Source organism: Simiduia aestuariiviva, assembly GCF_014192475.1.
Classification (GTDB): Bacteria; Pseudomonadota; Gammaproteobacteria; order Pseudomonadales; family Cellvibrionaceae; genus Simiduia; species Simiduia aestuariiviva.
Genome location: NZ_JACHXZ010000002.1, coordinates 587,952 through 645,622, shown reverse-complemented (window position 1 = coordinate 645,622; position 57,671 = coordinate 587,952). Strand labels below are relative to the sequence as shown.

General features: G+C 51.4%; 47 protein-coding genes (2 of these 47 cut by a window edge). 25 read left to right on the top strand and 22 right to left on the bottom strand.

The features are described 5' to 3' along the window. The 3 genes from FHS30_RS08550 to FHS30_RS08540 all read left to right on the top strand — a co-directional run. Positions 1 to 402: the 3' end of a DUF2797 domain-containing protein gene (locus tag FHS30_RS08550; RefSeq protein ID WP_343048974.1), read on the top strand. Its footprint begins 447 nt before the window's first position; 402 of the gene's 849 nt are visible here — the last part of the coding sequence; the start codon falls outside the window, past its left edge; it ends in the stop codon at positions 400 to 402. A 12-nt stretch (positions 403 to 414) separates the two neighbouring features. Next, a complete protein-coding gene (gene pepN / locus FHS30_RS08545; RefSeq protein WP_183910029.1) occupies positions 415 to 3,051 on the top strand; it encodes an aminopeptidase N in 2,637 nt (878 codons plus the stop codon). A 113-nt stretch (positions 3,052 to 3,164) separates the two neighbouring features. Continuing rightward, complete coding sequence (locus FHS30_RS08540; protein ID WP_183910028.1) at positions 3,165 to 3,881, top strand: DUF4124 domain-containing protein; 717 nt, start codon at positions 3,165 to 3,167, stop codon at positions 3,879 to 3,881. Positions 3,882 to 3,890: 9 nt separating this feature from the next. Here the strand turns inward: FHS30_RS08540 and FHS30_RS08535 are convergent, their stop codons facing one another. Together FHS30_RS08535 and FHS30_RS08530 are read right to left on the bottom strand one after the other, a co-directional pair. Beyond that, positions 3,891 to 4,400, bottom strand: a complete 510-nt coding sequence (locus FHS30_RS08535; RefSeq protein ID WP_183910027.1) for a type IV pilin protein — start codon at positions 4,398 to 4,400, stop codon at positions 3,891 to 3,893. Between the two features lie 71 nt (positions 4,401 to 4,471). After that, positions 4,472 to 5,023, bottom strand: a complete 552-nt coding sequence (locus FHS30_RS08530) for a hypothetical protein (protein ID WP_183910026.1) — start codon at positions 5,021 to 5,023, stop codon at positions 4,472 to 4,474. A gap of 139 nt (positions 5,024 to 5,162) precedes the next feature. On the opposite strand from FHS30_RS08530, the gene FHS30_RS08525 reads away from it, so the two are divergent. Continuing rightward, positions 5,163 to 6,995 carry an HDOD domain-containing protein gene (locus FHS30_RS08525; protein ID WP_183910025.1) on the top strand — a complete coding sequence of 611 codons (1,833 nt, stop codon included), beginning with the start codon at positions 5,163 to 5,165 and terminating at the stop codon, positions 6,993 to 6,995. Positions 6,996 to 7,086: 91 nt separating this feature from the next. After that, positions 7,087 to 7,845, top strand: coding sequence for a sulfite exporter TauE/SafE family protein (locus FHS30_RS08520; RefSeq protein ID WP_183910024.1), 759 nt, complete (start codon positions 7,087 to 7,089; stop codon positions 7,843 to 7,845). Position 7,846: 1 nt separating this feature from the next. Here FHS30_RS08520 and FHS30_RS08515 read toward each other — a convergent pair whose 3' ends face one another. The 7 genes from FHS30_RS08515 to FHS30_RS08485 are packed head-to-tail and all read right to left on the bottom strand — an operon-like array spanning position 7,847 to position 15,536. Further along, positions 7,847 to 8,374, bottom strand: a complete 528-nt coding sequence (locus tag FHS30_RS08515) for a cytochrome b (RefSeq protein ID WP_183910023.1) — start codon at positions 8,372 to 8,374, stop codon at positions 7,847 to 7,849. A 25-nt stretch (positions 8,375 to 8,399) separates the two neighbouring features. Continuing rightward, positions 8,400 to 10,109, bottom strand: coding sequence for a BatD family protein (locus FHS30_RS08510; protein WP_183910022.1), 1,710 nt, complete (start codon positions 10,107 to 10,109; stop codon positions 8,400 to 8,402). After that, positions 10,096 to 12,111 (bottom strand): VWA domain-containing protein, encoded by a 2,016-nt coding sequence (locus tag FHS30_RS08505; RefSeq protein WP_183910021.1) that lies wholly within the window; start codon positions 12,109 to 12,111, stop codon positions 10,096 to 10,098. Before FHS30_RS08505 ends, FHS30_RS08510 begins: the two co-directional genes overlap by 14 nt. After that, complete coding sequence (locus tag FHS30_RS08500) at positions 12,111 to 13,136, bottom strand: VWA domain-containing protein (protein ID WP_343048970.1); 1,026 nt, start codon at positions 13,134 to 13,136, stop codon at positions 12,111 to 12,113. The genes FHS30_RS08505 and FHS30_RS08500 overlap by 1 nt, the downstream gene beginning before the upstream one ends. Then, positions 13,123 to 13,635, bottom strand: a complete 513-nt coding sequence (locus FHS30_RS08495; protein WP_183910019.1) for a DUF4381 domain-containing protein — start codon at positions 13,633 to 13,635, stop codon at positions 13,123 to 13,125. The genes FHS30_RS08500 and FHS30_RS08495 overlap by 14 nt, the downstream gene beginning before the upstream one ends. 3 nt (positions 13,636 to 13,638) lie before the next feature. Further along, a complete protein-coding gene (locus tag FHS30_RS08490; protein ID WP_183910018.1) occupies positions 13,639 to 14,577 on the bottom strand; it encodes a DUF58 domain-containing protein in 939 nt (312 codons plus the stop codon). Beyond that, positions 14,577 to 15,536: an AAA family ATPase gene (locus FHS30_RS08485; RefSeq protein ID WP_183910017.1), complete on the bottom strand. Its 960-nt coding sequence runs from the start codon at positions 15,534 to 15,536 to the stop codon at positions 14,577 to 14,579. Before FHS30_RS08485 ends, FHS30_RS08490 begins: the two co-directional genes overlap by 1 nt. Before the next feature lie 315 nt (positions 15,537 to 15,851). Here FHS30_RS08485 and FHS30_RS08480 point away from each other — a divergent pair, with 315 nt between their 5' ends. The 3 genes from FHS30_RS08480 to FHS30_RS08470 all read left to right on the top strand — a co-directional run bounded on the left by FHS30_RS08480 (position 15,852) and on the right by FHS30_RS08470 (position 22,055). Further along, on the top strand, positions 15,852 to 20,732 hold the full coding sequence (locus tag FHS30_RS08480; protein WP_183910016.1) for an NAD-glutamate dehydrogenase domain-containing protein: 4,881 nt from the start codon (positions 15,852 to 15,854) through the stop codon (positions 20,730 to 20,732). Between the two features lie 15 nt (positions 20,733 to 20,747). After that, positions 20,748 to 20,966: a DUF2835 domain-containing protein gene (locus FHS30_RS08475; RefSeq protein ID WP_343048969.1), complete on the top strand. Its 219-nt coding sequence runs from the start codon at positions 20,748 to 20,750 to the stop codon at positions 20,964 to 20,966. A gap of 66 nt (positions 20,967 to 21,032) precedes the next feature. Continuing rightward, the gene (locus tag FHS30_RS08470; RefSeq protein WP_183910014.1) at positions 21,033 to 22,055 is read left to right on the top strand and encodes a quinone-dependent dihydroorotate dehydrogenase; all 1,023 of its coding nucleotides are present in this window, start codon (positions 21,033 to 21,035) and stop codon (positions 22,053 to 22,055) included. A 48-nt stretch (positions 22,056 to 22,103) separates the two neighbouring features. Here FHS30_RS08470 and rmf read toward each other — a convergent pair whose 3' ends face one another. Then, a complete protein-coding gene (gene rmf, locus FHS30_RS08465) occupies positions 22,104 to 22,310 on the bottom strand; it encodes a ribosome modulation factor (protein ID WP_183910013.1) in 207 nt (68 codons plus the stop codon). Positions 22,311 to 23,114: 804 nt separating this feature from the next. Here rmf and rlmKL point away from each other — a divergent pair. Further along, positions 23,115 to 25,316 (top strand): bifunctional 23S rRNA (guanine(2069)-N(7))-methyltransferase RlmK/23S rRNA (guanine(2445)-N(2))-methyltransferase RlmL, encoded by a 2,202-nt coding sequence (gene rlmKL / locus FHS30_RS08460; RefSeq protein ID WP_183910012.1) that lies wholly within the window; start codon positions 23,115 to 23,117, stop codon positions 25,314 to 25,316. Between the two features lie 8 nt (positions 25,317 to 25,324). On the opposite strand, the gene FHS30_RS08455 is transcribed toward rlmKL, so the two are convergent. Beyond that, entirely contained in the window at positions 25,325 to 26,692 is a 1,368-nt protein-coding gene (locus tag FHS30_RS08455) for a pyridoxal phosphate-dependent aminotransferase (RefSeq protein WP_183910011.1), read from the bottom strand. Positions 26,693 to 26,822: 130 nt separating this feature from the next. Here FHS30_RS08455 and uvrB point away from each other — a divergent pair, with 130 nt between their 5' ends. Continuing rightward, positions 26,823 to 28,814 carry an excinuclease ABC subunit UvrB gene (gene uvrB, locus FHS30_RS08450; protein WP_183910010.1) on the top strand — a complete coding sequence of 664 codons (1,992 nt, stop codon included), beginning with the start codon at positions 26,823 to 26,825 and terminating at the stop codon, positions 28,812 to 28,814. An 80-nt stretch (positions 28,815 to 28,894) separates the two neighbouring features. Here uvrB and FHS30_RS08445 read toward each other — a convergent pair whose 3' ends face one another. Both FHS30_RS08445 and FHS30_RS08440 read right to left on the bottom strand, forming a co-directional pair. Then, complete coding sequence (locus FHS30_RS08445) at positions 28,895 to 31,291, bottom strand: bifunctional serine/threonine-protein kinase/formylglycine-generating enzyme family protein (protein ID WP_183910009.1); 2,397 nt, start codon at positions 31,289 to 31,291, stop codon at positions 28,895 to 28,897. 6 nt (positions 31,292 to 31,297) lie between these two features. Continuing rightward, on the bottom strand, positions 31,298 to 32,149 hold the full coding sequence (locus FHS30_RS08440; protein ID WP_183910008.1) for a PP2C family protein-serine/threonine phosphatase: 852 nt from the start codon (positions 32,147 to 32,149) through the stop codon (positions 31,298 to 31,300). Positions 32,150 to 32,371: 222 nt separating this feature from the next. On the opposite strand from FHS30_RS08440, the gene FHS30_RS08435 reads away from it, so the two are divergent. The 3 genes from FHS30_RS08435 to FHS30_RS08425 all read left to right on the top strand — a co-directional run bounded on the left by FHS30_RS08435 (position 32,372) and on the right by FHS30_RS08425 (position 35,050). Beyond that, positions 32,372 to 33,232 carry an FHA domain-containing protein gene (locus tag FHS30_RS08435; RefSeq protein ID WP_183910007.1) on the top strand — a complete coding sequence of 287 codons (861 nt, stop codon included), beginning with the start codon at positions 32,372 to 32,374 and terminating at the stop codon, positions 33,230 to 33,232. Between the two features lie 217 nt (positions 33,233 to 33,449). Further along, entirely contained in the window at positions 33,450 to 34,550 is a 1,101-nt protein-coding gene (locus tag FHS30_RS08430) for a DUF5610 domain-containing protein (protein ID WP_183910006.1), read from the top strand. 221 nt (positions 34,551 to 34,771) lie between these two features. Beyond that, complete coding sequence (locus tag FHS30_RS08425; protein ID WP_221197209.1) at positions 34,772 to 35,050, top strand: glutaredoxin family protein; 279 nt, start codon at positions 34,772 to 34,774, stop codon at positions 35,048 to 35,050. A gap of 29 nt (positions 35,051 to 35,079) precedes the next feature. Here the strand turns inward: FHS30_RS08425 and FHS30_RS08420 are convergent, their stop codons facing one another. Further along, on the bottom strand, positions 35,080 to 36,312 hold the full coding sequence (locus FHS30_RS08420) for an EAL and HDOD domain-containing protein (protein WP_246341223.1): 1,233 nt from the start codon (positions 36,310 to 36,312) through the stop codon (positions 35,080 to 35,082). A 136-nt stretch (positions 36,313 to 36,448) separates the two neighbouring features. Between FHS30_RS08420 and FHS30_RS08415 the strand changes: the two genes are divergently transcribed. Then, positions 36,449 to 37,390 carry a chemotaxis protein CheV gene (locus tag FHS30_RS08415; RefSeq protein WP_183910005.1) on the top strand — a complete coding sequence of 314 codons (942 nt, stop codon included), beginning with the start codon at positions 36,449 to 36,451 and terminating at the stop codon, positions 37,388 to 37,390. Here the strand turns inward: FHS30_RS08415 and FHS30_RS08410 are convergent. After that, positions 37,387 to 39,495 (bottom strand): transglycosylase SLT domain-containing protein, encoded by a 2,109-nt coding sequence (locus tag FHS30_RS08410; RefSeq protein ID WP_183910004.1) that lies wholly within the window; start codon positions 39,493 to 39,495, stop codon positions 37,387 to 37,389. The two genes, FHS30_RS08415 and FHS30_RS08410, sit on opposite strands and share 4 nt — an antisense overlap. A gap of 236 nt (positions 39,496 to 39,731) precedes the next feature. Between FHS30_RS08410 and FHS30_RS08405 the strand changes: the two genes are divergently transcribed. Continuing rightward, positions 39,732 to 41,639, top strand: a complete 1,908-nt coding sequence (locus FHS30_RS08405; RefSeq protein ID WP_183910003.1) for an ATP-binding cassette domain-containing protein — start codon at positions 39,732 to 39,734, stop codon at positions 41,637 to 41,639. Between the two features lies 1 nt (position 41,640). On the opposite strand, the gene FHS30_RS08400 is transcribed toward FHS30_RS08405, so the two are convergent. After that, entirely contained in the window at positions 41,641 to 42,084 is a 444-nt protein-coding gene (locus FHS30_RS08400; RefSeq protein ID WP_183910002.1) for a universal stress protein, read from the bottom strand. A 142-nt stretch (positions 42,085 to 42,226) separates the two neighbouring features. On the opposite strand from FHS30_RS08400, the gene FHS30_RS08395 reads away from it, so the two are divergent. Beyond that, positions 42,227 to 42,670 carry a hypothetical protein gene (locus FHS30_RS08395; protein WP_183910001.1) on the top strand — a complete coding sequence of 148 codons (444 nt, stop codon included), beginning with the start codon at positions 42,227 to 42,229 and terminating at the stop codon, positions 42,668 to 42,670. Between the two features lie 7 nt (positions 42,671 to 42,677). On the opposite strand, the gene FHS30_RS08390 is transcribed toward FHS30_RS08395, so the two are convergent. Next, the gene (locus FHS30_RS08390) at positions 42,678 to 43,430 is read right to left on the bottom strand and encodes a hypothetical protein (RefSeq protein WP_183910000.1); all 753 of its coding nucleotides are present in this window, start codon (positions 43,428 to 43,430) and stop codon (positions 42,678 to 42,680) included. 384 nt (positions 43,431 to 43,814) lie between these two features. Between FHS30_RS08390 and topA the strand changes: the two genes are divergently transcribed. The 3 genes from topA (at position 43,815) to FHS30_RS08375 (ending at position 47,627) form a co-directional block, all read left to right on the top strand. Further along, complete coding sequence (gene topA / locus FHS30_RS08385) at positions 43,815 to 46,523, top strand: type I DNA topoisomerase (RefSeq protein WP_183909999.1); 2,709 nt, start codon at positions 43,815 to 43,817, stop codon at positions 46,521 to 46,523. Positions 46,524 to 46,527: 4 nt separating this feature from the next. Further along, complete coding sequence (locus tag FHS30_RS08380) at positions 46,528 to 47,001, top strand: DUF6586 family protein (RefSeq protein WP_343048966.1); 474 nt, start codon at positions 46,528 to 46,530, stop codon at positions 46,999 to 47,001. A gap of 362 nt (positions 47,002 to 47,363) precedes the next feature. Continuing rightward, positions 47,364 to 47,627, top strand: coding sequence for a hypothetical protein (locus FHS30_RS08375; RefSeq protein ID WP_183909997.1), 264 nt, complete (start codon positions 47,364 to 47,366; stop codon positions 47,625 to 47,627). Here the strand turns inward: FHS30_RS08375 and FHS30_RS08370 are convergent. Together FHS30_RS08370 and lexA are read right to left on the bottom strand one after the other, a co-directional pair. After that, the gene (locus tag FHS30_RS08370; protein ID WP_183909996.1) at positions 47,624 to 48,049 is read right to left on the bottom strand and encodes a hypothetical protein; all 426 of its coding nucleotides are present in this window, start codon (positions 48,047 to 48,049) and stop codon (positions 47,624 to 47,626) included. The genes FHS30_RS08375 and FHS30_RS08370 overlap by 4 nt on opposite strands. A 29-nt stretch (positions 48,050 to 48,078) precedes the next feature. Further along, positions 48,079 to 48,681, bottom strand: coding sequence for a transcriptional repressor LexA (lexA, locus tag FHS30_RS08365; protein WP_183909995.1), 603 nt, complete (start codon positions 48,679 to 48,681; stop codon positions 48,079 to 48,081). Positions 48,682 to 48,830: 149 nt separating this feature from the next. Here lexA and FHS30_RS08360 point away from each other — a divergent pair, with 149 nt between their 5' ends. Beyond that, positions 48,831 to 49,481: an LOG family protein gene (locus tag FHS30_RS08360; protein ID WP_183909994.1), complete on the top strand. Its 651-nt coding sequence runs from the start codon at positions 48,831 to 48,833 to the stop codon at positions 49,479 to 49,481. Positions 49,482 to 49,539: 58 nt separating this feature from the next. Here the strand turns inward: FHS30_RS08360 and FHS30_RS08355 are convergent, their stop codons facing one another. After that, complete coding sequence (locus tag FHS30_RS08355; protein ID WP_183909993.1) at positions 49,540 to 49,848, bottom strand: DUF6763 family protein; 309 nt, start codon at positions 49,846 to 49,848, stop codon at positions 49,540 to 49,542. Between the two features lie 144 nt (positions 49,849 to 49,992). Here FHS30_RS08355 and FHS30_RS08350 point away from each other — a divergent pair, with 144 nt between their 5' ends. The 5 genes from FHS30_RS08350 to FHS30_RS08330 all read left to right on the top strand — a co-directional run bounded on the left by FHS30_RS08350 (position 49,993) and on the right by FHS30_RS08330 (position 53,935). Further along, the gene (locus FHS30_RS08350) at positions 49,993 to 50,625 is read left to right on the top strand and encodes a TetR/AcrR family transcriptional regulator (RefSeq protein WP_183909992.1); all 633 of its coding nucleotides are present in this window, start codon (positions 49,993 to 49,995) and stop codon (positions 50,623 to 50,625) included. Positions 50,626 to 50,658: 33 nt separating this feature from the next. Continuing rightward, positions 50,659 to 51,699 (top strand): beta-N-acetylhexosaminidase, encoded by a 1,041-nt coding sequence (gene nagZ / locus FHS30_RS08345; protein ID WP_183909991.1) that lies wholly within the window; start codon positions 50,659 to 50,661, stop codon positions 51,697 to 51,699. Next, on the top strand, positions 51,699 to 52,793 hold the full coding sequence (locus FHS30_RS08340; RefSeq protein ID WP_183909990.1) for a mechanosensitive ion channel family protein: 1,095 nt from the start codon (positions 51,699 to 51,701) through the stop codon (positions 52,791 to 52,793). Before nagZ ends, FHS30_RS08340 begins: the two co-directional genes overlap by 1 nt. Before the next feature lie 11 nt (positions 52,794 to 52,804). Then, complete coding sequence (locus tag FHS30_RS08335; protein ID WP_183909989.1) at positions 52,805 to 53,533, top strand: S-methyl-5'-thioinosine phosphorylase; 729 nt, start codon at positions 52,805 to 52,807, stop codon at positions 53,531 to 53,533. Positions 53,534 to 53,722: 189 nt separating this feature from the next. After that, complete coding sequence (locus FHS30_RS08330; RefSeq protein WP_183909988.1) at positions 53,723 to 53,935, top strand: cold-shock protein; 213 nt, start codon at positions 53,723 to 53,725, stop codon at positions 53,933 to 53,935. Between the two features lie 73 nt (positions 53,936 to 54,008). Here FHS30_RS08330 and FHS30_RS08325 read toward each other — a convergent pair whose 3' ends face one another. Beyond that, positions 54,009 to 55,052 carry a CsiV family protein gene (locus FHS30_RS08325; protein ID WP_183909987.1) on the bottom strand — a complete coding sequence of 348 codons (1,044 nt, stop codon included), beginning with the start codon at positions 55,050 to 55,052 and terminating at the stop codon, positions 54,009 to 54,011. 45 nt (positions 55,053 to 55,097) lie between these two features. Further along, positions 55,098 to 57,671, bottom strand: partial view of a transcription-repair coupling factor gene (gene mfd / locus FHS30_RS08320; protein WP_183909986.1) — the 3' portion only. It continues 867 nt past the right edge of the window; only the last 2,574 of its 3,441 coding nucleotides appear in the window; the start codon falls outside the window, past its right edge — the gene reads right to left on this strand; its stop codon occupies positions 55,098 to 55,100.

Here is a 57,671-nt window from a genome sequence, read left to right as displayed (position 1 = left end):
CTAGCGCGAGTCGCCACGCGACAGCAAGCGGGGTTATTGGAAGATGCGATGAAAGAGCATCTGGCAGATAAAACCAATTGGCGGCTGATGTTAAAAAACGAACAGCCTGATGTTGATTTAGCTCAAGAGTTTGATCGAATTAGTACGCTGGCTGAGCCATTTGTTAGCGAGCTGCAAGACCACTATGGTTTGCAAGCAATTCAGTTGGTAGACCGATCTGAAGCAACAGCGCTGCAGTATCCTGTACAGAAATACCCAACAAAGATCATTTCACTGAACGCAGAGAAAACGCCACGTATCGAAGGCGTTTTAGAAGGGATCAAAGGCCAGTATTGGTTATTAGATGTCGGCGTAATTAACTTGCGAAAATATACCGGTTATCAAGTGAGCTTCACTTTTTAGGATGTTACTTCAATGAATGCTATTCAGCAGCCCTCAGCAATATATCTAGCGGATTACCGGGAGCCTACCCACTGGATCGATGAGACACATTTGGATGTTGTGATCTTTCCAGATCAAACTCGCGTGACAGCTCGATTGAAAATTACTCCCAACGCTGCTCGGGCGGTGAGTGAACTAGTGTTGGATGGCGAAGGTTTACAGACTCAGGCCATATATTGGAATGATGCTCGCCTGACGCAAGATGACTTTGACGAGTGCGATGGCAAGTTACGGCTAAAACAGATCAACGAGTCGGGTTGGTTGACTACCGAGGTCATTATCTGCCCGGAAAGTAATACGGCGCTAGAAGGTTTATATCGATCGCGGACTATGTACTGCACGCAGTGCGAAGCGGAGGGCTTTCGAAAGATCACATGGTATTTAGATCGGCCAGATGTGATGAGCGTGTTTACTACCCGCCTTGAGGCCGATCAGTCATTGTGTCCGGTGCTACTTTCCAATGGCAATTTGGTGGCGTCCGGTAGCTTGCCTAATGGGCGCCACTTTGCCACGTGGCATGATCCACATAAAAAACCGAGCTATCTTTTTGCGCTGGTCGCAGGGCAATTATCCTGTGTTAAAGACCAGTTTGTTACGGCGTCAAACCGCTCGGTTGCCATAGAAGTGTATGTGGAACCAAAAGATTTGGATAAATGTAGTCACGCAATCGACTCTCTAAAGCGTGCTATGCGCTGGGATGAGCAAAACTACGGCAGAGAATACGATTTGGATATCTACATGATCGTGGCTGTAGACGATTTCAATATGGGCGCGATGGAGAACAAAGGGCTCAATATCTTTAATACCTCCTGCGTCCTTGCCAGTGCTGCTACGACCACCGATATCGGTTTTCAGCGCGTAGAAGCCGTTGTGGCACATGAATATTTTCATAACTGGTCTGGCAATCGTGTGACCTGCCGCGACTGGTTTCAGTTAAGCTTAAAAGAAGGGTTTACGGTCTATCGGGACGCAGAATTTTCTGCCGACATGAATTCTTCAACCGTAAAGCGAATCGAAGATGTGAACCTGTTGAGAACGGCCCAATTTGCCGAGGATGCGGGCCCGCTTGCGCATCCCGTTCGGCCCGCTTCGTTTATTGAAATTTCGAATTTCTATACGCTAACGGTCTATGAGAAAGGCGCTGAGTTGGTGCGCATGTTAGCCACCTTACTTGGCCCTGAGTACTTTCGTAAAGGTACTGATTTGTATTTTGAGCGCCATGATGGCGAAGCGGTTACGTGCGATGATTTTGTCGCCTCAATGGAGGCGGTGAGTAGTCGAGACCTGTCACAATTTAAGCGCTGGTATTCTCAGGCGGGAACACCCGAATTAATCGTATCGTCCCAATACAGTGAAGCCTATAAAACCTTTAGATTAACGATTGAGCAGCGCTGTCCCCCGACGCCGGAAGCTGCGGAAAAAGCGCCGTTCCACATCCCAATTCGTGTGTCACTTTTGGGCGCTGCGGGTGCATTGCCACTTAAGCTTGCTAACCAAGCGGTAGGCGATTTACCTGAAGACAATACCGAGATGATATTGGAGTTAACGAAGTCTGAGCAAACTTTTGAGTTTGCTGGGGTGCATGAGCGGCCAGTGCCATCGTTGCTTCGCGGCTTCTCTGCCCCTGTGAATTTGCGCTATGCCTACTCGGAAACCGAGCTCATCACCTTGTTAATGCAAGACACTGACCTGTTTAATCGTTGGAGCGCGTCTCAGGAGTTGGGTGTGTTGGCGGTTAGCAACGCTATAAAGGCCGGCACATGCGAGTTGAGCGGAGACTGGGTTAACGCGCTACAGGCCAACTTGCAAAGGGATGATCTTGATCCTGCGGTAATGGCCTATATGCTGCAAATTCCCAGTGTTAACTATCTGCATGATCGATTTCCTGAAACCGATATCTTGACGCTGCATCAAACGCGTCAAGATTTGGTCCGCAGGCTAGCGTTATCGCTAGCGGATGCATTGCGTGAAAAAGTTCTCGCCTATGATATGCGCCAGCCCTACGAGGTCAGTGCAGCAGCGGTTGCCGTGCGCAGTTTAAGTAATACCGCGCTCCTGCTACTGGCTGAGGCCAAGGACCCGCTTGCGCTGCGTGAATCAATCACCCGATTTAAACACGCTAATAACATGACTGATCAGCTCGCTGGTTTGCGCGCAATCGCCAGGTGTCAATCAGATAATGTTGTAAAAGAGCATCTGGCAGCTTTTTATTCGCAATGGAAAGACGAGGCGCTGGTGGTCAATCAGTGGTTGAGTTTGCAGGCGACTCGGGATGAGGCTGACACCTTGGTTGCCGTTCAGTCGTTGACTAGTCATCCATGCTTTAGTTGGAACAATCCCAACAAGGTGCGGGCCTTGGCCGGCGCCTTCGCCAATCAAAATCCAGGGCAATTTCATCGCGATGACGGTGCTGGGTACGAATGGCTCGCGAATGTGGTATTGAAATTGAATCAAGCGAATCCACAGCTGGCGGCGCGACTCGTGACACCACTTACGCAGTGGCGAAAACATGGGCAGCGTGGGCAATTAATGTTCAGTCAGCTGCAGCGTATTCAGGGGGCCACGCTGAGTAAGGATGTGTTTGAAGTGGTCAATAAAGCATTGACCTAGGTCGTTCACTGGGTGCCAACCATTTGGCGGTGTGTTAAATTGTGTGCAAAAGACAAAGCAGCGCTTCGGGGCTTTAGGTGTCTATAGGACAGGCGGAAATATAAGGATTTGGTATGACTCACAAAATTTTAATAGCGGCAGTTTTGACAGTATTTGCCCTGTCCAGCAGTCATGTGTTGGCGCAAAAGCTATACAAAATAGTTGATGAACAGGGCAATGTAACGTTTTCGCAATTCCCCCCGAAAGAAAAGTCTGAGAACACGATTGTAGAGGGTGTCCAAGTAAATAGTGCGGGCGGTAAAGATTCCGTTCGCTATGTTGGTTCGAGCGCCTACTGTGGCGATATTCGTCTGCCAACACCCAGCAAATCTAGCTCAAGCCGGTCGAATACCTACTATGCGGAACGCGTTCAGTCGTCATTAAGTAATTGGAGAGATCGATTGCGCAGTATTGAGCAATCTAGCCAAGAGCGTGCGCGCCGCAAGTTAAATCGAGGTACCAGCAGCAGTATTTCGTCTAGCGCGGAGCAAAATAGCCGTTATCAAAAGGAACTTGATCGAGACACCAAGCGCATGAGGGAGCTGCGTTGCGCGATTGATTGGGCAGAAAACCGTAATGCTTCTTCATCAGAGCAGGTTCGTACCGCTCAGCAGGAAAGTAAGCGGCTAGAGCAGGTCCATGAAGAGCTGGAGGCTCGCATGATAGCGCAGTGCGGTCGCGAGCCGCTGTTAGATCCTACCGATGCGCGCAATGCGAAAGATCGTCGCCAGTGGCGGGCGTGTTCAAAGAAATACCGCAATGATCTGAGGAAAGTAGAGCGTGCGCTCTAACTTATAAATTTAATACCGGCATCGCATGGGTAGATAGGCCAATTCGATGTCGGTGAGATTTTCACCTGCAGCGGTCATGCCCTCTGGAACCGCGCTCAAACCGCAAACCCAGGATATGGGGCTCATGGGGGAGCCTGGCACATATACAGGGTAGATTGTCACCACTCGGCCACTTTGGCCCTCGGCAATTTTATTGCCGAGTTCTATGTGTAACGCGCCATCGGCCAGTGTTACTGCCACCATGTAGTTACCTACAATTTTTTCAGGGTCAGGAAGCCCTATGGTTCCGTTGTTTGCTGGAAACTCTCCCGTGAACTTGTAGTGGGCTTGGATTTGACTTTGGTAGTCAATGAGCAGTGACAGGGATTCCTCAATCTGCCCCCGCGTCATGCGACCCTTGGTATTCGGGATGGCGAGGGTAACGAGTATGGCGATAATGGCGAGCACCACCATCAATTCTATAAGGCTAAATCCCGCCGATGCTTTTGGGGACGATTGGGTATTGTTTGGTTTGCGCATGGCGCTAGCATAGCCGGTTTAACGCAGTTTTACAGCTATGCTGGCGCCGAGATGCGCAATAGGGTTGCGGTTCAGGCACACATCAAAAAGCGGTTCATTTTTGCCTGAATGGTTTCCTGTAACGAGTTGGCGTCAAATCGCGAGAGATCTTTCAGCAGCGATGGCTTCACTCGGTGCAGGTGCAATATGGGTGCCGCTTTATTGAGCTCGCGGAGGTCCTTGTTCGTGATAACGGGCAGGAAGGGCTCACCTTTGGGCATGCGTTCTGCAACAGCTTTCAGACCAATGGCCAAGGGGGTGAATTGAAATTTTCCGGTGGCTTTGTTCGACTTAGCGAGCATGAGTCCCGTTTTCCCCAGGGCTTCTCCTGGCACTATGAACAGCCCCGTGCGTACAACAGCCTCAGTGCAAATAGCCTGATAGGTGTCGTGGTGCGCATCAGGGTTGGGTAGTACCAGCAACTTGCTGTTGTCGGCCGTTACGGGCCAGATATTGTAATTCGCATAAACCTGCTCCACAGAGCCCGAGAATACGCACAAAGACGCTTCAAACCGCTTCAGGAAATTAACGGCCTGTTCTTTGTAGACAATACCTGCAAGATTCCAAATGAGTTGCTGTGACATCTTAAACTCCCTCTCTATGAACTAAAGTGTATGGCAGGCCCCTGTAGAGTCACATGATGGAAAACGCCGAAAAAATGATCAAAGTCGCCAGCCCTAGCTATTGCCCCCAATTCGGTAGGCGATGTTGGGGGAATAGCTGATGCAATTTGCCGAGCAAGCCCTTGTGGCGCGGGAGTTGGTGCCGGGTTTGGACCAGCCAGCGTCGGTCTCACCCTGGGTAGACGCAGAGGTTCTGGCCGCGCAATTGAAGAAATCCGGCTGGTTTAGCTACTTTCAGCAATTGCAAGCTGCACAGTTGGGCGTCGCAGGCTACTGGTGGCTCGCCAACCCCAATTTACAGCAGGCGCTATCGGCACAAGGTGGCGTACTCACCAGCTGGTTACCAGGTCTGTCGATCGATTTAGCGGAAATTGGCCGCGGCCGATTGGTGCTTCAACACCGCTTGCCCTGGCTGACGGTGTTTTCGGGGGCGTTGGTGTGGCACCTTGTTCGTCAGGCGCTGGGGGAGGGGGCGAAATTGGCCGGATTCGCCGTACCGAATATTGGCCAGGCGGCGGAGGGACTGCTCGGCACTTATAGTGAGGAAGTGGCGCTCGTTGAGTCTGGGGCTCCCGCGAAACTGCGCTTTGATCCTGAACTGCTACAGCGACCATTTGTGACTCAAAACGCCAAGTTGTTACCCTTGTTCGCAAATACATTGAGTTTTTTGCGTCCAGGTGGGGAGTCTGGCTTAGCCAGCCAAATTTATGCCTTGCTAGAGGCTATCGAGAATCTTGAACATGCAAACCAAAGCTGGGTAGCCGCGGAACTGGCGATGAGCGAGCGCACCTTGACTCGGCAGTTGTCAGATCAGGGGTTAAGCTTTCGCGAATTGCTCACAGCCTTTCGCAACAGCCAGGCCGTGACGCGCTTGTGTGAAGGAGAATCCATCGACCGGCTAGCCGCCTATTTAGGGTTTTCAGAGCGTGCCGCTTTTGAGCGCGCGTTTAAAAGTTGGCAGGGCGTCACACCGGCCAAATTTCAGGCCCAATATCGGCGGCTATCGAAAGATATTGACGTAGAAATGCTAATCGCGCCGGAGCGATTGCCAATTTTGCCGGCCATTGCTACCCAGTTATTGGCGATGGTGCAAAGCGATGAGGCCAGTTTAGAAAAAATGGCCGAACTGGTGGAGCAGGACCCAGTGTTAACCGCGAAATTAATAAGCATTGCCAGTAGCGCTTATTACGGTATGAAGAAGAATGCCAGTATTAAAGCGGTAGTTGTGCGAGTGTTTGGCGTCGATAAGCTTCGCTATTTGGCATTGGCAATACTCGCTGCGGGTAGTTTTAAACTTCAGCCCTGTCCGGCCTTTTCGTTTGAGCGATTTTGGTTGTTGTCCTTGGGTGTAGCGCAGCTCGCCACGGGCATCTATCGTAAGCTGGGCAAGTCTGCGGAAGATCAGGCGGACATCTATTTAGCGGGATTGCTGCATAACATCGGAAGGCTGGTGTTGGTCCAATGTTTTCCCGATAAAATGCAAAATCTATTGGCTCCGCTCGCCATTTCTGTGCCACCGCAAGAATTGTTGGCTATGGAAAAATTAAAGTTGGGTGTGGATGCATGTGAGGCGGGCGCGGTGTTGCTGGCTAAATGGCAGTTGCCCCGTTCAGTGAGTGTCGTCATGCGACAGTTGGCGGTTGATAAAGTGGCCATGATGCCTGAAGCACAGCTGTTATTATTATCTGAGGAATTTATACTCGCACTGCTAGCATCTGGTGGCGACGAAGCTTCATCGTCACAAGAAGATTTAGCGACTGCTCAGGCAAGTGATCATCAAGCGTCCACACCGGAATTGGTTGCGGAGTTCAGTGGCGTGCTGGCCGCGGCGTTAGATACGCCTGCCAGCGTAATTGAGCCGTTGTTGGTTGATTTTGCGCACCGATTGCCAGAGTTAAAACTCACCGCACGGGTAATCCAATCCGCAAGTTAATCTGTCGTGCTTAGTGCTATCTTCGGTGTATGTGACTCGCCATTAGCGTGACAAATCTTTACCATGCAGCTCTCAATTAAGAGGGTGAGACATGTCACTTGAACTCTATTATCTATTGTTGCTGGTCACCGGCTTCGTGGCTGGCATCATCAATACCCTCGCTGGCGGAGGCAGTAACCTTACCTTGCCCGCGCTCATGGTGATGGGTATGCCCCCCGATGTCGCAAACGCGACGAATCGCGTGGGCGTTGTGTTCCAAAGTGTAAGTGCTGTACAGGGCTTTCATCGGCACGGCCGACTGCCATGGCAGTCGGTGACTCCAATACTAATGCCGACATTGGTGGGTGGCGCGCTGGGCGCGCTGGCAGCTGTGTTTGCACCCAATACGCTTTTAAAACCGCTGTTGCTGGGTACCATGATCACTATGGCGGTGATTATTCTGGTCAGTCCATCGGTAGTGGCGCCCGCGCCAGATGAAACCCCAAAAGCCGTGAGCGAATCGCCACTCGGCCTGGCGGGGTTGCTGTTTGCTGGATTTTACGGTGGATTTGTTCAGGCAGGTGTCGGCTTCGTATTATTGGCTGCAATCTCAGGGGCGTTGCGCTTTGATTTAGTCCGTGCGAATGCACTCAAAGTCATCTGTGCATTAGGCTTTACCTTGGTGGCGTTATTAATTTTTGTCGTCGATGGGTTGGTTGCTTGGGTACCGGGGTTGGTGCTTGCTGTGGGCGCCATGATTGGCGCCCACTTGGCGGTAAAATTTGCGATTAGCGTAGAGCAGCGCGTATTAAAATGGTTTTTACTGGTGATGACTATCGTCGCCAGTGCGGCTGCATTGCTGTCAGACTAGGTTATAGCATGCGCTGAAGGATGCTTTTTTGGCCGCCTTCGAGCAAGTGATAGATTACCGCCGTCATGTGTATTACCACGATGGCTAGCAATACCCATGGCGCATATTCATGAATCTCGTGAAATATTCCGGCTAATGCTTTATTTTTTTCAAATAGTAATGGCACCGAAAAGTCGCCGAACTTGATTGCATAGCCGGCAAAATTCGACATGCCCCAACCGCTCAGCGGTACGATTGCCATTAATAGATAGAGTAGATGCTTGGTACCTGCGGCAAGCCCCCGTTCACGACTGCTAAAGGTGTCGGGCAGTGCCGGTGCGCGGTGTTTAACAGCCCAGAGTACACGGGCAATTAACAGCCACAAAAATACAAATCCCGTAGCCTTATGAATCATAATCAGATCCATTCGACCAGGCGCATCATCTGGGAGGTCGCTCATATAGTTGCCAACGGCGATAAGTCCAAAGACCATTAGGGCCATGAGCCAATGAAGAATTCGACTAACTAATGTGTAGCGTTGTGTGTCCATGGCGTATCCTCGATCATTGTGCCGTTCAGGCCTCAGGGTATAGGGGTTTTAGTGCTTCAGTTGCGTGGTGCTTGACGGTGCTACTGGTCATTTTAAATGCCTTCACCTTTGCTACCAGTGTATTTAGGTCGCCAGTGTATGCGCCATTTTTACCGTATACATAACTTTCCAGTGCGCACACCTCGCTCAATATATCCGACAAACCATGACGCTGTAGGCGCTCTGGCAAGGGCGCGTTACCTAGCGGTGCGCTCCACGAATCCAGCCAGCGCAGAATAGCAGCTGCCTGCGCGGGCGTCATGGGTTGTCGGCAGAGTTCGGCAAGTGCTTGCCAGCGGTTGTCACCTTCAGATTTTGGTGATCCCGTCGGTGTTGCCAGATCTGGGCGCGTGTTTGTGCGTTGTGCAAACAGCCAGGCCAGCGTTGCAATATTGGTAATGAGGAGTGCCATGGTGGCCCAAAACCACCAGTTAATAACGTCCTTCACATTGCTCTGTGTTGCCACCGGCGGGGGTATCACGGTTTCGTTATTCGGCGTTGATGTTGGTTGCGTGGCGTTGGGGTTGGCAATCACTTCAATCTTACGCGCAGGCAAAGTGGCAACCTCCTGCTGGTTAGTTGACACATTCCACCAGGCAAGTTCGACGGGTGGAAGTTCATAGGTGCCGGGTTGTGTGGGGACGATTGCCGTACTCTCGGCAATGGTTGTGGTAATCCCGTCAGTTTGAGCTTGGTCGTTGCGCTCCGGTGATTCACGATAATATTTTAAGCCGGTGGGCGCGTTTAAGGGCAGCGCTGGAATTTGGTTTTCCGTTAGCCCTTTTGCAGAGATGATAATACTCCGGGTGATAGGTTCACCTACCATCCATTGTGGTTGATCATCACTCCAGGATTCCGTCAATGTTAATTGCGTTGCCGGTAACCAACTCTTGCCGGTATAGGCGGGGTGTTGCGGTTTAACGGTTAGCGTCTGAGGTGTACTGCGTATGCGTTTAGTGGTGCCAGTATTGTATTGAAATGGGCTTCCCCAGTTCCGGTCGTTACCAACAACCACCGTCAATGTTTGCGAAGGAATTTCCAACGTGCCACTTTTTTGTGGAAAAAGTGCGTAGCGCCATTCTTTTATTGTGTAGATGCGATCATTTATGCGCTTTTGGTATTGCGTATCATTTAAGTCCACCAGCAAACCGTCAGTAACCTGTAATTGGGTTGCGTCTTGTATTCGCAATTCGGTCGCCGTGTGCAGCTTGACACTGATTATTACTTGTTGCTGCACGAAGGGGGCGCTATTGTCGACCGTAAGTTCCAAAAACACATCGGGCGTGATACCGGCAGCTTGCCGGGGTTCGTTAACCTCGAGCAAGATGGCATTGCTAAAGTTACCCTTGTATTCAAAGGATGGAATAATAAGTTTGCCTGTTGTTTTGGGGGCCAATGTTAACTGCCACTCGGTATAGGCTTCCACTTGGCCATTGATGTTTCTGTACTGACTACTTTGAGACTGCCCCAGAATTTCAAATTGTTGCTCTAGTTGACGTAGATCTGGGCTGTTATTGCTTTGCGGTGACACGCGCACGGTAAGTTGCAGCGTTTCATCAAGACTCAGTTGTGCGCGATCTACGCGCGCGCTGATCTCGGCAGCAATAGCCGCAGGCGCGCCAATCAATAGGCAAATTAAGGCCCAGATATAAATGAAGGCAGGTCGGCGACCCTGTGTGTGGCTACCAGCGTTCATGGGCATCGTTCTCCGGAGCTTGCCATTCTCCGCGCTTAATGGCCGCGCGGCGTTGTCGATATTGGTATTCAAATTTTCGTTTAAGTAACCCCGAGGGGTCATCTTCCACTTGACGCAGCCATTGCTCCATAGCTTGTCGCTCTTCGTCACTAAGGTGGTCTAGTGCGTCGGGTTTAGCGCTCGTTTGTGGTTGCGAGTTTTGAGGGTTTTCCGTTTGCTCTCTAGCCTCAGCGCTGCCGTCGTAGGGATTCTCCAAGTCGCGCTCAGCTTCAGAGTTGGCCGGCTCCTCGTCGGCTTCAGTGCCCGCAGAATTATCTGTAGCGTCGCTGCCGGTTGATGGATCGCTGGGGGTTGTGTTGTTTTTTTGTTGGTCCTGCGAATTGTTAGCTTGAGCATCCGGTTGCTGATTTGATGGGTTGCTGTCTGCATTCTCTTGGGATTGCTGGTCTTTTTCGTCGCTAGATTGTGGCGCGCTTTGCTGATCGGCCTGCGCTGAGGTTGAGCCATCCTCCGAGGTGTTGTTCTGCTTTTGGTTTTGTTCTTGATCCTGTTGCTGTTCCTGATTTTGTTGTTGGTCTTGTAACTGCTCGAGTAACGCCAAGTTATCTTTTGCATCCTGCATGTCGGGGGCCAGAGCCAGTGCCCTGCGATAACTTTCGATGGCCGCTTCTATTTGACCTGCGTTGGCTTGGGCATTACCTAGGTTGTAAAAATCATCTGCCGTGGCATCTTTGGATGAAGTGAGTGGCGCCAGCGCTTCAATGGCCTGTGTAAAATTATTTGCGCGGTAGTGTGCAGCCGCACGCCAGCGGGTATCAGCAAACTGCTCTGCCGCCACTTCGGGTTGTGAATGCGCTAAGGCTTTGCGACCTCGTTGATCAGCGTTAAGCCACAATTTATCCCATTGGCTAACGGCCGGTGACGGGCTGCTGTTTGCTGGCGCACTCTGACTATTATCGTCGGCGTACACCGGTTGAACGGGAAGCAATCCCGCGCTCAATAAGAGCAGGGGCAGTACCAGTATCAGATTTCGACGAAAACAATAGGCGACGACCGGCAGCAAGAGCCAAACCAACCAAATACCTTCATCGCGCCATGCGTCAAATTCCCGTTCTACTTGCCTGCCTGTAGGTGTTGCCGAAATAACCGGGTCTGCGAGGAAATTGATGTCGCTGTCGTCCAAGCTGATGTCAAAGTAATGGCCGCTCGTGGCTCGGGCAATGGCGCGCAGCCGTTGCCGTTCGTTTTTCACGATGACGATATTGCCGCTGCTGTCTTTTGCAAACCCACGGTTACCAAGTGGGATCGGTGCGCCTGACTCGTCGCCAATACCGATGATGTGTAGCGCGTAGGGCGATTCCGTTAAGGTGGAGATGAGGGTTTCTTGTGCAGCTTCGGCAATGCCATCCGTGAGAAGTACCAGTCGGCCTTGTTGAATACGGCTATCTTTCAATAGGTCTACCGCGAGCGCGACTGCCATTTCAATATTGCTGCCGGTGAGTGGCATCACATCGGGAGATAGCGCGGGCACGAGGTTTTTCAGCGTGCGGGCATCATCGGTGAGTGGTGCAACGAGGTGGGCATCACCGGCATAGGCGATGAGTGCTTGCAGACCGTCGGGTTGTTTATTAATGGCGTCAGTGAGTTTTTGTTGTGCGCGTTTAATGCGGCTGGGTTTCACATCTTCGGCGAGCATAGACGCGGATAAATCCAGTAGATACACAGTGGCTAAGTCGCTTTTGGTAACCGGTGTTGGCAGTTTTTGCCAGCTGGGTCCCGCCATCGCCAAAGTGGCAATGAGCCAGCAGCCCCCGATGATGGGCCACGTCAGGGTGTTTCGTTTAGCGGCCGGTGATTGCTGCAGTAAGGTCAGTAGTTCAGGGGCAATAAATCGCCGCCAATCTGTGGCATTTACGGCGCGCGTGTGAAGCCAATATACAAGTATTGGCAACACCAATAGCAGCGCGAGCCAGGCGGGCCGCAAAAAGTGAAAATCGGTCATTAGTGCGTGCCTCCCATGCTATCGAGCCCAAGGCTAGTGCGATGACGCAGCAACAACCCGGCTATGCTGCCGATTAACGCCAGTCCCAATGGCCAATGAAATAGGGATTTTTGCGGTCTAAACACCTCTGTTTCTTGGTCTGAGGGTTCGAGTTGATCGAGCAGCTGATAAATTTGCTGTAATTCTTGCGGGTTGCGCGCTCTGAAGTAACGGCCGTTAGTAAGCTCAGCAATGTGGGTGAGGGTGGCCTCGTCGAGGTCGATAGAGGGGTTTACGGTGCGCGCACCAAAATCTGTTCCGAGTAGGCCTGGGACGCGCAGCTGATCGGCACCTAAACCAATGGTATAAATTTTGACATTGGCGGCGGCGGCCACCTCAGCGGCTTGTCGTGGGCTAATGTTGCCCGCAGTGTTGGCGCCATCGGTCAGTAAAATCATGACCCGTGATGTCTCCGGTCGATTTCTTAGCCGTTTGACGGCCAAGCCAATGACATCCCCGATGGCGGTGTTTTCGCCAGCAAAGCCAAGCTGTGCCTCCTGCAAAAGGGTGCCAACAGTATCTCGGTCAAAGGTCAGTGGGGCTTGCAGATACGCTTGGCTGCCGAATAGCACTAGGCCTAGCCGGTCGCCCTTACGGCGCTCTACAAATTCATGGACAACCGCTTTCACGGCATGTAAGCGACTCACTGCTTGGTCGCCGAAAAACATATCGGGCGTTTTCATGGAGCCAGAAATGTCCACTGCAAGTAGAAGGTCGCGCCCAGTGTTCGGCAACTCAACCGGATCACCCTGCCAGCGAGGACCGGCGGCGGCAATAATGAGTGCGCCCCAAATGATATACATTAACAGCGTGCCGATTTTGCTGTCGTGTGCTGTTTTGCGTTCTGCCGCGGGGGCCTTTGCAGGGAACATGGTGGTCGGTGCGGCCAGCGCGGCGCGCTGGCTTTCGGCGGCAGGCAACATTCGGCGCACGAGCCATGGCAAGGGCAGCAGGAGTATCAACCACGGCCAATCAAGCGACAACACGGTGTGACTCCTTGATATAGTCATCCAGCCACTGTTTAAGATGCGCTAAACAGGCCACTAGATCTGAGTGGTTGAGTATCGGCTCGGGTGTATAGGGTTGCGTAACCAGCAGCGGGTCAATGCGTGGGGGGAAGGGGGCCGTGTTTTTCCAGTGCTTTTTAATAAATGAAACCCATTTATCATCGGTAAACCGTGCCGCCTGCAGGTGTCCCACACTCAGTACCACACGGCGTAGCAATGCATTGGTGTTCTGCGCTAGCTGTTGCGCGTTTCGATTGGATTCGTAGTCCTGTGCATACTGGGCTAACAATATTTGGGTTTGCCTGCGCAGATGAATTGACGCAGACATTTTTCGGTAGTGCCGACGTGCCCAGCGTGCCATCAGCACCACGAAAACTAATAGCAGCGCGATTAACATCCACCAGCCGGGCGCCAAGGGCCACAGACTGATGTCTGGGGGAAGGTGAATATCTTTTAAAGGCAGAGTTTGAGTCGTCATACTTTACCCTGTGTTGTTCGAGCGCCGTGTGCGGCCGAATTGCTGACGCAGCCACGGCGTCAACGGCGTGGCGGTATCGAGTTGGTGATAGCGGCAACCCAAACCACGCGCGCTATTCAATAATTGGGCACTGCGGTCGGCAAAACGTTGCGCAAGTTGCGCGGCGTATGCGTCATTGAGGGGGAGGGAGCTGGTGCCGTTGCTCAAGGCTAGCTTGTCGTTCACTGGCGGTTTTGCCTCCAGTGCATCGAAAACCTGTAGCAGCATGACATCGTTGTGTCGACACAGTAATGCCAACAAGCGCTCGCAGGCGGGCTCCCAATCTGAAAAATCGCTGATGATTACGAGAGTGCTGCCTGGCTTTAATGCCCGCCGGCACTGGCTCAGCAACTGCGTTAAACTGGCTTCGTCTGGTCCCTTAAACGGTTGGCGCAGTTGATTGTTGCAGGTATGTAATTGGTTGATAAAGCTGAGCATGGCATGTTGACGCCCTTTGGGTCGCAGGTCGGTCACGCCTGTTGTGTGGGCGAGCATGGCACCAATGCGATCACCTGCTAGGCTAGCGGCCCACCCAAGATGACAGGCTACATGGGCAGCGTATACGGATTTGAAGCATCGCTGACTGCCAAAAAACATGCTGGCGCGTTGGTCGACCAACAAAAACACTGGTTTTTCGCGTTCCTCGCTATATAGCTTGGTAAAGGGCTTTTGCGCGCGGGCCGTGACGCGCCAATCGATTGTTCGAACATCATCGCCAGCTTGATAGGGCCGAATTTCCGCAAACTCCATGCCTCGACCGCGAAAATGGGTGCGCCGAGCGCCATGCAATAGGCTCTGACTGCGCACTTTCGCAGGCATAGAGAGATCCGCTGCCGCTAAGCGAGTGCGCACCAAATCTGGCAGCGCAACGTAGGGCCCGGTCGGTTGCAGCACGCTGGTCATCAGTTCACAGGCACCACGTCGAGCAGCTTGTCGATGACTTGATTCACGGTGACGCCACTGGCTTCCGCTTCAAAGGTCAGAAGCAGGCGGTGGCGCAAAACGTCCGGAAGCAATGCCTGAACATCTGCCGGGGTGACGAAGTCTCGATTGTTGAGCCATGCGTGGGCTCTAGCGACGCGTTCCAGTGCTAAGGTGGCACGTGGACTTGCACCATATTCCAGCCATTGCGCGAGTTGCGCATCGTATTTTTCTGGGTGGCGGGTAGCGTCTATGAGGTGCACCAGATAATTTTCAACGGTGTCGGCGAGGTGCAAATTGAGTATTTCCATGCGTGCAGTTTGCAAATCAGCCTGACTTAGCGTGGCTGGTGGCTCCGCAACCGAGGCCATATTTTCTTCTCGCACCAGCTTAAGAATGGCTTTCTCTGCCTCTACAGATGGATAGCCGACATTTACGTGCAGTAAAAAACGGTCCAACTGGGCCTCGGGAAGTGGATAGGTCCCCTCTTGCTCGATAGGGTTTTGGGTGGCCATCACTAAAAATAAGTCGGGCAGCGGGTAGGTATTTTTACCCACTGTGATTTGCCGTTCAGCCATAGCTTCGAGTAACGCAGACTGCACTTTCGCAGGTGCTCGGTTAATTTCGTCGGCTAAAACCAGATTGTGGAAGACCGGCCCCGGTTGAAACTCGAAGGTTGCGGTTTCGGCGCGATAGATATCGGTACCGGTGACATCCGCAGGCAGCAGGTCGGGAGTGAACTGAACGCGATGAAAGCTGCCTTCGATACCTTTGGCCAATTGTTTGATGGCCTTGGTTTTTGCGAGGCCCGGCGCACCTTCAACCAACAGGTGACCGTCGGCGAGTAGGGCAATCAATAGCCGTTCAATCAGGTCGTTTTGGCCAACAATTTGGTCATTCAACCAGTCTTTCAAAAGTGTGACTTGTGCTTGTGTGGTCATAGGATTGTTGTTCGTTATACCAGTCAAAATGAAGGTTTGCGGTCTGTAGACTTTGCCATAGACAGCTAAATGACGCTTTGGTTCTTTTATGTGGGGGCTGAATGAGTTGATACAAGGGCTATTTTTGGCGCGATTGGTCTATGCTTTGTACAGTTCGGCGAAATTGGCCACCTTTTGTCCAAAGTTTGCGGTAGGTGGAAGGGTCGCTATGGCTGGTGTGAGGCAGATTGCCTGATTGGAAAACAAAAGGAAGGCAAGCATCGCTTGCCACTATCGGTGCACAACGGAACGCGAGGCGTTCTTCGGAGATAACACGTGGATACAAGTTTGGTTGCGGCTGACAATAAAGAGGCGTTTCTAGACCAGCTAACAGCGCTCATAGATGAACGATTGAGTGGCAAGAAGGCCGAGCAGGTTAAAGCCTTCGCGCTCGAATACTACGATCAGTTCCCCATCGAAGAACTGGAGGGACGCAAGGTCTCGGATATATACGGTTCTGTGTATGGCTGGTGGAACATGATTGCCAGTCGGCCGGCCGCCCCTGAGCCAAAGGTTCGGATGTATAACCCAAGCCTCGATGAAGATCATTGGTTGTGTCCACACACCGTGGTGGCGGTGCTGCAGCGCGATATGCCGTTTTTGGTAGATTCCATTCGCATGGAGCTGAATCGGCGTGGCATTGCGGTACACGCCGTGTATTCCAGCATCCACACCGTAGGGCGCGATGAATCTCTGAAGTTAACGGAAGTGGTACAGCGCCACAAACCACACCCCAAAAAGAAAGGTGTAACCTTCGGCAAGGAAGCGCTGATTTACTTCGAAGTAAATCTGCACACTGATGCCGACGAGATGGCCGACATTGTCGCCAGCCTAAAGGATGTTTTGCTGGATGTAGATGTCGTTGTAAATGATTACAAGCCCATGTTGGCCGCGGTATCAAAGGTGGGTGAATCCCTCGCTAAGGTGCCCGATAGTGAGCATGTGGTAGACTTGGGTGAAAGTTGCGAGTTTGTCCGCTGGCTAGCAGATGGCCACTTTACGTTCATGGCCTATTCCGAATATGAGTTTATCGACAAAGATGGCACGCGTGCGCTGCAGGAAGTTATCGATAAGCGACTGGGCCTATTTCGTCGACATTCGACAGATGCCGGTGCTGTTGTCATCGACGATTTTAACCCTGGCATGGCGCGCTTCCACTTAACGCCCAAAGTGTTGGCATTTTCAAAGTCGTCAGTGCGATCGCGGGTGCACCGCCACGCGTACTCGGACTATGTGGTAGTTAAACGCTACGACAAATCCGGTAAGGTGGATGGCGAATGCCGATTCATGGGTTTATATACCTCACCGGTTTACACTCTCAGTCCCACAAAAATTCCACTCATTCGCCGTAAGATTGAACAGGTGGTGGCCAGAGCAGATCTGGATCCGCAAAGTCATGATTGCAAGTCCTTGAAGCAGACCCTGGAAACCTTTCCTCGTGATGAATTGTTTCAAAGTAGTGGCTCTGAATTGTATGAGACTACCGTTGGCGTCATGCGAATTAACGAACGCTACCGTGTAAGACTGTTTATGCGTCGCGATCCCTATGGGAAATTTGTCAACGCACTGGTCTATATTCCTAGGGATATTTTCAGTACTGCCATTCGGGTAAAGATTCAGGCATTGATCAGCAAGGCGATCAACGCCAAGGAGTGTGAGTTCACCACATACTTCTCCGAGTCAATCTTGGCGCGTGCGCATCTAGTGTTTCGGGTTGATCCCAATAAGCCCATCGAATATGACGTGCGCAAGCTGCAGGAAAAAATCGTTGATATCACTCGCACTTGGGAGGATCACCTGCACTCGGCGCTGGTTGAAAATCACGGCGAGGAAAAGGGTGCGCGACTATATAAAGATTACCAGCACGCGTTTAGCAGTGCATATCGCGAACATTTTGATGCGCGCGCTGCGGTATTTGATATTGAAACGATGGGTGCTATCACCGGCCCCGAGGCCTTGGGGATGAGTTTTTATCAACCCGTGGGTGTCGATAAAAACTCGTTCCGATTTAAAGTGTTTCAGCGCAATCAAACCCTCGAACTTTCCGATGGTATTCCGGTATTGGAGCGTATGGGAATGCGCGTGATTGGCGAACACCCTTACCGCATTGATGTGGGGGATGATCGCTACTGGATGCATGATTTTGAATTGGTCTACGATTTGCCTGCAGATATTGATGTGCAGTCAGCGCGACACCTGTTTCAGGAAGCATTTGCCGCTGTATGGGGCGGCCATACGGAAAACGACAGCTTTAATCAGCTTGTGTTGGGTGCTTCATTAGAGTGGCGTGAAGTTTCGATTTTGCGCATCTATGCGCGCTATATGAAGCAGACGACATTCAACTTCAGTCAGACCTATATCGCCAATACGCTGGCCAATCATATGGCCATTACCCGCAATTTAGTGGCGATGTTTAAGGCTAAATTCCATCCGGATGAAAATGACGGATCAGACGCCGCCAAGGCGCGAATTAAGGCCATCGAAGCGGATATCTTGGCCAGTTTAGACCGCGTTGATAATTTAAACGAAGATCGCATTATTCGACGCTATCTGGATATGCTCAATGGCAGCCTGCGCACGAATTTCTATCAGGCGACGAGTGAAGGGCAGCATAAAGATTATATTTCCATTAAGTTTAGCCCGCGCTCAATTCCTGAGATTCCTGAGCCGCGGCCGTTGTATGAAATATTCGTTTATTCACCGCGTATCGAGGGTGTCCACTTGAGAGGTGGCGCAGTGGCTCGGGGCGGCTTGCGTTGGTCCGACCGGCTACAGGATTACCGCACGGAAGTGTTGGGCTTGGTCAAAGCTCAGCAGGTCAAGAACGCTGTGATCGTTCCCAATGGTGCTAAAGGTGGCTTCGTATCCAAGCAGCGTCCAAAGGGCGGTGATCGCGAAGCGGTACTGAAAGAAGGCATTGAATGTTACAAAATCTTTATTCGCGGTTTGCTCGATGTCACCGACAACTTGGTTGAAGGGCAGGTGGTGCCACCAAAATCCGTGGTGCGTCACGATGGCGATGATCCATATTTAGTCGTTGCGGCCGATAAAGGGACGGCGACATTCTCAGATATTGCCAACGGTATTTCGCTGGAATACAACCATTGGTTGGGTGACGCCTTTGCCTCTGGGGGTAGCCAAGGTTACGACCACAAAGGCATGGGTATTACTGCGCGAGGCGCCTGGGTGGGTGTCAAACGCCACTTTATGGAGAAGGGGCTAAATACCCAAACAACCGATTTCACTGTCATCGGCATCGGCGATATGGCGGGCGATGTGTTTGGCAATGGCATGTTGATGTCTGAACATATTTGTTTGGTGGCCGGCTTTAACCATCTGCATATTTTCATCGACCCAACCCCAGATTCTGCTAAATCGTTTAAGGAACGCAAGCGTCTGTTTGAGCTGCCGCGCAGCAGCTGGACAGATTACAATCAAAAATTAATATCGAAGGGCGGGGGTATTTTCGAGCGTTCAGCGAAGTCTATTCCGATTAGCCCAGAGATGAAAAAAATCTTTTCCATTAAGGAAGACAAGCTCACGCCAACCGATTTGATTTCTGCGTTAATGAAGGCGCCTGTGGATTTGATTTGGAACGGCGGCATCGGAACTTACGTAAAATCTACGCAAGAAACCCATGCGCAGGTTGGTGATAAAGCCAACGATGTACTGCGGGTTAACGGCAATGAGTTGCGCTGCAAGGTGTTTGGCGAGGGCGGTAATCTAGGGATGACCCAGTTGGGCCGCATCGAGTTTTGTTTGGCCGGTGGTGCTTGTAATACCGACTTTATTGATAATGCGGCCGGTGTTGACTGCTCGGACCATGAGGTCAACGTTAAGATTCTGCTCAATGAAGTGGTATCGAGCGGCAACCTCACCGAAAAACAACGCAATGCGTTGCTTGGCCAGATGACTGATAACGTCGCCGAGTTGGTGCTACACAATAACTATCGCCAAACGCAGGCAATCAGCATTGCGCAATATCAATCGCGCCAGCGGGTTGGTGAATACCGTCGATTTATCAATGCCTTAGAGGCTAGTGGCCGACTCAATAGAGCGCTCGAGTTCTTGCCACCGGATGATGTGCTGGTGGAGCGTCAGTCACAAGGAAAGTCCTTGACCCGGCCTGAATTGTCGGTGCTGGTGTCCTATGCCAAGGTTCAGCTAAAAGAAGAGTTAGATGTTCCTGCAATTACCGATGATGCCTACATTGCATCAGTCGTTGAAACGGCCTTTCCTGATGAAGTGCGCAAACGGTACAAAGAACAGGTCTACAACCACCGGTTGCGTCGAGAAATTATTGCCACACAATTAGCCAATGACATGGTTAATATTATGGGGATTAATTTCTGTCAGCGCCAAATGGAGTCTACGGGCAGCAATCCGGCGGAAGTGGCAAAGGCCTATGTGGCGGCGCGCGATATCTATGAATTGGATAGTTTTTGGCGTGACATAGAGGCGCTCGACTACCAGGTGGATGCGCAGCTACAGCTCGATATTATGAGCAGAATGATGCGCCGTATTCGACGTGCGACGCGTTGGTTCTTGCGCAATCGTCGTACCAATTTAGACGTGGCGACCGAGGTCAAAGCTTTCCGTGATCCGTTGACAAAGTTGCGATTGGCGCTGCCCGATATGATTCGTGGTGAGCCTAAAAAGCAGTGGGCGGCGGAGTGTAAGCGATTGATCGCGGCAGGGGTGCCCGAGGATGTGGCATCGCGTGCAGCCATCCCCATTAACGTTGCGCCGGGATTGAGTATGGTCGAGGCCGCTGTTCAGTCTGAGACCGACATACTCAAGGTGGCAGAAGTGCAAATGTCTGCTGCTGACTTTTTGGGTTTGGATTGGTTTGCCGATGAAATTTCCAACGTCAAAGTGGAAAACTACTGGCAATCCATGGCGAGAGAAGCGTTCTTGGATGATCTCGATTCGCAGTTGAGATGCATCACGGTAGCGTTGATCCGATCGTTGGAGCCCAAACAGTCGCACGAGGAGGCATTGGTGGTATGGGCCAAACGCCACAAAGTGTTGGTCGATCGCTGGCGAGGCATGATTGCTGATTTACGCGGTGCGACGGGCACTGACTACGCCATATTCTCAGTGGCACTGCGTGAATTGTTGGACTTGGCTCAAGCCAGCCAATATAGCCAACCGTAGGTTACCTTGGGCAAGGTGTTCGTTCGGCTAGCCATTAGCCAAGAAGAGCTGCTGCGGCTGTATCGTGGCAGCGCGCGAACCGTGTCTGCGCTGGCCGAAGATGGTCGGCGCATTCGGTTTCCGGCTGATGCCTTGCGCAGGCTTGTTACCGATAAAGGGGTGTACGGCCAGTTCGTCATCGAGTTTGATGATCAACACAAGCTCGTCTCAATTCAACCTTCGAGTAAAGGCTAGCGGGTGCATACCCGCTAGCTTTGCAGTATCCTTGCCGGCCTGATTCGACCTGTTGGGACGCCGAACATGTATACCATCGCTAAGCCACTGCTATTCGCCTTAAATCCAGAAACTGCACACCATTTGTCACTCGATTTATTGGGCGCGTGTGAGCGACTGAAATTATTGAGTTGGATGGTGCCTGAAGTACACGGCAAGCCTGTTGAGGTGATGGGGCTGACGTTCCCCAACGCCGTAGGCCTCGCCGCAGGGCTCGACAAGAATGGGGATTATTTCAATGCACTTGGCCAGCTAGGGTTTGGTCACGTCGAAATTGGTACCATTACGCCCCGGCCGCAGGCGGGCAACCCCAAGCCGCGATTATTTCGGTTGGTGGAGCAGCAGGCGATCATTAATAGGATGGGGTTCAATAACAAAGGCGTCGATCATCTTGTCGAACAAGTAAAACGGCGTCGATTTGATGGTGTGCTCGGTATTAATGTCGGCAAAAATTTCGATACCCCGGTAGAAAGTGCCGCAGAGGATTATCGAATTTGTATGGCCAAAGTTTACCCCTATGCAGATTACATTACCGTTAATGTGTCTTCGCCAAATACGCCAGGGTTGCGATCACTACAATACGGCGAAAGCTTAAAGCAATTGTTGGATGTGGTTAAAGAAGAGCAGGCGACTCAGGCACAGCTTGTGGGCAAATATGTTCCTGTTGCTATTAAAATCGCACCCGATTTAACCGTAGACGAAATTGAACAGGTTGCTGAAGCCGTTAAGGCGGCGGATATGGATGCCATCATCGCCACCAATACCACCTTGTCCCGTGAATTGGTGCAAGGATGTGAGCACGGAGATGAGGCGGGTGGGCTCAGTGGCAGCCCAGTGCGCGATAAATCCACCGAAGTTATTCGTTTGCTTAAAGCGTCATTAAAAGGCGATGTGCCAATTATTGGGGTGGGTGGTATTTGTAGTGGCGAAGATGCTGCCGAAAAGATTCACGCGGGTGCGCAGTTGGTGCAAATATACAGTGGCTTTATCTACCGTGGGCCGGAGCTGATTGGCGAGTCGGTGGATGCTATCGACTCCATTGCCCCATAAAAAAATGCAGCGCTAAGCGCTGCATTTTTTTGAGAAATGTAAACGATGTCAGGCGAGATTGCTTAGCTTCTGCGCGCAAGCCGCCATGTTGTAACCATTCCAGTGATCTTCGCGTGCTTCGCGCCATCCACTCAACCACTCCTGCCGGGCAGCACCTTGTTGGTGGGGGCAGAGATCGCGTGAGCGCCCTTTAATGGCGGCCATATAACCTTTATTAAATGCCAATTCGATCTGGTTACGTTTTTGTCTTTTCATAAATAAAGCACCTTGGCTGTTTTATTAATTCAAATTCGTTACAGAGCATTGATTGCAGCCACAGTGTGGCGGCGTTAGAGGCCTCTTAGTTGGTGGGTTGATTCAAGTGGTTAATCGCTGGGTTAAGAACAGCATAGTACGAATCGTGGACTGGGAGGTTGCTTTGCGGTTGTTGATATACAAGGTTGTGTCCTTTTACGTACGTCGTCATTCGTTTAGGGCGTGCATGCCACTTGCTGGATGCATTTGTCGTGCTATATATCGCGCCTTGGGCGACGATTGCCGGCGGGGTAAAGCCCGCCGGCAGTGGGTGCTAAGCTAGAGATCACTGGCTGGATTAGCCTTGAACCGGCGCGTCCACGCTAGTTGCCAGTGGAAATTTGCGACCAGCGCTGAAGTATCAGCCCTGATTCACCCAAGCCCCACACAAAGTCTGCGTCCCTGCAGTTATGTTGGGGTGACTATTTTTGACCAATTATCAGATATTGGCCCATCCTTAACGCGCAATGGGGCTGGTCCAGCGGTACGGGTGGAAACCTTTAGTGCCCCAAGTTTTATTCCTGCTCGACGCAGGCGAAGCGGGATTGAACCCGTTACAATAGCGCCCTTTCTCGGGCGGACAGTCAGTACACCAAAAAGGATTCTTCTTGTGAATGAATAAAATCTTCTATGCTTTGAGCCTATTATGGTCCGTGGCTATATTGTGAAGATAGTATGATAGACGCACTAAATTTCCGCCCTAAACACCAGAATTTATGCCCAAATTGCTAATATTTCGCACAATTTGAGGTTGGAACACGTGATATGACCCAGTTCGATTTTTTTGCTACCTGCCCTAAAGGGCTAGAAAACCTTCTCTATCAGGAACTTCAGGGCCTTGGTGCCGAGTCAGTTCGGGAGACCGTCGCGGGTGTGCACTTTACTGGGGAGTTGAGCCTTGGCTACCGGGCCTGCTTGTGGAGCCGCTTGGCCAATAAGATTTTATTGCCTCTCAATCAATTTTCTGTCTCCAACGATCAGGAGCTCTACGATGGAGTAGCGGCTGTGCAATGGGAGGAGCACCTGAGCCCATCGTCTACGTTTCTAGTGGATTTTTCGGGTACTAGCTTTGCCATTCGCAACAGTCAATTCGGTGCACTGAAGACGAAAGATGCGATTGTTGATCGGCTTCGCACTGCCACTGGAGAGCGGCCATCGGTGGCTAAACAGAATCCCGATATTCGCATTAATGTGCGATTGTCACGGGGGCGGGCGGTGGTGAGTTTAGATCTATCGGGGGAGAGCTTGCATCGCCGTGGCTACCGGCTGAAGCAGGGTGCGGCCCCACTCAAAGAAAACCTTGCTGCTGCCGTATTGATTCGGGCAGGTTGGCCAGACATTGCGGCGTCAGGTGGCGCTTTGATTGATCCAATGTGCGGTTCAGGTACGTTATTGATAGAGGCCGCACTGATCGCTGCTGATATTGCACCGGGCCTGCTGCGACCGCGGTTTGGGTTCGAGCGATGGTTGCAGCACCAAAATGATTTGTGGTTGTCGCTGCGCGAAGATGCCCGAGAGCGCAAACGCATAGGGCTTGCCCGTGAACTCCCTGAAATTCGTGGCTACGATGCGGATATTCATGTGATTCGGGCGGCGGAATCCAATGTGTTGACCGCCAAGCTGGATCACTGGGTGCGGTTGAGTCGCAAAGAGTTGAAAGATTTTACGCAACCCACACACAAGGTGTTGGCACCTGGTGTCGTCGTGACCAATCCACCTTATGGCGAGCGATTAGGTGATGCCGATGCCTTGGCGTATCTCTACCGCTATCTCGGTGACCGGATGCGTGAGTCTTTCGGGGGGTGGCAGCTGGCCGTGTTTACGGGCAATCCCACGTTGTGTCACGAACTCGGTATGAAAGCGCATAAAAAATACAAGCTGTTCAATGGCACCCTAGAAAGTGAGTTGTTGTTATTTAGTGTGCATGCGCGAACGGAAAAGCCCGCCAACTCGGAGGGCTCGCAGCGTGAACCAGAACGGCGCAAGCACGTACCTGCGCCAGTAACACTCAGCGCTGGTGCGGAAATGTTCGCCAATCGCCTGAAAAAAAATCACAAGCAGTTAGCAAAGTGGCTTAAAAAAGAGTCGATTCAGTGTTATCGATTGTACGACGCTGATATGCCAGAGTACTCGGTGGCTGTGGATGTTTACGGCGAAGCAGTGCACGTGCAGGAATACGCGGCCCCAAGCAGTGTCGATGAGCGCGATGCGCGGCGCAGATTTGAGGATATAAAAGCGGCTATTCCAGTAGCCTTAGGTGTAGATCCTGCTGATGTCAGCTATAAGCAGCGACGTCGAAATGCCGGCACTAGTCAGTATGAAAAGCTTAAGGTTCGGGAAAAACGCGCCCCAATAAGCGTGCGAGAAGGGCAGGCCAGTTTTTTGGTTGATCTGTGGCAATACCTCGATTGTGGTCTTTTTCTCGATCATCGACCACTGCGATTGAGAATTGCTCAAGAGGCTCGCAATAAACGCTTTTTAAATTTGTTTTGTTATACCGCCTCGGCCAGTGTTCACGCCGCATTGGGTGGTGCGCGCTATACAATGAGCGTGGACATGTCTCGAACCTACCTAGATTGGGCGCGCAAGAACTTCGCGGAAAATGGCCTAGGCGAACAAAAGAATAGAACAGAGCAGGCAGACTGCATGCAGTGGCTTGCCTCTGCAGAGGGTGAGTACGACTTGATTATGTTGGATCCGCCGAGCTTTTCAAATTCCAAGCGTATGGATGGCGTGTTAGACGTACAGCGTGATCACGTGCAATTAGTGGACGACGCTATGCGTCTATTGGCACAAGAGGGCACACTGTACTTTTCCAATAATTTACGAACCTTCGTACTCGATGAAAATCTTGAGGCGCGCTATAACGTCGAAAATATTACGGCGGCGACGTTGGACAAAGATTTTCAACGCAATGCGAAAATTCATCAGTGCTGGAAGATTAGCCACCTATCCCGCCGCAATTAATCGCGCGATCAGGTTAACTTGCATTCCTTTCTGATTGCTTGGGCGAAGGCGCGAGTCGCTGCGCCTAAAGCGCTTCGGCGCGCCTCTCCAACGCCTTCACTGTAACAAAATGACAATCGCAATTGATTGAGGCCAGCCTGCGGGTTGCGTACTCGTGCATCTGGCGGGAAAAAACTGTAGGTGGGAATAGTCACAACCCCATATTCGGATACCAGTCGCTGGGTAAAGGCACTGTCACAGGTTAGTCTAGGGTGGTTGAGCGTAAACACGGAAAAGAAACCCGCCCCCGGTTCTGTCCAGCTAAACAGTTCCGGTTGGTCAGACAATTGTTCAGAAAAGGTGTCCAGTAAAATCTGCCGATTTTCTCGGTATATTTGGTTTTTTTGCTCTGCTACGGGCCATAGACTTTTTCGGGGCTGGAAATTTTCGTCGGTGAGAAAGGACTCAAATCCACACAGCGCTTCAGGATTTTGAAGCAAAAAGTCTGCACTGGCTTCGGTGAGTAGTAATTGAGTAAGTGGTGCGCGTGTTCCGCCGTGTAGCTCAAGTGTCGCTTCGGTATAAATAAATCCAATGCGCGGCCCTGGCAGGCCAATTTTGGATGCGGTAAACAGGTGTACGCACAGTTCTGGTGCCAAAGATATAAACGGCTTTGGGCGCGATTCTGGCATTTCATAGCTGATATAGCTGTAGGGCGCATCTTCTACCACCAAAATGTCTTTGTCTTTTAAGACATCAATGATTTGCTGGCGGCGTTCAATTGAAAAAGAGATGCCCCCTGGATTATGGCCATCGGGAACAGTGTAGTAGAAGGCAACGTCGTAGCCGTCTGCGCGAGCTTGGTCTATCTGGTGGCTAAGTGCCTCGCAATCAGGCCCTTCTGAATCCATTTCTACGGAGTAAATGCGCGCTTTTTGATAAAGACCTGCCCTTGCGAGAAAACCGGCATAAGTCGGGGCATCGGTGATGTAGGCCACTTTTTCGCCCGTGCGTTCAAATAGCGAGCAAAGTAAGTTAATGCCGCCGGTGGAGCCCACCGTAGGTATCAGTTGATCTGGATCAAGCTGCGCATCGAAGTCAGCACCGTAGACCTCAGCAAAGCGCTTACGCGTACTTGCAGCGCCCTGTGTGTCGGTATAACCGTAGAGTGGTTGTAACACAGCCTTGAGCGATTGACCGCGGGCTAGGTGCGCGAAATAGGCCTCCTTATGGGCGATATAGCCGCTGGGGTCGGTCACTTCTGGGTGGGGGTAGCCAGCGCCTAGGTGATGCAGTTCCAGCCCTTTGGCCTTTGCCAGTTGGGCTAGTTTGGGCAGTGCGGCTGCCATTTCTCGGGTCACACTAATGGGTTGCTGACGAAGTTGTTTGGCTTGCATGAGGTTTCTGTATGCTTTTGGGTAAGCACACATCATGCGTAAAAGGACTGTAAATCTCAAGGCGCCCATGCTGGGATGCCCGTCGCGGGTTTGTTAAACTTTCGCGCTATTAGCAATTCCGGATCTGTTTATGAAGCCCTTTGTTGTAAAGAGCAAATTTCAACCCGCTGGTGATCAGCCAACGGCCATTGCGTCACTCGTAACCGGTTTGAATGCGGGCTTGGCACATCAGACCTTACTGGGTGTCACGGGTTCCGGTAAAACCTTCACCATCGCCAATGTTATAGCGCAAATGCAGCGGCCCACCATGGTCATGGCGCCGAACAAAACCTTGGCGGCCCAGTTGTATGGTGAGTTCAAAGAGTTTTTCCCCGATAACGCGGTCGAATACTTCGTCTCTTACTACGACTACTATCAGCCTGAAGCCTATGTGCCTTCCTCTGACACCTTCATTGAAAAAGATGCGTCTATCAACGAGCACATCGAGCAAATGCGCCTGTCAGCCACTAAGGCGCTTATGGAGCGTAAAGATGCCATAGTGGTGGCAACCGTTTCTGCCATATATGGATTGGGCGATCCAGAAGCCTACTTGAAAATGGTTATTCATTTGGTGCGTGGCGATCGCATTGATCAGCGAACGTTATTGCGCCGGCTAGCGGAATTGCAATACACGCGCAATGATATGGACTTTCACCGCGCTACCTATCGAGTGCGTGGCGAGATTATTGATATATATCCCGCTGATTCCGATGCCGATGCAGTGCGTGTCGAATTATTTGATGATGAAATTGAGCAAATATCACTTTTCGATCCGCTCACAGGCGCAACCATACGCAAAGTCCCACGATTTACGATCTATCCTAAATCTCACTATGTGACCCCGCGCGAGCGGGTACTCGAAGCGGTAGAGCAAATTAAGGTGGATTTGGCGGAGCGCCTGACACATTTGCGTGACACTAACCAGCTGGTGGCGGCCGAGCGGTTGGAGCAGCGCACCCGCTATGACATCGAGATGATGGTTGAGCTGGGCTATTGCAATGGTATTGAAAACTACTCGCGCTATCTGTCGGGCCGAGAGCCCGGCGCGGCGCCACCCACGCTGTTTGACTACCTGCCGGCCGAGGCGCTACTGGTCATCGATGAATCCCACGTGGGTATTCCACAGATTGGTGGAATGTATCGCGGTGACCGTTCGCGCAAGGAAACGCTGGTCGAATACGGTTTTCGCTTGCCCTCGGCGCTCGATAATCGCCCCATGCGCTTTGACGAGTGGGAACGTTTGGCGCCTCAGATGATATTTGTCTCTGCAACCCCGGGTGACTACGAAAAAGCGCATGCCGGGCAGGTGGTAGAACAAGTTGTCCGACCCACAGGCTTAGTTGATCCCGAGGTTGAAGTCCGGTCTGCGCAAACGCAAGTCGATGATGCGCTGTCGGAAATTCGTGCGCGCGCCAGTATCGATGAGCGCGTACTCATCACAGTGCTTACAAAGCGCATGGCTGAAGATTTGACCGAATACTTAGCCGAACATGGCGTGCGCGTGCGTTACCTGCATTCGGATATTGATACAGTGGAGCGCGTAGAAATTATTCGTGATCTACGGCTGGGTGAATTCGATGTATTGGTGGGCATTAATTTATTGCGTGAAGGCCTCGATATGCCCGAAGTCTCTTTGGTTCTCATTATGGATGCCGATAAAGAGGGGTTTTTGCGATCGGAGCGATCACTCATTCAAACCATTGGTCGTGCTGCGCGGAATTTGAACGGTAGGGCCATTTTGTATGCCGATCGCATTACCGGCTCCATGGAGCGAGCGATGGGCGAAACTGAACGCCGACGCAATAAGCAAGTAGAGCACAATGCGCGACATGGTATTACGCCCGTGGGCGTGAAAAAATCTGTTGCGGATATTCTGGAGGCGGGTCACGCGCCAGGTAAAAAGAAACGGCAAAAAGTCGCGGTCGGGAAGGGGCGATATGACATCGAGCTGCCCGAGGGCGACGTGTGGACGCAGATTGCAAAATTGGAAGCGCAAATGTTCCAGCACGCCAAGGATCTGGAGTTTGAGCGCGCAGCTCAAGTGCGCGATCAGATCAGTCAGTTAAAGCAGAAAGCCGTTTAATAAAGCGGTTTAATTGTCACTCAGATGGTAACGATAATTGGCAGACGATATCGGTATTGGTGAACGTATACTGAATTAGCTCAATAGAGTTCTACCAATACGCGAAAGCCAACGTCGCTGTAGCGTTTGCTGGGGATTCTACCTTCGCGCGCAAAGTTGGTGATTTCCTCGGCGGACGATTTCATGGAGCCGCCACGCACCGACCGCCTCGAGCAGTCAGATACCACCACCGCGGTGCCGTCACGCGGTGCTGATAGGTAGTGATTTTGAAAGCAGTCCTCCACCCATTCAGCCACGTTACCGGAGGTATCATAGACCCCGAACGGATTGGCAGAGTAGGTGCCCACTGGCGCAGTTCTGGTGATGAATAGGCCCGAGAAGTCGCTGTCGCAGCCCATGCGGCAATTCGCTTTGCCCTTTGCGTTATCTGGCCACCAATAGCTGCTCTCTGTGCCTGCACGAGCTACGTATTCCCATTCAGCTTCGGTCGGCAGACGATAGCGCTTGCCGGTGGAATCTGACAGCCAGCGCACGTAATTTTGCGCGTCTTGCCAGCTCACGTTGATTGCGGGTCTCGCACCGCGTCCCCAGCGATTGTCGTCGGCCTGGCCAAGGTTTTTTGCCTTTAGGTATTTTTCGTAATCTGCAAAAGTAATTTCAAAGCGGCTAATTGCAAAGGCTTCTGAGATGGTGACGCTGCGTACTGGCATGGTAATGCCTGCGCTCTTGTCTCCCATTTCAAACCGGCCAGGCCCAATAATTACCATTTCTGGGCCCAAGTCACCGTTGGCCAATTCATTTTTAAATACACTGCCGGGTTGAATCATTTTGCGCAGCGTAACTTCCTGGGTTACGGCGTCGTCGTCTATCTGAACCCATTCTTCGTAGCTGTGATAATCCTTGGCTGTCACTTCAACGCGGTAGCGTCCAGCGGGCAGTTCTATGCCGTGTCGGTAGCGGTCGCGAATATTGAGAATGCGTATGCGCGCATCTTCAGGTTCAGCGATTATCGTCAGTGGGTAGGTCTGGGGTGGCGGTGGAGTCGTGTTTGTCACTTCGCTGCCGTTAATGCCTGCGGCGACTTGTGCCAGCGCTTGAGGCTCGGAAGATATTATTGCTGCATCGTCGTTAGCGCCTTCATTGCTACCCGTAGCTACGGTTAGCTCATTGCGCGGAGTGCGCAAAATGGGCTGGGGTGTGTCAGATGCTGGCAAAGGCAGAACAGCCTTGGCTTTTTCATCGACTAATGCAGCGCTAAATTGTGCGGCGTTAGCCAGCCAATCGGGAAAGCGTGTTTCGGCCGGTAATTCAAAGCGTGCGAGTGCAACTGAAAATGTGAACCACAGGATGCTAATAACGGTTGTGATTGATAGCACGCGCGCAATACTGAATTTCGGTCGAGCAGCGGCCTGATAAAAAGCTGCTTTTTGAATGCGCGTAGACACCACAGTGGAACGGTCATTTTCGCCAGTGTCGGGTGTGGTTTTAACTTCTGTGATGGTAATGTCGGGGCGGCGATAAAAACCGCGCTTGGGCGTCCAGCGCCAGCTAAATATCTCTTTTATAAGAGCCTTCAGTTGGACGGTTATGGCGACATAGCTGGTCAGTATTAGCGCTTTAAATAGCGTCGCAATATGCATTGCTGACGGTTCAGTGTTTGACATGTAGCGTGGGCGACTGCCACTCAGGGTCGCATCGAGTTCTTCTATGGCGTCAGCAATTTCGCGCCCACGCTGGAAACGGTCATTGGGGTCTTTTGCCAACAGGCGGTTTAGCAGCTTTTGGTAGAGTGAATATTGTGGCGGCAGTTTTGGGATCGGTGCGGTTAAGTGTTTAATAGCTATGGCAACAGCTTCTTCGGCTTTAAATGGCACGGTGCCGGTGAGCATTTCATAAAATACAATGCCCAAGCTATAAATGTCAGATCGCCCATCGATGGCCTTTCCGCGCGCTTGCTCGGGGCTCATGTAATGGGGGGTGCCTACAACCATGCCGGCATTGGTCATTTGCGATGAGCTGCTGACTGTTTTTGCCACCCCAAAATCAGATAACACTGCCGAGCTGTTTTCTCGAAATAAGATGTTCTCTGGTTTTATATCGCGATGGATGTAGCCTTTTTCGTGTGCAAGGTCCAAAGCGAGGGCCATTTCGCGCATGATGCGCAAAATTTCTGACGTGCTTAGCCCCGTGGCCATCTTGTCGTGCACCGAGCCGCCAGGCAGGTAATCCATTGCAATGTAATTGAGATTTTTAAATCGCCCAATATCGTAAATTGATACGATGTTTGGATGTGACAATTGCCCGACAATATTAGCTTCGCGTTGAAAACGTTCACTAAATATCGGGTCTGCATTTAAGGCGGGTGACATAACTTTGAGTGCGACTTCTCGGCCAACACTCAATTGAATGGCAAGATAGACGGTGGACATGCCGCCTTGATTGATCTTGCGAATGATACGATAACCGGGGATTTGCATATTGTATTAGCCAAGCAACCAATAGCAAAGCAGCCCAAATGAGGCGAGTGCGAGGCTGTAAAGTGAAAAGTCCAGACTCGAGTTCCCTGTCAATTCCGGTAGCCAATCCGTAATGGCCATATAAAAGTGACGCTTTGTCAGTGGTGATTCCACCACCTGAATGGTGATGTTGTCACTACCGCCGCTGTCTAGTGCTGCCTGCAATAATTTAGCCACTGCGTCCTTAGGCGAGCGCGATTCACATAATATACGTGCGATGATTTCGTCGGACAGTTCATCGGTGAGTCCGTCTGAGCAAAGTATGATCCACTGGTCTTTTTCCCACACGCCGTGGACTTGATCAACGCGCACGTTTTTTAGCTCTTGCGAACCTAAGCACTGTGTGATGACGTTTCGATCTGGGTGCTGGTTTTTATCTGATGCGCTGATGGCTCCGGTATCAACCAGCATCTGCACGTAAGAGTGGTCGAGTGTCAGTTGCTCTAGGCTGCCGCCGTCAGGTTTAAATGTCCACAGGTAGGCTCGACTGTCGCCAACCCAAGCAACTTCGTATTCTGTTTGACGGCTTCTTAGTGCCACCACAGTACTGCCCATTCCCGGCGCGCCGACACCGTGCTTAACGGCCTCTAAAATGGCTTTGTGGGAATTTTCGATGGCTTGGCTTAAGCTTGATTGACTTTGGATTTGCTGCTTGATGCTATCGCGTACAATGGCGCTGGCGACTTCACCCGCTTCATGACCGCCCATGCCATCGGCAACCACCCAGACACCAACATCCGGACCCGCATAGTAGGTGTCTTCGTTGTTATCTCGCGAGAGGCCTTTATCGGTGGCCGCACTGTAATTGAGTGGTGGCATTTGCCGTCCTGCTCAGTGGATTGCTTTTATTGTCGGTGTCTGGCGATGAGAGTTAACAGCGCTGCGCTGAAACCAATTCAATACGCACCACAGTTTACCTGCTAAATGTAAACGGTAAAGTCATTTTTAGCTAACCTATTGAAAGACTTCGGGCTTTTACGGCATTATCCATTACAGAAAGGACCTGTAGTAGGGTTCGAGAGTGTATTGGGGAACTCAAACATGTTGAAACTCCGCTTTAAGAACAATAAGCATAATGCGGTGTGGCTGGTGGAGCCAAAGGTCACAATTGGAAGTGGCCAAAAGAATGACATGGTAGTTGATGACACTAGCGTCGCCGAGCTACATGCAGAAATTCTCGTTGATCACGAAGAGCTAACGCTAAAAGTGCTTGCGCCAGAGCAACCTGTGCGAGTGAATGAGAACATGGTCACAAAATCGGCACCTTTAACGGTAAACGATGTGTTGACCTTGGGCAAAGTGCAGTTGCAGGTTGTGGATCCCAAGCAGGAACCTAAGGCCGCGCCGACGCTCGTTCGAACTGAGGCAACCGGCTGGTCGTTAAAGGCCAATCACACGGCGCTCGCGAACAAAGTCTTTACCATCGCACCTGAAACCATAGTCGGGCGCGCAAGCGATTGTGACATTGTGCTAGCCGCCGCGCATTTATCACGTCGCCACGCGCAATTGACGGTCAAAGAAGGCCTGCTGTACGTCAAAGATCTGGGCTCAGCAAACGGCACGTTTCTCAATGGTGTGCAAGTGACTGAGGCACGGGTAAAACGTGGTGATGAATTGCGGTTTGATACCTTGGGTTTTGGTGTGGTTGGACCGTCCGATGACATGAATAAAACCAGTATTCGGACCATGCCAAAACAAAAGCCACAGCAAGGTGTCACAAAACGCACCGCCGGAAAACGGCCCCTAGAGCCAAGTCGCGAACAGGTGAAAGCGGCCATGGCAGCACCCGTTACAACAGAAGATGCGCCTCGATCCTCAGCGTTCACGGGATTGAGCATAGGGGTGCTGATGTTAGCTGGGCTAGTTTATTGGGCTTGGCAGGCGGGCCATCTCAATTTCTAAGGCTGTGGCTAAGGCTAAGGCGCAGTTAGTCTGTTCAAGCCCTTGTCGGGCTTATTTCAAGGATGTGCGCCAGACGCGTTTGACGCGTCAGGCGTCTATATTGGCGCGCTCGCGCTCTAAGCGAGTCAGTCGCTTACAACTATTTGTTGCTTAAGTTCTGGGCCTGTCGGCCGATACCCCCCCCAAGCTGGTTAATTTTCCCAGATTGGAGGTCTCTATGTTGTCCCCACTAAACCCCGCGATGTCACAGTTTGCTGGCTCTAATTTAGCCCCCGATGCTACGCAAACTGGACGTTCAAAAGCGGTGCTGCAGCCTCAAGCGCAGGGTGTCGCAAAGGGCGAGCCCATGCCCAGCGCGGGCGATAGGGCAATGACCCCAGATCGTGCGGCCGGTAATATTCTCCTTTTTATCGAAAATCGTCTGCATGCTGACGCTGCTGCTGGTATGAGTACCGAAAAGCTGCAGAGTCGCTTAGATGCTGGTTTAGAGGGGTTTTTACAGGGGTTCAACGAAGCTAAACAAATTCTATCGGATTCAGGCCTGTTGTCGGATGACCTGTTGGCGGCCATTAGTGCCACTTATGACAAGGTACTGGCTGGTATGGCGTCAGTTGCTCAAGAGCTCGGACTTGATGACAGCGCAATTGTGGCGGCGCAATCGCCAGAATCTCCGCCAGAGATAGAGGCACCTGATGCGGTAGCGGCGCCCATTGTAGAAACGCAGGGCCTGATCAAGGCCAGTCGTCAATTTGACTTCAGCGTCACCACCCAAGAGGGCGACCGAGTAAGCATTAGTGCTTCGAGTTTCTTTAAGGGCAAATATTCAGCTGATGCAAGTGGCATGAGCGCCCACCTTCGTCAGGGCAATGCGTTTGAATTGCGTGTTGAAGGTGACTTAAATGCCGATGAGCTCACCGCTATCAATGATCTGTTGGGGCAAGTGAATGATTTAGCAGATGAATTTTACAACGGTGACCTGGGCGCAGCCTTTGAATCTGCCATGGCGTTAAACTTCGATGCCGATGAAATTTCAGGCTTCGCATTGGATATGAAGCAAACATTGATGCAGAAAGTGCAGACCACCTATGGGCAGCCAAGCCTCAATGCCCCATTGCAACCCTTAGGGCAGATGGCAGAGCAAGTGCAGGCAGCCTTGGAATCTGCCCGTGAGTTTCTGGAGCCAAGGGCGTTGCTCTATGCATTACTTGAGCGCATGAGTGAAAGTGAGCTTATTAATCAACCCGAGGGCGCTAAAGCAGATCTGCATAAATTGTTTATGGAAACCACAGATGCGTTAGCGGGTAAGTTAATAGGTTAAAGGCGACTTGCACATGCAATGATTGATGTGCGGGTGGTTTTCGCTGGCGGCTAGGCAAAATCCCGGTTGCGCAGCAAAATCGCCTTGACCGAAAGGGGTGTTTCGCTGTGCGAGGCGCCCCTTGTGATTTTTGAGTGTATCCAAGGTAAACTTACTGTCCGCGTGTTTCCACTATTCGTATTTCCACTACGCGTATTTCCACTTTAGGTTGCCGTCTCTTTATGTCTGATCCGATCATGGCTGATAGTTCTAGCAAAACCATTTCGACATTAACACTGCTGGGTACAACTGGCTGCCATTTGTGTGATGATGCTGAAGCAGTGATTCACAGCGCGCTCTCTCGACACCCGGTACCCTATCAATTAAGGCAGTGCGACATCGCCGATTCGGAGGCCACAATGGCTCGCTATGGCGTGCGTATTCCCGTACTGCGATATGGAGAACAAGAGCTGGACTGGCCCTTCAATGGCGAGCAGGTGATAGCGTTGTTGGAAGGGTGATCTATTGGTGTGGCGAGGTGCAGGCCAAGTTATTTTGCATCAAAGACGAGCGACTCTAGGGCGCTGGTTACCCACACTAAACTCTCGGTGTAAAAGTGACTGAGTGCCGATGCCTCTACGCCGTGCTCTTCAAGCCAGCCCCAGTCGATATTATCCCAGTCCGCTTTTTCGTAGAGTTTGACGATCTCTAATACCTTGCCTTCTACATTTTTGTAGTACAAAAGCGCATCGCGAATCGTTTCGCTGATGGAAATTTTTTGCAGTAGCTCATCTATAGGCGCATCCATAAATGCATCGATGGTGGATAGCAAGCCCACGGTAAAATAGGAGTCACCCCGCTTGGTACTGCTTACCGCTTCGCCAAGGGTTTGGCAGAAGCGGGCACGCACGAGTGTCGATACACACAGTTCACGAGGCTTTTCATCAATACTTGCCATAGACAGCAATGTAATCCAGCTGCGGACCTGGATGAGCCCCAGGAGAGTAATGGCTTGGCGCAAGGATTCGATTTTACAAACGAAATGAAATGCTGCGGAATTTATTAGTTTAAGCAGTTTATAACTGAGTACAGGGTCTTGGGCGACTAGGTGTTCGATGGCTTGAATGTCGGTACTGGGGTCGTTCAGTTGCGCTAACAATTGCAGAATCGTTTGCCGGTTTTCCGTGATCTTTCGCCCCGACATGATCTGTGGGCGCGACAAAAAATAGCCTTGAAACAGTTCGAAACCAAGTGATTTGCAGTGTTCGAGCATTTCGTAGGTTTCTATTTTCTCCGCGAGCAGCGTGACGCCGAGAGGCTTCAAATAGTCTACATGGTAGCGCAGTTCTTCATCCGTTAGATCGAGTACATCGAGCTTTACTATGTCAGCGTACTCCAGCATTTTAAAGCTGCTGGAATTGATCGTGAAATCATCAAGTGCAATGGTGTAGCCCTGTGCGCGAATTTGGCCAAGTGATGCGAGTAAATGGTTGTCTACAATCTGATCTTCCAGCACTTCGACCACCAATTGTGTTCTGCTAAACGGCGGCGTGCGCAGGAGTAGATTGCGGGTGAAGTTTATGAAAGCTTTGTATTCTCCAACTACCTCGCCAATGCTGAGATCGGTAAAGGCGCGCAATAGGACCTGTGAGCTTGCCTGATCGCCATCAACCACAATAGCCCGGTTTTCATGGCTGTCTCTGCACAAAAGCTCGTAGGCATATACCGCCATATCCCGATCAAATATAGGTTGGCGGGCGAGAAGTGGTTGGTGTTTATTCATCGGGCGCGACAAATCCTAGGTTGTCATGAGTTGTAACGTATTACGCTGTGATAAGTGTAGTGGTAGCAGGGCCCTCCTGCCGGTAAATCTTTACTTTTCATGGTCTACGCTTGATAGCACAAGGGGGAGGCGATTTATGTCTAAGTTGATGGAAAGTATCGATGCGCGTACCAAGTTGGTGGGAGAGAACCGGCTTGAGTTACTTCTGTTTCGGCTTGCTGGCCGGCAGATGTACGCATTGAACGTCTTTAAAATTCAGGAGGTGGTTCAAATACCCCCGATTACCATCATGCCCCATCGTCATGCAGCGGTGCGTGGAGTGACCCATTTGCGCGATCAAACCATTTCAGTGATCGATCTTAGTGCCGCAATAGGCTTAAGACCACTTCCTGATATAACTACCAGTAATATGATTGTGACTGAGTACAACCGCAGTATTCAGGGTTTTTTAGTGCGTTCAGTTGATCGGATCGTAAATCTCAATTGGGAGGTTATATTGCCGCCACCTTCAGGGTCTGGGCGCAGCCACTTTTTGACGGCAATTACTCATATCGACAATCAAATTGTTGAAGTGTTGGATGTGGAGCGAGTATTGGCCGACATTATTCCCTACGACACCCGCGTGTCACAGGAGGTATTGGACGCAGAGCTTGCCGCCAAGGCAAAGGCCGCCAACATGACACTCCTGATGGCGGATGATTCCAGTACTGCGCTAGGACAGGTGCGAGACACGTTAAAGCATTTGGGCGTAACGGTTATTGGTGTACAAGATGGCTTGCAGGCGTTAACACTTTTACGTCGCTGGCTGAGCGAGGGCGTTGATGTCTACTCGCACATTTTTATGCTGATTACCGACGCTGAAATGCCGGAAATGGATGGCTATCGACTCACCCATGAAATTCGCAACGATCCTCGTTTAAAAGATTTGTATGTAGTCTTGCATACGTCTCTGAGTGGCAGTTTTAATAACGCCATGGTTGAAAAAGTCGGTTGCAATGGATTTTTGTCCAAATTTCAACCCGATTCGCTTGCGGAATTGGTGCAAAATCGACTCAGAGAGCACTTCGCCAGCCGCTAGGGGGCTTTGGGTGTCGCGGATGCAGACGTGTCTTGCTGGCCGGGTGGCGGCAGTTTAGTGGCTCCGCGAAGTTGATCTATGTCGGTGCCATTGCGGTAGGCGTAGATCACCGAAAACACCATGACATTTTGCACATAGTGACGCGTTTCCTTAAACGGTATGGTCTCAATCCAGATATCCATGGGCAATTGATCCAGCCCATCGCTCAACCAGCGGTCAACGCGGTGGGGGCCGGCATTATAGGCGGCTGCTGCGAGTGCAGGATTTCCTTCATAGCGCCCCAACATCTCTTGTAAATACCGGCTGCCCAAAGCGATATTAAATGCGGGGTTCAGTAAGTCGAGCTGTCGATAGCGCAAGCCTGCTTTGCCTGCAGTTTGGCGAGCAGTGGCGGGCATGAGTTGCATGAGCCCAAGTGCGCCGGCGGAGCTTCGAGCGTCTTCAGCAAAGGCGCTTTCCTGACGCGCGACGGCAAACAGTAAATTGGCATCCATTGAGAGTGCTTGGGCTTGGGCCTGCATGTGATCGGCAAATGCAAGGGGGAAGCGCACCGTTAAATCATTCCAGGCGCGGGCTTCAATCATGGCTTGAATGCCTTTGCGGTGCCAGCCCCATTGGTACGCCAGCGCGCCAGCAGCCCTTAATTGTGGCTCTGAAAACTTACGTGCAGCGTAATACCATTCGGCTCGTGCCAGCGACGTATTGTCTGTGTGAAAAAATTCTTTAGCGCGCTGTATGGCTGGGTGGCTGCGCACCAGTCGTTGATCGGCTAACGGAACTTGCGAGGGCTCGTCTTCAAGGGAGTAGTTCATGCCCAGACGGTCTGCCGCAAAAAAGCCATAGAAGCTGCGTTCTTGCGCGAGTGCAGCATAGCTGCTTTCAATATTGGGGTAGGGGGGGAGTTGATGCCCCTGAGCTTCAGCAGACCGTGTGGCCCAGTATCGCCAGCGAGGCGATTGGCGCTCATCGCTGGGCAGTGCCTGGATCCATCGGCTGATAGCTGGCCAATCTTGTTCTCGTAAAGCGCTGCGCAGCAGGTGCGACAGAGTGTCAGTGTTGGAATAGCCTTGCATGCTATTCGCCAACTTAGTGGCTTCCTTGGTGAACTTCTTTCGCGCTAATTGTGCCACCAGAGATTCTTGCAACTCGCGACGCGCGGTATCTGGGAATAATTGTTGTGCGTCGTATCGCTCCCATAGCAACGCAGCTTTTTGCGGGTCTTTTCGAGCCAGTCGCTGCAGGCCGTGCAGAATAATGAATTGCGTTCTTGGGTCTTGACGAGAGAACCTTTGGGTTTTGTTTAGACTGTGTGGATTGCGATGGACTTCGATAAGGCGATTTAAGTCGGGTTTTATGGTTTCAGGAGCATACTTAGTAATGTACCGCGTCAATGTGAGCTTGCGGTTAGCAATGGCCTTGGTCGCTCGCTCCCAGCTCAATTCTGCGGTTTGACCGCCCGCTGCGCGCCAAAGCGTGAATAGCGGGTCGCAGGCTTTAGGTAGCGAGTGACCCTGATTCCAAATGGACCCCACTTGCTCCAGTGCAGTTTCGTCTCCGGTAAGCAAGCGGGCGCGCAAGTAATGGCAGGTTAGTATTTGGTCGCCTAGATCTGCACTGTAGTAACTCTGAAAGTCGTGCCAATGCCGCTTGCGTTCAAGCGTATAGAGCCAGTCACGCAGTAGTCTATTGGCCAGATAAGTATCTTTGTTGGTGTATAGAAAATCATCTATTTCACGATAGGGAAAATCGTTCAAACGCTTCCTGAGGTGGCGGTATTCCAGATAGGGCAGTAGAGGATAAGACTGCAAGTCAGAGCGCCACTGAAGGAGGGTAGAAGCGGTGACCGATTTACTTTTTGTCAGCGATGAAAGGTGTTCCAAATACTGGTTGCGCAATGCCAATTGCTGCTCACGGGGGAGCGTGTTGAACGGAGCGGGCGTTAGTGCCGAGTTGGGCCCCTCGGGCGCAATGGTGTCGGTTGTTTGAACATCCGGTATTGGGGTTGTTACCGGTTGTGCAGCGAAACTGGCAAACGGTAGGCTTCCCGCCAGCGTCACAGCCCATACAGCGAAAACCCGGCTTGGCTTTGCGGCAATCCCGCTCATAGCTAGTGCGCTTAGAGTCAGTTTGGTATTTGCCTGTACTTTTGTGACCATGAATACCTCTGGTGGTCAATATTCGCTGTCAGCTGGATATGTGGAGTGGTCAATGTGTTATTAAGCTGGATGCTAGTTATAACACGCTATACGGTATTGCCATAGTATAGGACAGCCACTTAGTAGGGTGCAGTTTTACGGCTCAATGCGTATCATGCGGGCCTTCAAAATGAGAGTGTTAGACCATGCCCCTGATTAGATTGGACAATGCCTCCCTGCACTTTGGGCTGCAAGTGATATTGGATAAGGTTCAGCTGGTGATTGAACCCGGCCAACGTGTCTGCCTGTTGGGCCACAACGGCGCGGGAAAATCTACGCTAATGAAGGTGATATCCGGCGACGTAAATCTAGATGAAGGGGAAATGTGGCGTCAGCCTGGACTTAAGATTGCCCGTTTAGAGCAAGATCTTCCAGACCCTGATGAGCTGACGGTTTTTGAAGTGGTATCTCAAGGATTTGAAAAAGAGGGCGAATTGATCGCTCAATACCACAAGCTCGCGGGTCAGTCCGACCCCAATATGAATCGATTGGGGCAATTGCAAAGCCAGATTGAAGCCGTAGATGGCTGGGCCATTGAGCAAAAAGTTCAGTCTATTCTAACCCGCTTAGATCTGCCGGCCGATGCGCAGATGTCTTCATTGTCTGGCGGCTGGCGTCGCCGTGTGGCCCTGGCAAAATCACTGGTTATTGAGCCCGATGTGCTGATGTTAGACGAGCCCACCAACCATTTGGATATCGAGGCCATCGAGTGGCTTGAAAATCAAATTGCTCAATACCGCGGCGCGGTTGTTTTTGTAACCCACGACCGGGCCTTGGTGCAAAAACTGGCTACGCACATTGTCGAATTAGATCGTGGTCATCTCCGCTGTTGGGATGGCGACTACCACAGTTTTTTGAATTTTCGCGAACAACAAATGGCGGAAGAGCAGCGCCACAACGCCTTGTTTGATAAGCGTTTAGCGGAGGAAGAGGTCTGGATTCGCCAAGGCATTAAAGCGAGACGCACGCGCAATGAAGGCAGAGTTCGCGCACTTAAAGCATTGCGGGTGGAACGCGCAGAGCGCCGTGAACGCCATGGCAAGGCAAACTTTGAACTGCAGCAAGCTGACAACAGTGGAAAACTGGTTGCAGAATTGACGGGGGTAACGCAGCACTATGGTGAAAAGCGCCTGATCGAGAACTTCTCTACCACGCTAATTCGGGGCGATCGCATAGGATTTTTGGGGCCGAATGGCGCGGGCAAAAGTACCTTGTTAAAAATTATCCTAGGGGATCTAGTCCCCGCTGAAGGTAACGTTCGGTTGGGCACGAACCTTTCAGTTGCTTATTTTGATCAGCTACGTGATCAGTTAGATCTCGATAAAAATGCCGTAGATAACATTGCCGAAGGGCGAGAGTTTATCGATGTGAATGGTAAGCGGAAACACATTATTTCCTATCTATCTGACTTTTTATTCACAGGTGAGCGTGCACGTACACCCTTGCGTGTGCTTTCTGGTGGTGAGCGCAACCGGGTGCTGCTGGCCCGTCTTTTTAGTAAGCCCGCAAACTTGTTAGTCCTCGATGAGCCGACCAATGACCTCGATGTTGAAACCTTGGAGTTGTTGGAAGAGCTGCTATCCAACTATGAAGGCACATTGCTTTTGGTGAGTCATGACCGAGCATTTTTAGACAATGTGGTGACCAGTTGCTTTGCTTTTGAAGGCGATGGACAGGTGCGCGAGTACGTGGGTGGTTATGAAGACTGGTTGCGTCAAGGAGGCCGCTGGCATCGACATCGAGACGCGGCTAACTCGCAAGCTGGAAGTGGCGCGAGTGCTGCGACAACGCAGGAATCGGAGCCCCACAGCGCGGTTAAACATGATGCGAAAGGGAAAAAGCTGAGTTATAAGTTGCAGCGCGAGTTAGCTGAGCTTCCTCGAAAAATTGAAGTGCTAGAGGCAGAGATCGCATCGCTTCAAGAGGCGATGGCGGCGCCGGCGTTCTTCGATCAGCCGCGCGAAGTCACTGAAAAATCATTGACGGCGCTGGCAGAAAAGGAAGCAGCCTTAGAGCTTGCATTTGAGCGGTGGGCGGAACTGGACGCCCTGTAGCTTAGGCGCTGGCTTCTTCCACGCGTACTGCCAGAACATCGCGATTGGCGCCATGTAAAACACCATTGGCCGTGGACCCTAGCAATAACGCCAATCCTTGTCTGCCGTGGCTGCCCACGATAATGAGATCGGCAGATTGCTCCTCGGCAATGCGGTGTAACTCCGCAGCAGGTTGTCCTACCAGTAAGTGGCAGTGTGGCTTGCCAATGTTGAAGTGATCTGCCAGTTTGTGGAGGTGCTGTTCAGCTTGAGATTGCAGTTGTGATTGAATTTCGGTGAGGTCCATGGGGATGTCACCGCCGTAAGCAAAGGTTAAGGGTTCGAGTACGTGTACAAGATGTACTTCGGCCTGACATAGCTTGCTGAGTTGTGTTGCACGATCGAGAACCTGAGAGGATTCAGGTGAAAGGTCTACCCCAACGACAATTTGTTGGTAATTGTTCATGTTGGCTCTCCTGCTGGATGAGACGTTTCAATAATACTAGCGCGCCGATGGCGGCGTTAAAAGCACAAAGGGGACTATTGTGTCGGAATGGAGTAATTGGCTAATCATAGTGGCTGTCATCGCCTTGGCTGTAGGCCCGGTCATGATGTTTAGACCTAGTGGTGGACAGCGCAAACTAGCTACACTGCGAGCGCGAGCCAATTCTGAAGGGCTGCGGGTTAGATTGGCCTCTGGACATGACCCCTCGTTAAAGGGCACGGCGCTCTATGCGATGCCGTGGCGACATAAAGGTCTGCGCAGTCAGCGCTGGGCGTTAGTGCGCAAAGACTATGCCCATGACATTCATGTCAATGATTTTTGGTCCTGGGAGTCTGAGGCTGCGCCAGAGCTTGCAGATATGCTGAATGAGCAGATAAAAGCGTTGCCGAACACGGTGATGGGGGTTTCGGCGGGACCCGAAGGTTTGGGCGTGCATTGGAGTGAGCGGGGCTCAATGGCTGAGTTGGAGTTTTTGATGGCGTGGCTATCGTCGTTTCAAAACGCCATGGCGGCAAAATTGCCTTCCGAAAGTGTGGCTAGTGCGTAGATCGTTTTTATTCATCGTCTAGAATATCGTCGAGTAGTTGGTCGGTTTGTTGATCTTGCGCATCGGGATTTAAATAGGTTTCTGCCATTATTGTCGCGCTGATCGAAGTGCGTTTCCCGTCCAACATTTCGGCTAGCTCTTTAATCATTTGGTGTCGGCGTGGGTCAGAGTGGGTAGACGAAATAAGGTGTTGGCGCGCTTTTTTGTAATAGGCTTGCGCCGAAAGCGGGTTGCTCCGATTCATTTGTTTATGGCCCTGACCGATCATCGAGATCGCATCTACCATTAAATGCTGATAGCTCAGTTCTCGCACCAATAGTTGCATTTCTTCCATTGAGATCTTAGCGTGTGCTTGTCGGTGGCGGATTACCCTGGCGGCTTCCGTTAAATGTTTTTGAGCTAGCGCTATTTTTGCATCACTTTCCAATAGCCTCCGGGGCGTTAGCGGTTGGTTGGCTGAAAATTGGCTGCCCCTTTGTTGCGCTGTATTGAGCCCGGCTTCGAGGTAGGGCAGGCTCGCATCAAGATCGATCATTGCTTGATACATGTCGACTATTTCGTCGTTGATTTGAATAAGGACATCCGGGTTTTCAAGCAAATGGGTTAGGTGGATTAGCAGTGTCTCCAGCTCATCAACACGCATTTTGAGCTTTTGCATGCGAATTCTACGCGAGCGCAGCCGCTCCTCCCGCTGATTGGCAATGCTAACCACGAGCAGCGACATAATCGCAATAGCACAAAATATAATCAGGCTGGTCAATCGCTGTCCCTCGACGCATTGGCTGCAAAAAAAACTTATGGCCCCATTAAGTGTAGCAAGCTGGGTGTCGGCTGCTTGTAGCTATTCTTTAGTGTGGTTTTTAAAATATTCAATAAAAACATGGGGTTATGTTGTTTTTGCGCGACTGGTAAGACATCCAGTTTGTGACCGAAAATAGTGGAGTAAATCGCTTTACGGCAAAGGTGTGCTAAAAAGTAATCACTTGACCCACTCGCGCTGAGGTTTTATATATGCGCACCCTGAGCCTTAAAGGGGCAGCAGTGCTAATGCGTTTGCAAGCTATACAGCGACTGTATTAAAAGAAGCATGCAACGTTTTAAGCTGTCTATATAAAGAAACAATACAAGCAACTAGAGACCTAATATGGCCAAATCACTGGTTATCGTCGAATCTCCCGCCAAGGCAAAGACGATCAATAAATACCTGGGCAGCGACTACATTGTAAAGTCCAGTGTTGGCCACATCCGCGATTTACCCACCAGTGGCAGTGCTAAAGGCGCCGTAGATCCCAAAGAACGCGCCAGGCAGGCCGCGATTACCCGCAAATTGTCCCCGGAAGAAAAAACAGCGCATAAGGCCGCTAAGGCTCGCGACCAGTTAATTAACCGTATGGGAATCGACCCTGACAATAACTGGGAGGCCCATTACGAGATTTTGCCGGGCAAAGAAAAAGTCGTAAATGAACTAAAACAACTGGCTGCAAAAGCCGATGAAATTTACCTCGCGACGGATTTGGACCGCGAGGGAGAAGCCATCGCCTGGCATCTACGCGAAGCCATTGGTGGTGACGAAAGCCGGTATAAGCGCGTTGTATTTAACGAAATTACCAAAACGGCCATCAAAGGCGCCTTTGAAAAGCCGAGCAACCTAGACCTAAACCGCGTCAATGCTCAGCAAGCGCGTCGATTTTTGGACCGAGTTGTAGGCTACATGGTATCGCCACTACTCTGGGAGAAGGTGGCGCGCGGCTTGTCTGCAGGCAGGGTTCAATCAGTAGCTGTTCGACTTTTGGTGGAGCGAGAGCAAGAAATTCGCGCATTTATCCCAGAAGAATATTGGGATCTCTTCGCTAATTTGCATACGGCAGATGCTCATCCGTTGCGCTTTGAGGTCAAAAAATTTCAGGAGCAGGCATTTAAGCCGCTCACCGAGGCGGAAACAACGGCTGCGGTAAAAGCGCTTGAGCAGGCGGTTTATCGCGTTGCTGAGCGTGAAGACAAGCCTACCAAGTCCAAACCTTCAGCGCCCTTTATCACGTCGACGTTGCAGCAGGCTGCATCGACCCAGTTGGGATTTAGCGTTAAGAAAACCATGATGATGGCGCAGCGCCTCTACGAGGCAGGCTACATCACCTACATGCGTACGGATTCCACCAATTTATCAGCGGATGCAGTCGCCATGTGTCGCGATTACATTGTTGATAATTTTGGTAAGCGCTATCTGCCCGAAGCCCCCAATGTTTACAGCAGCAAGGATGGCGCTCAAGAGGCGCACGAGGCGATTCGTCCATCTGATGTCGCTATGATGCCAGCCCACCTAAAAGGCATGGAGCGCGACGCTGAGCGGCTTTACGGGCTTATCTGGCAGCGATTTGTGGCCTGCCAAATGATGCCAGCGGAGTTTACATCCAGCGCAATCGTTGTGAAGGCGGGAGACTATGAGCTGCGAACGCGGGGTCGCGTGATCCGCTTTGACGGTTTTATGAAAGTGATGCCAGCTCAGGCCAAAAAAGATGAGGACGTGGTGCTGCCCGATGTCAAAGTGGGCGAAAATCTTGCGCTCAAATCATTGGAGCCTGCACAACATTTCACTAAGCCACCTGCGCGATATTCAGAAGCTGCATTAGTCAAAGAGCTTGAAAAGAGGGGTATCGGCCGTCCCTCAACCTATGCTGCCATTATTTCCACAATCCAGGACCGCGGCTACGCCCGAGTTGAAGGGAGACGCTTTTTCGCAGAAAAAATGGGCGATATCGTCACCGAACGCTTGGTAGAAAGCTTCGATGATTTAATGGCTTTTTCATTCACCGCGGAAATGGAACAGCAGCTCGACCAAGTTGCAATGGGTGAGCGTGGTTGGCGCGAAGTGCTGGACGAGTTTTACAGAAACTTTTCCAAAAAATTGGATTTGGCAAAGGCAAAAGAAGGCGGAATGCGTGCCAACGATCCGACGGATACCGACATCGAGTGCGGTAACTGTGGGCGTCATATGCAAATTCGAACGGGTTCAACCGGGGTGTTTTTAGGTTGTTCTGGGTATGGTTTGCCGCCAAAAGAACGCTGCAAGAATACGATGAATTTGGTTTCCGGTGATGAAGCCATCAGTGCTGATGATGAAGAGGCAGAAAGCCGCTTACTGCGCACCAAGCGTCGCTGTAAGATTTGCAAGGCGGCGATGGATAGCTACTTACTTGATGAAAGCCGGAAGTTGCATATTTGTGGCAATAATCCGGATTGTGCCGGCTATGAAGTGGAGGCGGGTACGTTCAAAATTAAAGGCTATGACGGCCCGGTACTTGAGTGCGACAAGTGCAGCAGTGAGATGCAGTTAAAAACTGGGCGCTTTGGCAAGTATTTTGGTTGCACCAATAGCGAGTGTAAAAATACCCGCAAGCTGCTTAAAAATGGCGAGGCTGCTCCACCAAAAATGGATCCCGTGCCTATGCCTGAGCTAGCGTGCCAAAAAGTAGAGGATCACTACATATTGCGTGATGGTGCTGCAGGCTTGTTTTTGGCAGCAAGTCAATTTCCCAAAAACCGTGAGACGCGCGCACCGCTCGTGAGTGAGTTGCTGCCACACAAGGACGCCATTGATAAGAAATATTCCTTCTTGTTTTCGGCCCCGGTAGCCGATGATGACGGCAATCCAACGGTGATACGCTTTAACCGAAAGGAAAAAGTGCACTACGTACAGTCTGAAATAGACGGTAAGGCTAGTGGATGGAAGGCGCATTACGAGGGCGGTCGCTGGCAGGTAGAAAAGACGACTAAGCGTGCCGCGAAAAAAGCGGCACCCAAAAAGGCTGCACCTAAAAAGGCGGCAGCTAAAAAAACAGTGAAACCTAAGTCCTAGTTTTATGAGTAGCGCGAGGGGCCGGGTAAATCAGCAGATTGCTTGGTGTCATCAATTGTTGACACAATTTCAATCGTCAGAGTTGCCGTGGGTGCGTCAAGTGCTTGTACAGAGTTTAGGCTGGCACCTGCAATCTGCCTACGTCGCGCTGTTACAGGAGCTGGCGGATGCATTCAAATTTCCCGTTAACGAGCCTGGCTGTGTTGAAGATTTGATACGGGTGGTTCCAAGCGGGCGTGCGGTGCCAGCTGAATTGGGCGAGCTGTCGAGACTGGCGGCTGGCGAATCGTGGTTATCAAATCTGTTGGCCTTGCCTGGGCCCGCAGCTACTCAAGTCAGCGCAACCGGCAATCAGGCCTCTGGCAGTGTTATTGCGACAAGCGGTTCGCCTTCATTTGATATGGGGCAGGCGCAGTCTGCTTTGTTTGCGCTGCAGGAATTCATTGACCGAAATCGACAGTTATCCGACGAGTCCTAAGTGTTCATTATCGCTATGTGTCGATAGATGAGTTCCGCCGATTTTGAATTCAACTAATCAGGTTTGATTTCTTTTATTTCTGCTGAATTAAGTGTAAAAGGCACTGACCATCAGTGTTGAATAGCCCCGGCAAATTGAGCCTATCTATTCAATATTTTATAACTATATTTTTAGCAATGTTTTTAACCACGTTTTTAACTACGTTTTTAACCAAGTTTTTAACTACAGCAGCTTGAATATACCTGAGAGAAGATGCGTCGCTAGGCCCTTAGCGGTAGGTGCAATTTGTCTAATTGCCTGCACAGGGAGAACTCCATTTCATTTGCTGGTAGAATAGCCTCATTGCAAGTATGGGAGTTGTTATGTCCTCGGAACTGTATGAAATTATTGAGCTATCTTCCGGTGAAATCGCGTTGAGGCGTGCCAGTGAGGAGGGCGAGCCGTTGGTTACAATCCGCTTTTCAGAAGAATCTATGCATTTTTTACAAGATGCTAAATACGAAGTGGCTAAGGCCATGATTGAGGCTGGGATGGAGGCCGCTGGAGAATTGGCGTTAGACTCTGCCGAGCAAGAGGTGGGTTCCGCCGCTCCGACTGAAGACGCCTCGACAAAAACCCTGCATTAATTACTCCGGCAGCGCACCAATATTAATCGACAATTGCCTTCAGCAGCTGCCCGTTCTAATTCCTTTAAAACATCTTGAGGTTGTGGTCCAAGCTCGGCGATGACCGTATGGCTGGTGCCATTACTGAGCGCTTCCCAAGTCATCCACAATACATCGTGCGTAGATTGCGCTTGTATGACGCGCAATGTGTGGGGATTGACGCCGTGTGCCTTCAAAGGTTGCTGCTGTTGATTGCTTTGGCTTATAAGCGTCAACCACTGGTGTGCGTTAGTGTCACCCAGATAACGCATCATCGGCAGCAATACGGCCTGATGTTCGCTCGAGGGTATGACGAGTTCAGTAATACGACTCGGAGCGACCTTGGCCGGTTGTGCGCGGGGCAGAGTAGTGGGTTCTTGTAGGTTTTGTAGTGCTGTTGCCATTGTGCGAAACCTTTGAAGTGGGGGGCTGCTTAACTGCGGCGTAGTACGCCGACGCTAAGGCCCTCGATGGCAAAATTTTGTGATTTGAGGTCAACTTCAATGACTGAAAACTCAGCATTTTCCGGATGTAATTTCAGTTGTGCGCTGCCTCTACGATGCTCTAATCGTTTGACCGTCACTTCATCTTCAATACGTGCAACAACGATATCCCCTGTGCGAGCCTCAGTGGTGCGGTGCACTGCCAGTAGGTCGCCGTCTAATATTCCGATATCTTTCATGCTCATCCCGTTTACCCGCAGTAGGTAATCGGCGGCGGGGCTAAAAAAGCTTTGGGGGATTTCGCAATATTCTTCGATATTTTCTTCCGCGAGAATAGGGTTGCCCGCTGCGACGCGGCCTATGAGGGGTATGCCCGTTTCTGACTCTGGTAATCGAATACCCCTTGAGGCGCCGGCAACCATTTCTATCGCACCTTTGCGCGCCAATGCTTTCAAATGCTCTTCAGCTGCGTTGGCTGAGCGAAAGCCCAGCTCTTGCGCTATTTCTGCACGCGTCGGTGGGTAGCCCGTCTCATCGATACAGCGCTTAATGAGATCTAGGATTTCTTGTTGCCGAGCAGTGAGTTTAATCATGGATATCTCCAGGGAGCCTGGGCTCTGTTTTTATATACAGTAGCTGTGATTATATACAGTAAAATATATTCGGCAAGGCATTGTGTTCGATAGCTATACTAAAAACTCAGCTTCAAGACCTAATTTGCTGAAGTAAAAGGAGTTTTTTTATGTTTGATGCCAAAATGCCGGAAGCGTGGAGGGTGCTTAGAATCCAGTCAGAGTTGGTCGACGGGATTGAGCAGCTCATCAAGGTACGCGGCGCAGTTACTGTGTTCGGCAGTGCCCGTACAGCGCCAGAGCACCCACACTATAAGCAAGCAGAGCAATTGGGTAGATTGCTTGCAGAGGCTGGAATACCTGTAATTACCGGCGGTGGCCCCGGCGTCATGGAGGCCGCTAATAAAGGGGCGCAGGAGGCTGGGGGGGAGTCTGTTGGGTTGAACATCACATTGCCAATGGAGCAGTCGCCCAATCCTTACCAGTCCATTAGTTTGACCTTTCGCTACTTTTTTGTGCGCAAGTTTATGTTCGTTAAACATGCCGTGGGATTTGTGATCATGCCTGGGGGTTTTGGCACCTTAGATGAGCTGTTTGAGGCGCTTACTCTGGTGCAAACCAATAAAGTTGCGGCCTTTCCCATTGTGCTGGTTAACAAGGCGTATTGGCACGGCTTACTAGACTGGATGCGCGACACCATGTTGAAGGAGGGCAATATCGGCGCCCCTGACATGGATATGATGCAGCTAGTGGACACGCCCGAAGAGGCTGCGGAAATCATCAAGGCCCATGTTGCGTCAATACCTGCCGCGGAAAAATAGCGTTTAAACGATGCTGGATTTACGGGCGAGGCTAAAAGCTAAGTTGCTGACCCGCAGGTTAGTCTTCAGATCCCGTGAATGTGTCGGGCTCTAAGCGCTCTATATCGAAGGGTTGATTGGGTGGGTCTCCGTCGATACCACACTGACCCGCGTCGCCATCCATTGTCTCGTAGCCGGAAGTGGGGTCCTCAGGGGGGGCTGCGGTGAGCAGATCCAGTTGTGACCACATTTCCGCGTCTATTTCATCCAGTGAGCCGTCGACATACTGGATTTCAATGGTTGTGCTGTTGACGTCGAGCGCGACGATTTCAAAATATTGCCCAGTTTCTCGATTGCTGTACCACTGACCTGTATGCGGCGTGGGCATGGGCTGTCTCCTGTAGTTCGCATGAGTGGATGGCGGTTAGCGCCGTCTTGACACAAAGTTCATGTAAACGTATGTTCGAGCCTAGGGTTGGGGCCGCAAAGCGCCAACCTATCTAATAAAATAAGCCCTGCCAGAGTAGTTCGCATGTCCCAACCTGATACCGTTGCCCGCATTCTTGATGCTGCCGAAGCCCTTTTTGCAGAGCGGGGCTTTGCTGAAACCTCTCTCCGAACCATAACCAGTACTGCTGGCGTTAATCTGGCGGCGGTAAATTATCACTTTGGATCGAAAAAGGAGCTTATTCAAGCGGTATTTGCCCGCTTTTTAACGCCTTTTTGCCAGGAGTTAGACCGCTCCCTGGTGAAGCTTGTGGAGCGCAAGGGCAGCGAGTTGCTAACGCCGGTAGACCTACTCGATTGCTTGTTTTCAACAATATGCGACGGATCTGAAGAGGGTAGTCTTGCGGCGCAGCGTTTTATGCGGCTGCTTGGCTTGGCGTACGCGCAATCACAGGGCCATATTCGCCGATTTATCATTGCTCGGTACGGTGAGCACTACCAGCGTTTTACAGGCTTGCTGCAAAAGGCTGCGCCGGATATCGACCCAGTGACTTTTTATTGGCGACTGTATTTCATGCTTGGCGCCACCATCTTCACGCTTTCAAGCTTTGACTCAATCAGCGCCATTCTTAAAGAAGATTTTGGTCAGGACAGCACCTTGGCTGGCACGACCCAAATGATGGTGCCTGCGCTTTCCGGTATGTTTGCTGTCAAGTAGAATGCATCTTTTCAATTTTTGAGGCACATGCTGATGTCAGCGGGCGTAGTAATGGTGGATGTGGCGGGCGTTAGTCTATCGGATGAAGATAGATTGCTGCTCAAACATCCACAGGTGGGCGGTTTGATTCTTTTCAGCCGCAATTATGAAAATTTGTCGCAATTGATGTCCTTGGTACACGACATTCGTGCCTGCAACCCTGAAATTCTCATCGCGGTTGACCATGAGGGCGGTCGAGTGCAGCGTTTCCGCGAGGAATTTTCGCCGATCCCCGCGATGCAAAGCTTTCTGAAGTCCTATCGTTTAGACCCAGATCAAACCTTATCCCATGTTCAAGATATGGGTTGGCTGATGGCGGTTGAGTTGCTGGCATGTGGCATTGATATCAGTTTTGCCCCTGTTTTGGATGTCGATGATAACCACTGTGCGGTGATTGCCGATCGCGCCTTCTCTCCAGACCCCGCTGAAGTGGTGGCGCTGGCAGGTGCCTTCATGCGGGGCATGCATGAGGCGGGCATGGCGACTACGGGTAAACATTTTCCTGGGCATGGATCAGTGGTGGGCGACAGTCACTTGGTGCAACCGGTGGACCCTCGGCCGTGGGAGGCAATCGTCAGTCATGATCTGGTGCCGTTCGCAAGCTTGCACGCTGAGCTCGATGCAGTGATGCCGGCGCATATTGTTTTTTCTGATGTTGACAGTTTGCCAGTGGGTTACTCGGCTCGATGGCTCAAGCAGCATTTGCGCGATGAGCTGGCCTTTGATGGCGTGATTTTTAGCGATGACTTGAGCATGGCCGGTGCGCATAGCGCAGGTGATTTTGCCCAGCGTGCAGACGCCGCCATAGCCGCAGGTTGCGACATGGTGCTCGTGTGTAATGATCGCGCTGGTGCTTGGCAAGTTGTCGAGCATTTAGCGTCACTGGAAGTGCCGGGTTCTAAGCGAATAGGCAATATGCGAATGCGTCGTAGGGTGCATTGGGATGACCTGCGGCAGCTATCCCGATGGCAGCAGATCGTGAGCCAGTTGCCGCTGGCCCCACAACCCATTCAACAGCAAAAAGAGTTGGTTTGATGGATCAGATTAAGAAATCTATCGCGTCCATGGGCATAGAGTCTTGGATGTTCGAAGTGTTTGTCATTGTTACCGCGACGTTGGTGGTTGCGTTTGTGGTGCGACGTGCATTAAAGCGTTTAGTGGTGCACGCTGGCGCGACAAAAAGCTTGTGGGATGACGCACTGTTTTTGTCGGCGCAGCGCCCAATTGAGTGGTCGTTTTGGCTGGTGGGGATCAGCTGGGCCGCCGAAGTAGTAGCTCCTGCGGCGGACACAGATATCTTGAATTTTGTTGAGCCGCTACGCACTGCCGGCATCATCGCGCTACTTACTTGGTTTGTGGTTGGCTTCATAAAGCGCGCTGAGGAAAATCTGATTAGCCCCGATTTCATGGATGCGCCGATCGATGAAACCACGGTGATGGCGCTCGGAAAATTGATGCGTTTATCGGTAATCATTACCGCGGTATTGGTGGCACTGCAGACCTTTGGTTACAGTATATCGGGTGTGCTGGCGTTTGGTGGCATCGGTGGTATTGCGGTTGGTTTTGCTGCGAAGGATTTGTTGGCTAACTTTTTTGGCGGTTTAATGATCTATTTGGATCGGCCCTTTGCGGTGGGCGATTGGGTTCGCTCGCCGGATAAATCCATCGAGGGTACGGTTGAGCATATTGGCTGGCGTTTGACGCGCATTCGCACCTTCGATAAACGGCCTTTGTATGTCCCCAATTCGATTTTTACTCAGATTGCCGTAGAAAACCCATCGCGTATGTCGAATCGCCGCATTTATGAAACCATCGGTATTCGATATGACGATGCGGAACACATTTCGGCAATCATCGACGATGTTAAGGCGATGTTGACGGCCCACCCGGCAATCGATACCGATCAAACATTGATCGTAAATTTCAATGCGTTTGCGTCCTCTTCGCTCGATTTTTTCGTGTACACCTTTACCAAAACAACCAACTGGGTGGAGTTCCATGAAATTAAGCAAGACGTGTTGCTGAAGATTTATGGAATCATTGCTCAACATGGTGCTGAATGTGCATTTCCAACGTCGACAGTGCACTTGCCAGATCCAATTCAATTAGCTGAACAGAGCAAGGGGTAGGTGGTCGTCTGATGTTGGCCGTAGTTGGGGGCAGTGGCTGGGAGTCGTTTCCGGGTTTAACCAATGTTAAGCAATTATCGCTCGACACGCCCTATGGTCCATTAGCGGAGCCGCTGAGTTTGGCCGATTGGAATGGCCAGTCTTTAATATTTTTATCGCGACATGGCGCTCAGCATTCCTTGGCTCCGCACCAGATTAACTATCGCGCAAACGTTTGGGCGCTGCGAGAAGTTGGCGTGCAGCAAGTGTTGGCGATCAATGCCGTTGGCGGTATCGGTCGTGAGATGGGACCCGGCACGTTGGTTGTGCCAAGCCAATTGATTGATTACACCTGGGGGCGAGCACACAGTTTTTGGTCTGACCAAGTGCTGCACATTGATTTTGGCAATCCCTTTGAGGGTGCCTTGCGCAGTCAGATTTTATCTGCAGCCAAGTCACTGGGTGTAGCGTTGCTGGACGGTGGTACTTACGGTTGCACTCAGGGGCCAAGGTTGGAAACCGCTGCCGAAATCCGTCGATTAGCTCAAGATGGTTGTGAGTTGGTGGGGATGACGGCCATGCCCGAGGCGGCGCTAGCGCGGGAGTTGGCGTTGGATTATGCAAGTTTATGCATAGTAGTTAACTGGGCGGCAGGCATAAGTGACGAGCGCATAACAATGGAGGCGATCTATCAGGTGCTTGAGGCGAGCCGGGCGCCTGTTCAGGGAATATTAGGACAACTACTTCGTGCTGACGCCTAGTTAAGGATGCAAAACTAGCAGATTGCCAGTAAAACTGAATTTTTGCTTTACAGGGCGGCGAATATCCCTTAAATATACGGGTTGCGAATTGAGCGTGGGGACTCACGCACGTCGCCTTTGGGTTAGGGGTTGGATGGCAGGCCCTAACTGATAAGATTTACATACATAAAAATAATGAGGTTATTCACAATGGCTGATCGTGAAGTCGGCATTGTTAAGTGGTTTAACAATGCCAGGGGCTATGGTTTTATTTCTTTTGGTGAAAAACAGGAAGATGTGTTTGTTCACTATCGCAATATTCGCGGCGAAGGCTATCGCTCATTGGCCGAGGGCCAAAACGTCGAATTTCAACTGCTCACTGGTGAAAAAGGCCTTCAAGCCGAAGACGTCGTCTGTGTGTAACCTCTAATAAAAACACCGGCCAATGGCCGGTGTTTTTATTTGGATAATTAATTTTTTCTTTAGCGTTGCCGACTCAGCGGCCTTGCGTTGCTGCGCCCGAGGCGGGATCGATTAACTCGGGCTCAATCGTCTGGTCGGGATCCTCTTCCGGCAATTCATACGGTGTGACATAAACCATAATGCCAATTTTAGGGTGGTCGATATAGTGAACTTCGCCACTGCGCATGCGCCTATCTTGATTCAGTGTCGCTAGATTTGTAACCACATACGGTTTGTTTAGGATGTTTTGGTAGGTGCTGTCGATAATTTCGTATTGCTGCCAAAGGTCGTCACCGAGTTCAGTAGTCTGGCCGGCATTTAAATTAATTTGCGTGTCGTGAATTTCTTCCGAATTCTTTAAGGGTGGTGTCGGAATACTTGGCCATCCCAGATCTCCCTGTCCGTAGTTTTCAGCAAATTCTGCCATCCATAGGTTTGACTTTAAGTGCAGGTAGCGGGAGGCGCCCAGCGCCAGCGTGCCGCCCAGAGCGCGATCTTCGCCGAATAGTTCGCCTCCGGAAATGATGATTGCGGGTGCCGATTCGGGTGTGAGCATGGGCTGTCGCCATGCTTCATGGAACAATACTTCCTGGCGATTGCGGCGACTAAGTGCAGCAATGGTGTCGTTCAGACCCCGTAATTCCTGGGGTAGCTTGACGAAAGGCGTCGTTTGGAGCACTGCTGCAATCTCGGCCTCGGAAAGCGGAATGGGCTCGCTCTGTGGTGTTGCGCCTGTTGCGCCACCTTCTGCGGCCGGGGCCGGTTGCGAGGCTAGGCCTGCAATCATGTCATCTTGCAGGTTTTGCTCGGCCATCTCTCTGGCGACATCCATAAGATCGCGTAGGTGGCGTGCGTTCTTCCCATAGCTGAGGGTGACATCTTTGCGAAAAATCTCCGCATTGGCCGCCAATTGCGCATTGCCTGGCTGGGTGAATATGGCAATTTCCACTTGATACCAGCGCGGTTCCAGATCCTCTTGAGCCTGTAGGTGTGGGCTTGCGACCGCAGTGAACGCGAATGCCGCGATCAGTGCGATCCGAGCAAAGGGAGTGCCGAAAGATTGTAAAAATACGTGCATGGCGGTGTATGTGTTCCTATAGAGCAAATAAAGCAAAAATCGCATTTAATGGGCTTGAGCTAGGCTATCTACCAGAGTCTCTACGGTGGATAGCCGCGCTTCTGCGTGCTCCATATCATGCATGAATTTGAGGCAATTGGCGCCTGCAAGTTGGTATTTCTGTGGCTGAGTCTGCACCATTTTGATTATAGCCATGGGGTCAACCTGTGGTTCTTTATTAAATTCGATTTTTCCTGCGCTGGCGCCCGCATCCAGCTTCTCAATACCCAGTAATTCCGCGGTTAGTTTGAGTTGAGTGATGCGAAATAGGTTTTTTACCGGGTCTGGTAGCAGGCCAAAGCGGTCGATCATCTCCACCTGGAGCTCTTTTAGTGCCCCAGCGTCGGCCGCGTTGGCGATGCGTTTGTACATGATAAGGCGGCTGTGGACGTCGGGCAGGTAGTCATCGGGAATCAGTGCAGGAATCCGCAGATTGATTTCCACGGCGGAGCCGAGTGGGGCATCGAGATTGGGCTCCTTGCCCGCTTGAATTGCCTTGACGGCCCGGTTGAGCATATCCATGTACATGGAAAAGCCAACGGCTTCAATTTGCCCGCTTTGTTCATCGCCCAGTAATTCGCCCGCGCCTCGTATTTCCATGTCGTGAGTGGCCAGCGTAAAGCCTGCGCCGAGCGTGTCGGCCGCGGCGATTGCGTCTAAACGTTTGGTGGCATCGCCGGTCAGGGTTTTGGGGTTGGGTGTCATTAGGTAAGCGTAGGCTTGGTGGTGCGAGCGGCCTACGCGGCCACGCAATTGGTGCAGTTGCGCTAGCCCAAATTTATCGGCGCGCTCAATGATGATGGTGTTGGCACTGGGTACATCAATGCCCGTCTCGATAATCGTGGTGGCGATGAGGACGTTAAAACGTTTGTGGTAAAAATCACTCATCACCTTTTCGAGGTCGCGTTCACGCATTTGGCCGTGACCGATCCCAATGCGTGCTTCCGGTACCAATGCTTGTAGTTCGCGGGCGGCTTTTTCAATAGTTTTGACTTCGTTGTGCACTAGGTACACCTGTCCGCCGCGTAGGAGTTCGCGCAAAACCGCTTCTTTTACGAGGGCATCATCGCGCACGCGCACAAAAGTTTTAATGGATAAGCGCTTGGAGGGCGGAGTGGCAATAATCGATAAGTCACGAATGCCGGCCATGCTCATGTTTAATGTGCGCGGAATGGGCGTGGCGGTGAGCGTGAGAATGTCGACTTCTGACCGGATCGATTTAAGGGATTCTTTTTGCCGCACGCCAAACCGGTGCTCCTCGTCAATGATGAGCAGGCCCAGTTCTCGATAGTTAAAGTCGGGCTGCAATAGCTTGTGCGTGCCGACGATGATATCCACTTTGCCGTCTTTTAACTTGTTGGCAATGGCATCGATTTCTTTGCCACTTTTAAAGCGCGAGACCACTTCGATATTTACCGGCCAGTCGGCGAAGCGGTCTTTAAAACTTTCGTAATGTTGTTGAGCTAACAGGGTGGTGGGCACCAGCATTGCTACCTGCTTGCCACTTTGAACAGCGATAAACGCCGCGCGCATAGCCACTTCGGTTTTACCGAACCCAACGTCGCCGCAAACCAGTCGATCCATTGGTGTGGATGCGAGCATGTCGGCGCGAACGGCGGCAATGGCTTGTTCTTGATCGGCGGTTTCTTCAAACGGAAAGCTTGCACTAAAAGCGGCATAGGCCTGACCGGGATCCTTAAACGCAAAGCCTTTGCGAGCGGCGCGCCGTGCATAGATGTCGAGCAGTTCGGCGGCGGTATCGCGGACTTTTTCCGCCGCTTTGCGCTTGGCTTTATCCCAAGTGTCACTGCCTAATTTGTGCAGGGGCGCCAGGGTTTCCTCGGAGCCGGTATATCGACTGATCAAGTGAAGGCTAGCCACTGGCACAAAGAGTTTGGCCTGGTTGGCGTAGTGCAACTCCAAAAATTCCTGACTTTGGCCGTCGAGCTCAATGGTGGTCAAACCTTGGTAGCGGCCTACGCCGTGATCAATGTGAACCACCGGGGCGCCAATGTGCAGTTCAGTGAGATTTTTAATCGCAAGGTCATTGTCTGTGCCGGACTTGCGGCGCCTGCGTTGCTGAACGCGTTCACCAAACAGCGCGCTTTCAGTGATGATTGCGAGGTTTGGCGCTGAAAGTTGCAGCCCTTGGTCCAGCGGCGCAATGCAGATGCCAATGGCTTGTTGTGCGGCTATAAATTCCTGCCAGCTGTCAAAATGGGTGGGGCTGAGCTGAATGCTCCGCAATAATTCCAGCAGTACCTCGCGACGGCCCGCGGATTCAACCGCGAAAAGTAATTTGTCCGGCTTGTTTGCTAAAAATTGTTCAAGTGCAGCGAGAGGCGTTTCAGACTTTGCATTTACCGGCACTTTGGGCGGGAGCAGTGCGGGTAGGACGGGCGTTTGGCCTGCCAGCTCCGTGCGCGGTAAGCCACCCATTAGCGCAAAGGCTTCAGCGACGGGTAAAAAGATTTCTTTTGGCTCGAGCAGCGGGCGCTCGGGATCCACGCGGCGATTTTCATAGCGGCTATTTACTTCCGTCCAAAATCGCTCTGCCAGCGGGGCGAGCTCGTCGAACGT

Coding starts and splice junctions, on each gene's coding strand:
- pepN (WP_183910029.1), top strand. CDS start 415: ATGAATGCTATTCAGCAGCCCTCAGCAATATATCTAGCGGATTACCGG.
- FHS30_RS08540 (WP_183910028.1), top strand. CDS start 3,165: ATGACTCACAAAATTTTAATAGCGGCAGTTTTGACAGTATTTGCCCTG.
- FHS30_RS08535 (WP_183910027.1), bottom strand. CDS start 4,400: ATGCGCAAACCAAACAATACCCAATCGTCCCCAAAAGCATCGGCGGGA.
- FHS30_RS08530 (WP_183910026.1), bottom strand. CDS start 5,023: ATGTCACAGCAACTCATTTGGAATCTTGCAGGTATTGTCTACAAAGAA.
- FHS30_RS08525 (WP_183910025.1), top strand. CDS start 5,163: ATGCAATTTGCCGAGCAAGCCCTTGTGGCGCGGGAGTTGGTGCCGGGT.
- FHS30_RS08520 (WP_183910024.1), top strand. CDS start 7,087: ATGTCACTTGAACTCTATTATCTATTGTTGCTGGTCACCGGCTTCGTG.
- FHS30_RS08515 (WP_183910023.1), bottom strand. CDS start 8,374: ATGGACACACAACGCTACACATTAGTTAGTCGAATTCTTCATTGGCTC.
- FHS30_RS08510 (WP_183910022.1), bottom strand. CDS start 10,109: ATGAACGCTGGTAGCCACACACAGGGTCGCCGACCTGCCTTCATTTAT.
- FHS30_RS08505 (WP_183910021.1), bottom strand. CDS start 12,111: ATGACCGATTTTCACTTTTTGCGGCCCGCCTGGCTCGCGCTGCTATTG.
- FHS30_RS08495 (WP_183910019.1), bottom strand. CDS start 13,635: ATGACGACTCAAACTCTGCCTTTAAAAGATATTCACCTTCCCCCAGAC.
- FHS30_RS08490 (WP_183910018.1), bottom strand. CDS start 14,577: ATGACCAGCGTGCTGCAACCGACCGGGCCCTACGTTGCGCTGCCAGAT.
- FHS30_RS08485 (WP_183910017.1), bottom strand. CDS start 15,536: ATGACCACACAAGCACAAGTCACACTTTTGAAAGACTGGTTGAATGAC.
- FHS30_RS08470 (WP_183910014.1), top strand. CDS start 21,033: ATGTATACCATCGCTAAGCCACTGCTATTCGCCTTAAATCCAGAAACT.
- rmf (WP_183910013.1), bottom strand. CDS start 22,310: ATGAAAAGACAAAAACGTAACCAGATCGAATTGGCATTTAATAAAGGT.
- rlmKL (WP_183910012.1), top strand. CDS start 23,115: ATGACCCAGTTCGATTTTTTTGCTACCTGCCCTAAAGGGCTAGAAAAC.
- FHS30_RS08455 (WP_183910011.1), bottom strand. CDS start 26,692: ATGCAAGCCAAACAACTTCGTCAGCAACCCATTAGTGTGACCCGAGAA.
- uvrB (WP_183910010.1), top strand. CDS start 26,823: ATGAAGCCCTTTGTTGTAAAGAGCAAATTTCAACCCGCTGGTGATCAG.
- FHS30_RS08445 (WP_183910009.1), bottom strand. CDS start 31,291: ATGCAAATCCCCGGTTATCGTATCATTCGCAAGATCAATCAAGGCGGC.
- FHS30_RS08440 (WP_183910008.1), bottom strand. CDS start 32,149: ATGCCACCACTCAATTACAGTGCGGCCACCGATAAAGGCCTCTCGCGA.
- FHS30_RS08435 (WP_183910007.1), top strand. CDS start 32,372: ATGTTGAAACTCCGCTTTAAGAACAATAAGCATAATGCGGTGTGGCTG.
- FHS30_RS08430 (WP_183910006.1), top strand. CDS start 33,450: ATGTTGTCCCCACTAAACCCCGCGATGTCACAGTTTGCTGGCTCTAAT.
- FHS30_RS08425 (WP_221197209.1), top strand. CDS start 34,772: ATGTCTGATCCGATCATGGCTGATAGTTCTAGCAAAACCATTTCGACA.
- FHS30_RS08420 (WP_246341223.1), bottom strand. CDS start 36,312: ATGAATAAACACCAACCACTTCTCGCCCGCCAACCTATATTTGATCGG.
- FHS30_RS08415 (WP_183910005.1), top strand. CDS start 36,449: ATGTCTAAGTTGATGGAAAGTATCGATGCGCGTACCAAGTTGGTGGGA.
- FHS30_RS08410 (WP_183910004.1), bottom strand. CDS start 39,495: ATGAGCGGGATTGCCGCAAAGCCAAGCCGGGTTTTCGCTGTATGGGCT.
- FHS30_RS08405 (WP_183910003.1), top strand. CDS start 39,732: ATGCCCCTGATTAGATTGGACAATGCCTCCCTGCACTTTGGGCTGCAA.
- FHS30_RS08400 (WP_183910002.1), bottom strand. CDS start 42,084: ATGAACAATTACCAACAAATTGTCGTTGGGGTAGACCTTTCACCTGAA.
- FHS30_RS08395 (WP_183910001.1), top strand. CDS start 42,227: ATGATGTTTAGACCTAGTGGTGGACAGCGCAAACTAGCTACACTGCGA.
- topA (WP_183909999.1), top strand. CDS start 43,815: ATGGCCAAATCACTGGTTATCGTCGAATCTCCCGCCAAGGCAAAGACG.
- FHS30_RS08380 (WP_343048966.1), top strand. CDS start 46,528: ATGAGTAGCGCGAGGGGCCGGGTAAATCAGCAGATTGCTTGGTGTCAT.
- FHS30_RS08375 (WP_183909997.1), top strand. CDS start 47,364: ATGTCCTCGGAACTGTATGAAATTATTGAGCTATCTTCCGGTGAAATC.
- FHS30_RS08370 (WP_183909996.1), bottom strand. CDS start 48,049: ATGGCAACAGCACTACAAAACCTACAAGAACCCACTACTCTGCCCCGC.
- lexA (WP_183909995.1), bottom strand. CDS start 48,681: ATGATTAAACTCACTGCTCGGCAACAAGAAATCCTAGATCTCATTAAG.
- FHS30_RS08360 (WP_183909994.1), top strand. CDS start 48,831: ATGTTTGATGCCAAAATGCCGGAAGCGTGGAGGGTGCTTAGAATCCAG.
- FHS30_RS08355 (WP_183909993.1), bottom strand. CDS start 49,848: ATGCCCACGCCGCATACAGGTCAGTGGTACAGCAATCGAGAAACTGGG.
- FHS30_RS08350 (WP_183909992.1), top strand. CDS start 49,993: ATGTCCCAACCTGATACCGTTGCCCGCATTCTTGATGCTGCCGAAGCC.
- nagZ (WP_183909991.1), top strand. CDS start 50,659: ATGTCAGCGGGCGTAGTAATGGTGGATGTGGCGGGCGTTAGTCTATCG.
- FHS30_RS08340 (WP_183909990.1), top strand. CDS start 51,699: ATGGATCAGATTAAGAAATCTATCGCGTCCATGGGCATAGAGTCTTGG.
- FHS30_RS08335 (WP_183909989.1), top strand. CDS start 52,805: ATGTTGGCCGTAGTTGGGGGCAGTGGCTGGGAGTCGTTTCCGGGTTTA.
- FHS30_RS08330 (WP_183909988.1), top strand. CDS start 53,723: ATGGCTGATCGTGAAGTCGGCATTGTTAAGTGGTTTAACAATGCCAGG.
- FHS30_RS08325 (WP_183909987.1), bottom strand. CDS start 55,052: ATGCACGTATTTTTACAATCTTTCGGCACTCCCTTTGCTCGGATCGCA.